The 55,286-nt window shown below is 70.5% G+C and carries 48 protein-coding genes and 2 tRNA genes (2 of these 50 cut by a window edge); 23 read left to right on the top strand and 27 right to left on the bottom strand.

Translation table 11 applies throughout. The features are described 5' to 3' along the window. A tRNA-Gly gene (locus ACFOES_RS10855) sits at positions 1–58 on the bottom strand; it reaches 17 nt to the left of the window's first position. A 317-nt stretch (positions 59–375) separates the two neighbouring features. Between ACFOES_RS10855 and ACFOES_RS10850 the strand changes: the two genes are divergently transcribed. Continuing rightward, complete coding sequence (locus ACFOES_RS10850) at positions 376–612, top strand: EF-hand domain-containing protein (protein WP_377833293.1); 237 nt, start codon at positions 376–378, stop codon at positions 610–612. Positions 613–795: 183 nt separating this feature from the next. Here ACFOES_RS10850 and ACFOES_RS10845 read toward each other — a convergent pair whose 3' ends face one another. The 5 genes from ACFOES_RS10845 to corA all read right to left on the bottom strand — a co-directional run bounded on the left by ACFOES_RS10845 (position 796) and on the right by corA (position 6,883). Further along, positions 796–2,001 carry an ABC transporter permease gene (locus ACFOES_RS10845; RefSeq protein ID WP_377833292.1) on the bottom strand — a complete coding sequence of 402 codons (1,206 nt, stop codon included), beginning with the start codon at positions 1,999–2,001 and terminating at the stop codon, positions 796–798. A gap of 2 nt (positions 2,002–2,003) precedes the next feature. Next, a complete protein-coding gene (locus ACFOES_RS10840) occupies positions 2,004–2,753 on the bottom strand; it encodes an ABC transporter ATP-binding protein (protein ID WP_377833291.1) in 750 nt (249 codons plus the stop codon). 1 nt (position 2,754) lies between these two features. Continuing rightward, the gene (locus tag ACFOES_RS10835; RefSeq protein WP_377833290.1) at positions 2,755–4,005 is read right to left on the bottom strand and encodes an efflux RND transporter periplasmic adaptor subunit; all 1,251 of its coding nucleotides are present in this window, start codon (positions 4,003–4,005) and stop codon (positions 2,755–2,757) included. A gap of 427 nt (positions 4,006–4,432) precedes the next feature. After that, positions 4,433–5,584, bottom strand: a complete 1,152-nt coding sequence (locus ACFOES_RS10830) for a Do family serine endopeptidase (protein WP_377833289.1) — start codon at positions 5,582–5,584, stop codon at positions 4,433–4,435. A gap of 117 nt (positions 5,585–5,701) precedes the next feature. After that, entirely contained in the window at positions 5,702–6,883 is a 1,182-nt protein-coding gene (corA, locus tag ACFOES_RS10825) for a magnesium/cobalt transporter CorA (RefSeq protein ID WP_377833288.1), read from the bottom strand. A 228-nt stretch (positions 6,884–7,111) separates the two neighbouring features. On the opposite strand from corA, the gene phnC reads away from it, so the two are divergent. From phnC to ACFOES_RS10800, 5 genes are all read left to right on the top strand, one after another. Beyond that, on the top strand, positions 7,112–7,945 hold the full coding sequence (phnC, locus tag ACFOES_RS10820; RefSeq protein ID WP_377833287.1) for a phosphonate ABC transporter ATP-binding protein: 834 nt from the start codon (positions 7,112–7,114) through the stop codon (positions 7,943–7,945). Positions 7,946–7,999: 54 nt separating this feature from the next. Beyond that, positions 8,000–8,899 carry a phosphonate ABC transporter substrate-binding protein gene (gene phnD, locus ACFOES_RS10815; protein ID WP_377833286.1) on the top strand — a complete coding sequence of 300 codons (900 nt, stop codon included), beginning with the start codon at positions 8,000–8,002 and terminating at the stop codon, positions 8,897–8,899. Positions 8,900–8,966: 67 nt separating this feature from the next. Continuing rightward, positions 8,967–9,851, top strand: a complete 885-nt coding sequence (gene phnE / locus ACFOES_RS10810) for a phosphonate ABC transporter, permease protein PhnE (RefSeq protein ID WP_377833285.1) — start codon at positions 8,967–8,969, stop codon at positions 9,849–9,851. Beyond that, positions 9,844–11,187 (top strand): phosphonate ABC transporter, permease protein PhnE, encoded by a 1,344-nt coding sequence (gene phnE, locus ACFOES_RS10805; protein ID WP_377833556.1) that lies wholly within the window; start codon positions 9,844–9,846, stop codon positions 11,185–11,187. The genes phnE (ACFOES_RS10810) and phnE (ACFOES_RS10805) overlap by 8 nt, the downstream gene beginning before the upstream one ends. A 64-nt stretch (positions 11,188–11,251) precedes the next feature. Further along, positions 11,252–11,875: a chloramphenicol acetyltransferase gene (locus ACFOES_RS10800; protein ID WP_377833284.1), complete on the top strand. Its 624-nt coding sequence runs from the start codon at positions 11,252–11,254 to the stop codon at positions 11,873–11,875. A gap of 143 nt (positions 11,876–12,018) precedes the next feature. On the opposite strand, the gene ACFOES_RS10795 is transcribed toward ACFOES_RS10800, so the two are convergent. After that, positions 12,019–13,200: an alpha-D-ribose 1-methylphosphonate 5-triphosphate diphosphatase gene (locus ACFOES_RS10795; protein ID WP_377833283.1), complete on the bottom strand. Its 1,182-nt coding sequence runs from the start codon at positions 13,198–13,200 to the stop codon at positions 12,019–12,021. 144 nt (positions 13,201–13,344) lie between these two features. Further along, entirely contained in the window at positions 13,345–14,058 is a 714-nt protein-coding gene (phnF, locus tag ACFOES_RS10790; RefSeq protein ID WP_377833282.1) for a phosphonate metabolism transcriptional regulator PhnF, read from the bottom strand. A 129-nt stretch (positions 14,059–14,187) separates the two neighbouring features. Between phnF and phnG the strand changes: the two genes are divergently transcribed. From phnG to phnN, 7 genes are all read left to right on the top strand, one after another. Beyond that, a complete protein-coding gene (gene phnG / locus ACFOES_RS10785; protein WP_377833281.1) occupies positions 14,188–14,622 on the top strand; it encodes a phosphonate C-P lyase system protein PhnG in 435 nt (144 codons plus the stop codon). Further along, positions 14,622–15,191: a phosphonate C-P lyase system protein PhnH gene (phnH, locus tag ACFOES_RS10780; RefSeq protein WP_377833280.1), complete on the top strand. Its 570-nt coding sequence runs from the start codon at positions 14,622–14,624 to the stop codon at positions 15,189–15,191. Before phnG ends, phnH begins: the two co-directional genes overlap by 1 nt. Then, positions 15,191–16,333, top strand: coding sequence for a carbon-phosphorus lyase complex subunit PhnI (locus tag ACFOES_RS10775; RefSeq protein WP_377833279.1), 1,143 nt, complete (start codon positions 15,191–15,193; stop codon positions 16,331–16,333). Before phnH ends, ACFOES_RS10775 begins: the two co-directional genes overlap by 1 nt. A 312-nt stretch (positions 16,334–16,645) precedes the next feature. Next, the gene (locus ACFOES_RS10770) at positions 16,646–17,500 is read left to right on the top strand and encodes an alpha-D-ribose 1-methylphosphonate 5-phosphate C-P-lyase PhnJ (RefSeq protein WP_377833278.1); all 855 of its coding nucleotides are present in this window, start codon (positions 16,646–16,648) and stop codon (positions 17,498–17,500) included. Positions 17,501–17,523: 23 nt separating this feature from the next. Continuing rightward, positions 17,524–18,312, top strand: coding sequence for a phosphonate C-P lyase system protein PhnK (gene phnK, locus ACFOES_RS10765; RefSeq protein WP_377833277.1), 789 nt, complete (start codon positions 17,524–17,526; stop codon positions 18,310–18,312). 4 nt (positions 18,313–18,316) lie between these two features. Further along, positions 18,317–18,997, top strand: a complete 681-nt coding sequence (gene phnL, locus ACFOES_RS10760) for a phosphonate C-P lyase system protein PhnL (RefSeq protein ID WP_377833276.1) — start codon at positions 18,317–18,319, stop codon at positions 18,995–18,997. Further along, on the top strand, positions 18,997–19,539 hold the full coding sequence (phnN, locus tag ACFOES_RS10755; RefSeq protein ID WP_377833275.1) for a phosphonate metabolism protein/1,5-bisphosphokinase (PRPP-forming) PhnN: 543 nt from the start codon (positions 18,997–18,999) through the stop codon (positions 19,537–19,539). The genes phnL and phnN overlap by 1 nt, the downstream gene beginning before the upstream one ends. Here phnN and ACFOES_RS10750 read toward each other — a convergent pair. After that, a complete protein-coding gene (locus ACFOES_RS10750) occupies positions 19,521–20,210 on the bottom strand; it encodes a DUF1045 domain-containing protein (protein WP_377833274.1) in 690 nt (229 codons plus the stop codon). The genes phnN and ACFOES_RS10750 overlap by 19 nt on opposite strands. A 79-nt stretch (positions 20,211–20,289) precedes the next feature. Here ACFOES_RS10750 and ACFOES_RS10745 point away from each other — a divergent pair, with 79 nt between their 5' ends. Continuing rightward, positions 20,290–21,432 (top strand): alpha-D-ribose 1-methylphosphonate 5-triphosphate diphosphatase, encoded by a 1,143-nt coding sequence (locus ACFOES_RS10745; RefSeq protein ID WP_377833273.1) that lies wholly within the window; start codon positions 20,290–20,292, stop codon positions 21,430–21,432. A 41-nt stretch (positions 21,433–21,473) separates the two neighbouring features. Beyond that, entirely contained in the window at positions 21,474–22,391 is a 918-nt protein-coding gene (locus tag ACFOES_RS10740) for a PHP domain-containing protein (protein WP_377833272.1), read from the top strand. 168 nt (positions 22,392–22,559) lie between these two features. Here the strand turns inward: ACFOES_RS10740 and ACFOES_RS10735 are convergent, their stop codons facing one another. Beyond that, complete coding sequence (locus ACFOES_RS10735; RefSeq protein ID WP_377833271.1) at positions 22,560–23,009, bottom strand: MarR family winged helix-turn-helix transcriptional regulator; 450 nt, start codon at positions 23,007–23,009, stop codon at positions 22,560–22,562. Positions 23,010–23,121: 112 nt separating this feature from the next. On the opposite strand from ACFOES_RS10735, the gene ACFOES_RS10730 reads away from it, so the two are divergent. From ACFOES_RS10730 to ACFOES_RS10710, 5 genes are all read left to right on the top strand, one after another. Continuing rightward, a complete protein-coding gene (locus tag ACFOES_RS10730) occupies positions 23,122–23,844 on the top strand; it encodes an HAD family hydrolase (protein WP_377833270.1) in 723 nt (240 codons plus the stop codon). A gap of 138 nt (positions 23,845–23,982) precedes the next feature. Continuing rightward, complete coding sequence (locus tag ACFOES_RS10725) at positions 23,983–25,539, top strand: trimethylamine methyltransferase family protein (RefSeq protein WP_377833269.1); 1,557 nt, start codon at positions 23,983–23,985, stop codon at positions 25,537–25,539. A 156-nt stretch (positions 25,540–25,695) separates the two neighbouring features. Continuing rightward, on the top strand, positions 25,696–27,468 hold the full coding sequence (locus ACFOES_RS10720; protein WP_377833268.1) for a DUF4153 domain-containing protein: 1,773 nt from the start codon (positions 25,696–25,698) through the stop codon (positions 27,466–27,468). A gap of 88 nt (positions 27,469–27,556) precedes the next feature. Continuing rightward, the gene (locus tag ACFOES_RS10715; protein WP_377833267.1) at positions 27,557–28,153 is read left to right on the top strand and encodes a heme NO-binding domain-containing protein; all 597 of its coding nucleotides are present in this window, start codon (positions 27,557–27,559) and stop codon (positions 28,151–28,153) included. 211 nt (positions 28,154–28,364) lie between these two features. Further along, complete coding sequence (locus tag ACFOES_RS10710; RefSeq protein WP_377833555.1) at positions 28,365–29,363, top strand: diguanylate cyclase domain-containing protein; 999 nt, start codon at positions 28,365–28,367, stop codon at positions 29,361–29,363. On the opposite strand, the gene ACFOES_RS10705 is transcribed toward ACFOES_RS10710, so the two are convergent. The 7 genes from ACFOES_RS10705 to ACFOES_RS10675 form a co-directional block, all read right to left on the bottom strand. Then, positions 29,360–30,358 (bottom strand): hypothetical protein, encoded by a 999-nt coding sequence (locus ACFOES_RS10705; protein ID WP_377833266.1) that lies wholly within the window; start codon positions 30,356–30,358, stop codon positions 29,360–29,362. The two genes, ACFOES_RS10710 and ACFOES_RS10705, sit on opposite strands and share 4 nt — an antisense overlap. Beyond that, positions 30,355–31,035, bottom strand: a complete 681-nt coding sequence (locus ACFOES_RS10700; protein ID WP_377833265.1) for an ABC transporter ATP-binding protein — start codon at positions 31,033–31,035, stop codon at positions 30,355–30,357. The genes ACFOES_RS10705 and ACFOES_RS10700 overlap by 4 nt, the downstream gene beginning before the upstream one ends. 10 nt (positions 31,036–31,045) lie before the next feature. Continuing rightward, positions 31,046–32,188, bottom strand: coding sequence for an ABC transporter permease (locus ACFOES_RS10695; protein ID WP_377833264.1), 1,143 nt, complete (start codon positions 32,186–32,188; stop codon positions 31,046–31,048). Then, positions 32,185–32,526 (bottom strand): hypothetical protein, encoded by a 342-nt coding sequence (locus ACFOES_RS10690; RefSeq protein WP_377833263.1) that lies wholly within the window; start codon positions 32,524–32,526, stop codon positions 32,185–32,187. Before ACFOES_RS10690 ends, ACFOES_RS10695 begins: the two co-directional genes overlap by 4 nt. After that, positions 32,523–33,062, bottom strand: a complete 540-nt coding sequence (locus ACFOES_RS10685; RefSeq protein WP_377833262.1) for a nitrous oxide reductase accessory protein NosL — start codon at positions 33,060–33,062, stop codon at positions 32,523–32,525. The genes ACFOES_RS10690 and ACFOES_RS10685 overlap by 4 nt, the downstream gene beginning before the upstream one ends. A gap of 73 nt (positions 33,063–33,135) precedes the next feature. Beyond that, positions 33,136–33,744: a nitrous oxide reductase accessory protein NosL gene (locus tag ACFOES_RS10680; RefSeq protein ID WP_377833261.1), complete on the bottom strand. Its 609-nt coding sequence runs from the start codon at positions 33,742–33,744 to the stop codon at positions 33,136–33,138. Between the two features lie 142 nt (positions 33,745–33,886). After that, positions 33,887–34,306 (bottom strand): DUF2946 family protein, encoded by a 420-nt coding sequence (locus ACFOES_RS10675; RefSeq protein ID WP_377833260.1) that lies wholly within the window; start codon positions 34,304–34,306, stop codon positions 33,887–33,889. Positions 34,307–34,590: 284 nt separating this feature from the next. Between ACFOES_RS10675 and ACFOES_RS10670 the strand changes: the two genes are divergently transcribed. Beyond that, a complete protein-coding gene (locus ACFOES_RS10670; protein ID WP_377833259.1) occupies positions 34,591–35,631 on the top strand; it encodes a cytochrome c oxidase assembly protein in 1,041 nt (346 codons plus the stop codon). 33 nt (positions 35,632–35,664) lie between these two features. On the opposite strand, the gene ACFOES_RS10665 is transcribed toward ACFOES_RS10670, so the two are convergent. The 5 genes from ACFOES_RS10665 to ACFOES_RS10645 form a co-directional block, all read right to left on the bottom strand. Next, entirely contained in the window at positions 35,665–38,703 is a 3,039-nt protein-coding gene (locus tag ACFOES_RS10665) for an AAA family ATPase (protein ID WP_377833258.1), read from the bottom strand. Next, positions 38,693–40,255 carry an FAD-dependent oxidoreductase gene (locus ACFOES_RS10660; RefSeq protein ID WP_377833257.1) on the bottom strand — a complete coding sequence of 521 codons (1,563 nt, stop codon included), beginning with the start codon at positions 40,253–40,255 and terminating at the stop codon, positions 38,693–38,695. Before ACFOES_RS10660 ends, ACFOES_RS10665 begins: the two co-directional genes overlap by 11 nt. Positions 40,256–41,131: 876 nt before the next feature. Then, on the bottom strand, positions 41,132–42,112 hold the full coding sequence (locus ACFOES_RS10655; RefSeq protein WP_377833256.1) for a phosphoadenosine phosphosulfate reductase: 981 nt from the start codon (positions 42,110–42,112) through the stop codon (positions 41,132–41,134). Positions 42,113–42,261: 149 nt separating this feature from the next. After that, a complete protein-coding gene (locus ACFOES_RS10650) occupies positions 42,262–43,311 on the bottom strand; it encodes a glycosyltransferase family 2 protein (RefSeq protein ID WP_377833255.1) in 1,050 nt (349 codons plus the stop codon). Between the two features lie 181 nt (positions 43,312–43,492). After that, positions 43,493–45,814 carry a glycosyltransferase family 2 protein gene (locus ACFOES_RS10645; RefSeq protein ID WP_377833254.1) on the bottom strand — a complete coding sequence of 774 codons (2,322 nt, stop codon included), beginning with the start codon at positions 45,812–45,814 and terminating at the stop codon, positions 43,493–43,495. 144 nt (positions 45,815–45,958) lie between these two features. On the opposite strand from ACFOES_RS10645, the gene ACFOES_RS10640 reads away from it, so the two are divergent. Next, a tRNA-Thr gene (locus ACFOES_RS10640) sits at positions 45,959–46,034 on the top strand. A 234-nt stretch (positions 46,035–46,268) separates the two neighbouring features. Here the strand turns inward: ACFOES_RS10640 and ACFOES_RS10635 are convergent. The 5 genes from ACFOES_RS10635 to ACFOES_RS10615 are packed head-to-tail and all read right to left on the bottom strand — an operon-like array spanning position 46,269 to position 54,497. Beyond that, positions 46,269–49,130: an FAD-binding and (Fe-S)-binding domain-containing protein gene (locus tag ACFOES_RS10635; RefSeq protein WP_377833253.1), complete on the bottom strand. Its 2,862-nt coding sequence runs from the start codon at positions 49,128–49,130 to the stop codon at positions 46,269–46,271. Continuing rightward, positions 49,131–50,522, bottom strand: a complete 1,392-nt coding sequence (gene hglS, locus ACFOES_RS10630) for a 2-oxoadipate dioxygenase/decarboxylase HglS (protein ID WP_377833252.1) — start codon at positions 50,520–50,522, stop codon at positions 49,131–49,133. It abuts the gene before it with no gap. A 10-nt stretch (positions 50,523–50,532) separates the two neighbouring features. Next, positions 50,533–51,813 carry an NAD(P)/FAD-dependent oxidoreductase gene (locus tag ACFOES_RS10625; protein ID WP_449222438.1) on the bottom strand — a complete coding sequence of 427 codons (1,281 nt, stop codon included), beginning with the start codon at positions 51,811–51,813 and terminating at the stop codon, positions 50,533–50,535. Beyond that, the gene (amaB, locus tag ACFOES_RS10620; protein WP_377833250.1) at positions 51,803–53,296 is read right to left on the bottom strand and encodes an L-piperidine-6-carboxylate dehydrogenase; all 1,494 of its coding nucleotides are present in this window, start codon (positions 53,294–53,296) and stop codon (positions 51,803–51,805) included. The genes ACFOES_RS10625 and amaB overlap by 11 nt, the downstream gene beginning before the upstream one ends. A 49-nt stretch (positions 53,297–53,345) precedes the next feature. Then, positions 53,346–54,497 (bottom strand): pyridoxal phosphate-dependent aminotransferase, encoded by a 1,152-nt coding sequence (locus tag ACFOES_RS10615; RefSeq protein WP_377833249.1) that lies wholly within the window; start codon positions 54,495–54,497, stop codon positions 53,346–53,348. Between the two features lie 133 nt (positions 54,498–54,630). On the opposite strand from ACFOES_RS10615, the gene ACFOES_RS10610 reads away from it, so the two are divergent. Further along, positions 54,631–55,286, top strand: partial view of a LysR substrate-binding domain-containing protein gene (locus ACFOES_RS10610; RefSeq protein ID WP_377833248.1) — the 5' portion only. Its footprint extends 256 nt past the window's final position; only the first 656 of its 912 coding nucleotides appear in the window; it begins with the start codon at positions 54,631–54,633; its stop codon lies beyond the right edge, outside the window.

Here is a 55,286-nt window from a genome sequence, read left to right as displayed (position 1 = left end):
TTCGAACTCACGACCCTTACCTTGGCAAGGTAATGCTCTACCCCTGAGCTACGCCCGCATCCTTGGGTGAGCGGTGATTTAGGAAATCCGCGCGGCGGCTGCAAGAGGAAAATTCGCCAATCTTTTCAACGGCCGGATCAATGTCCGGACTCGGGCTCTCCCGCGTGCCGCCGGAGGGCGCCGAGGGCGGCCGCCACGATCCGGAAAAACCACCTTATCACAGAGTGTTACGGCGATGCGCGCTTTGGCGCCGATGGCCGGGGCGGGGCCGAAGATTCCGCTCAGGGGCGGCGCGATTCGGTGCTAGAAGCACCGCTTGAAGGCGCAGGCCTTCGCGCGCGGCCGCGGGCCGTTTTCCTCTGGAGTTCACAGGAAATGAAGAAACTCGTTCTGACCCTCGGCGCCATGCTGGCGCTGGCTGCGGCTCAGGTTCATGCCGAAACCGTCCTCGAAGACAGCGACGGCAACGGCGTCTATTCGATGGAAGAACTGGCCGCGGCCTATCCCGGCCTCAGCGAAGAGACCTTCGCCGCCATCGATACCGACGGCGACGGCGCGGTCAGCCCGGAAGAGCTGGGCGCTGCCATCGACGCGGGCGTGATCGGCGAATAACCGGCGCCAGGGGCGGACCCGGAAGAGGCTGTCGCATTGCGGCAGCCTTTTTCTTTGGAAGATCTCGAAACCCTATCGTGTCCGGGGCGGAGGGAAGCCGTCACCGGTGTTCTGCGCCCCTCCGCCCGGTGCGCGCGAGAACCGCGCAGGGCGAGCGCCTGCACCCGAGCTCGGCAACCTCTACTACAGATGCCGCAGCGCCTCGATCGGGTCGAGCCTTGCCGCCGCGCGGGCCGGGAAATAGCCGAAGATGACGCCGACGACGGCCGAGAAGGCGAAGGCCATCAGCACCACCAGCGGGTCGGGCGCGAAGGGGATCGACATCACCTGCGACGCCACCGCCGCCAGCCCGAGCCCCAGCAGGATGCCGATCACGCCGCCCAGCACCGACAGCACCACCGCCTCGACCAGGAATTGGGTCAGCACCTGGCGGGCCTGGGCGCCGACCGCCAGCCGGATACCGATCTCGCGCGTGCGCTCGGTCACCGAGACCAGCATGATGTTCATGATGCCGATGCCGCCGACCAGCAGGCTGACCGCCGCCACCGAGGAGAGAAGGCCGGTCAGCACGTCGTTGATGCCGGTCAGCATCGACGAGATTTCCTTCATGTCGGTGACGCTGAAATTGTCCTCCTCGCCGATGGCGATCTTGCGCCGCTCGCGCATCAGCGCCTCGATATCGCGAATGCCGCGTTCGGACGAGACCCCCGAGCGCAGGGCAAGCGAGATCGACGAGACGTCGCGGTTGCCGGTTATCCGGCGTTGCAGCATGCGGATCGGCACCAGGATCGTGTCGTCCTGGTCGCGGCCGAAGGACGAGGCACCCTTGGCCTTGAGCAGCCCGACGACGCGGCAGGAGATGGTCTTCAGCCGGATCACCTCTCCGGTCGGGTCGGTATTGCCGAACAGCGCCTGGCGCACCGTCTCGCCGATGATGCAGACGGCGCTGCCGGCCCGTTCCTCGGTATCCGTGAAGGCACGGCCGCGCACCACCGGGTGGTTCGAGACGGTCAGGTAGGCGTCGTCGGTGCCGATCACGGTGGTGCTGACATTGGTGTTGCCGAAGACCACGGTCTGGGCGCTGCTGCTGACCGGGGCGGCGGTGTCGACCGCCGCCAGCTCGCGCAGGGCCTCGACGTCGCGCAGGTCGAAGGCGGGGGCGGATTCGCGCGTCCCGGGGCCCATCATCCGCCGCCCCGGCCGCAGGATCAGCACGTTGCTGCCCAGGCTTTCGACATTGGCCGAGACCTGCTCGGACGAGCCCTGGCCGACGGTGACCATGGCGATCACCGCCGCCACGCCGATGACGACGCCGAGCACGGTGAGGAACGAGCGCAGCGCGTTGCGGCGGATGGCGAGCAGGGCGAGGCGGACCGATTCCCAGAGCATGGTCAGGCCTCCTCGCCTGCCGGGTGGTTTTGGTGGTCATGGGCGACGCGGCCGTCGATGAAGGTGATCAGCCGGCCGGCATGGCGGGCCATGTCCTCTTCATGCGTCACCATGACGATGGTCAGCCCGTCGCGGTTGAGCTGCTCCAGCACCTCCATGATCTCTTCCGACATGTGGGTGTCGAGGTTGCCGGTCGGCTCGTCGGCCAGCACCACCATCGGCGATCCGACCAGCGCCCGGGCGATCGCCACCCGCTGCTGCTGGCCGCCGGAAAGCTGCGACGGCGTGTGATGCTCGCGGCCTTCGAGCCCGACGCGGGCGAGGGCGGTGCGGGCCAGTTCGACCCGCTCGGACCGGGGCACGCCCTTGTAGATCAGCGGCAGCTCGACATTCTCCAGCGCCGTGGTGCGCGACAGCAGGTTGAAGCCCTGGAAGACGAAGCCGAGGTAATGGCGGCGCAGCAGGGCGCGCTGGTCGCGGCTCAGGTTGGCGACCTCGACGCCGTTGAACAGATAATGGCCGTCGGTCGGCCGGTCGAGGCAGCCGATGATGTTCATCGCCGTCGACTTGCCCGAGCCCGAGGGCCCCATGATGGCGACGAACTCGCCCTCGCGGATGGCCAGCTCGACGCCGTCGAGCGCGCGGACCTCGGCCTCGCCGCTGCCATAGACCCGGGTGATGCCGTGCAGCGCGATCAGCGGCGCGGTGTCCCGGACCTCGGTCGCGGGGGCGTCGGAGGGAGCTTCGGCCATCTCAGCGGCCCCCGCTCTGGTCGACGATCACCTTGTCGCCGGCCTTGAGCGCGTCCGAGGTGACGGCCGTGCGCTTGCCGTCGCTGTCGCCGCTGGTCACCGGCACCTCGACGGGGGCGCCGTCGCGCAGGACATAGACGGCGCGGCCGGCGGTTCCGGCCACCGTCTCGCCGCCGCGCCGGTGCGGCATGAGCAGCCCCAGCAGGCCGCTGCCGTTGCCGCCCTCGTCCTCGACCACCTGCGGCGGGGCGTAGCGCAGCGCCGCGTTCGGCACCGTCAGCGCGTCGTCCAGCTTCTTGACCACGATCGTCGCCGTTGCCGTCATCCCCGGCCGCAGCAGCAGGTCGGCGTTGTCGACGCTCAGCACCGCCTTGTAGGTGACGACGCCGTCGGTCGTCTCGGGCGCGTAGCGGACCTGGGTGATCCTGGCGGCGAATCTGCGGCCGGGATAGGCGTCGACGGTGAAGCTGGCCTCCTGGCCGACGGCGACCTGGCCGATATCGGCCTCGTCGACATCGACCTGCAGTTCCATGTGGCGCAGATCCTCGGCGATGGTGAACAGGGTGGGGGCGGAAAGCGACGAGGCGACGATCTGGCCGGCATCGGCCTGGCGGTCGAGCACGATGCCGTTGATCGGCGACCGGATCACCGCCTTTTGCAGATCGGCCTTCTGCTGGGCCAGCGCGGCGCTGGCGAGCTGCAGGTTGGCCCTGGCGATGGCCACCGAGGCCTTGGCGCGGTCATAGGCGGCAGTGACCGTGATCAGGTTGGTATGGGTGGTGACGCCGCGGCGGTCGAGTTCCAGCGCGGTGTCGTAATTCTCCTTGGCCTCGGTCAGGCTGGCCTCGGCCTGGGCGACGGCGGCCGTGGCCGAGGCGACGGAGGCCTCGGAACTGGCGACGATCGCCTGCAGCTTGGTGGTGTCGAGCCTGGCCAGCACCTGGCCCTTGGTGACCTGGTCGTTGAAATCGACATCGACCTCGGCCAGCGTGCCCGAAAGCTCCGAGGAAATCGTCACCTGATTGGTCGGCTGGACGGTGCCGGTGGCGGTGACGGTGACAGTGAGCGGGCCGCGGGTGGCCGGCTCGGTGACATAGCTGACCTCGGCCGAGGCCGAGCGTTGCGCCCACCAGTAGCCGCCGCCGGCCAGCAGGAGGGCGACGACGACCAGCCACAGCCCCCAGTGCAGAACCCGACGGCCGTGGCCGCCGCCCTGCAATGTCTTGGTGATTTCCTCAGGCCTGGCTGCCATCGCTCCGTCCTCTCGCACGCCCTTCGCCCCCTGCCGATAGCGCGGCCGGGAGGCTGAGTCCTTGATACGGATCACGCGGCTGGATCCGTCGCGGGAAATGGCGAAAGCCGGTCCGGCGCGCATGGCAGGGGGCGCGCGCCTGCACGCCGGGTCGTTGGTCTCGCAATCGGGTGCGCCGCCCTGATCGCGCGGAAACAAGGCGCTGCGCGGCGCATGCCCCCTGACGCACAGCCTCGGCCTGCCCCCTTGCTTCCCACGGCCCCGCCGCCACGACAAAACGGGTCCGCGCCCATTGGGAGGGACGCGGACCCGCGCATCGGCCTGGCATCTTCCCGAGGGGACGGGACGTTCGGGGAAGTGCGAACGAATGCCGGGCGGCCGATGGTCAGCGCGGGGCCGGGGAAGCGGCAGCCCCGCCTGTATCGGTTCAGGCCTTCTTGTCGGCCTTGAGCGTGCCGACCGAGACGTCGAAGGTCATCGGCTTGCCGGCGCGCAGCACGTCGACCTTGGCGTCGCTATTGGGCGCGGTCATCGCCACCGCCCGCGGCAGGTCGTGCATGGTCTTGATGTCGGTGCCGTTGAACGAGGTGATGATGTCGCCGCGATGGAGGCCGGCCTTCGAGGCCGGGCTGTCGGGCGACACCGCCGCCACCATCGCGCCATGCGGCTTGTCGAGCCCGAGGGCGGCGGCGACGTCCGGCGTCACCGTCTGGATCTGGACGCCGAGCCAGCCGCGCTGGACCTTGCCGCCATGCTCGAGGTCGTTGACGATCTTGTGCACCAGGTCCGAGGGCACGGCGAAGCCGATCCCGACCGAGCCGCCCGAGGGCGAGATGATCGCGGTGTTCATGCCGATCACCTTGCCGTTGTCGTTGAACAGCGGCCCGCCCGAGTTGCCCTTGTTGATCGCGGCGTCGGTCTGCAGGAAGTTGTCGTAATTGCCGTTGCCGATGTCGCGCGCCTTGGCCGAGATGATGCCGGTGGTCACCGTCCCGCCCAGGCCGAACGGGTTGCCGACCGCCATCACGTCATCGCCGACCCGCATCTTGGCCGAGGAGCCGAACTGGACATAGGGCAGCGGCTTGTCGGACTTCACCTTGATCACCGCGACGTCGGTCGCCGGATCGGTGCCCAGCACCTTGGCGGTGAATTCGCGCCCGTCCGACAGCTTGACCTTCACCGAATTGGCATGGTCGACGACGTGGTTATTGGTCACGATGATGCCCGAGGGATCGACGATGAAGCCCGAGCCGACGCCGTGCATCTGGCCCTGCGGCATCTGGCGCATGTCGGGGAAGGGGAACGGGAAGCCGAACCGCTGGCTGAACTGCTGGAACGGGAAATCCGGCGGCACCTGGCCCTGCTGCTGGTCCTGCTGCGAGGTCTGTTTCGGTCCCTCGGTGACCTCGATATAGACCACGGCCGGGGCGACTTTCTGCACCAGGTCGGCATAGCCGCCGGGCGGTTCGGCGAAGCCGGCCGAGGGCGCCAGGGCCAGCGCGGTCGAGGAGGCCATCGCGGCGGCGAGCGCCAGCGCGGTCGCACGGCGGCGGGGGGAAGTCTTGGAGATGGGCTGCATTGCTGAACTCCTGTTCTGGGCCGGTCGGGGAAGCTCGGTGCCCCGGCCTTATGGCCGAACAGATGCCGCAGCGGTTTCGCAGCTCTCTGTCGTCAAGGTTACAAATCTGCAATCAACTCATTTCGCGCCGGGCCTGCCGCCGGCCGGGGGCGCCTTGTCCTCCCCGGGGGGGCGGGCGGTCCCGGGGGCGGGAGGCTGCGCCCCCTTGCGCCCGCCGATCCAGCCGTGGCGATAGAACAGCGCCAGCATCGCCGCCGCCGACAGCCCCATCAGCCCAAGGGCGAAGAAATAGCCGTAGCGCCAGCCGAGTTCCGGCATGTTGAAGGGCGAGGCGCGGTCGAAATTCATGCCGTAGAGCCCGGCGATGAAGGTCATCGGGATGAAGATCGTGGCGATCACGGTCAGCACCTTCATGACCTCGTTCATCCGGTTCGACAGGCTGGAGAGATGCAGGTCGACCAGCCCCTGCGCCACCTCGCGATAGACTTCCAGCATGTCCATGAGCTGAAACGAATGGTCGGCGCAGTCGCGCAGGTAGGTGCGCACCGCGTCGGTGACGAAGGGGACGTCGTGGCGCAGCAGGGCGCCGACCGCCTCGCGCTGGGGCCAGAGCGTGTGGCGCAGCGCCAGCAACTCGCGGCGCAGTCGGTGGATCTCGCCCACCGTTCCGTCGGCCGGCGCCATCAGGATCCGGTCCTCGAGGTCCTCGGTGTGCTCGCCGTAGCTCTCGAGCAGCGGGTAGTAGCTGTCGATCAGCGCGTCGATCAGCGCATAGGCCAGGTAGCCCGCCGAATCCCGGATCCGCGGCCCGCCGGCCTCGAGCCGCTGGCGCACCGGGTCGAAGCAGTCATCCGGCGTCTCCTGCACCGTCAGCACGAATCCCTCGCCCAGGATCAGGGTCAGCTGCTCGTCCTCGTAGGGCGCCACCGCATGGGGCTGACGCAGCACGACGTGGACATAGCCGTCGTAGACCTCGGTCTTGGGGCGCTGGCCGGTGTTGAAGATGTCGGCGACGCTGAGCGGGTGCAGGCCCAGCCGGCTGCACAGTGCCTCGATCCGGGTGTGATCGGCGAGGCCGGCGATGTCGATCCACAGCCCGCCCGGCAGGCCCTTTGCCAGCCCGGCGTCCAGATCCACGGCATGGCTGAGCATGTCGGGCGTGAAGCGGGTCAGGCGCAGCCGGGTAGGGGCGGCCCCGGGCTGCGGGACGATGCGCCCCGGCGGTGCCCCAGCCGGGGCCCGCGAGGGCCGACGGCGGTGCCGCTTGCCGTGGGGCGAGGTCTTGCCTGTGCTGCTCACCGCTCTCTTCCCGCTGGTGACATATGCCGCCAGCGTCGGGCATCGCCGCGCCCCGGTCAAGCGCGGGCCGGGTTCAGACCGGGTTCGGGCCGGGCGCGGGGGGCAGGGGGGGGAGCAGCGTGCGCGTTCACGAAAGCTTCAAGGGTCCGTTACCGGTGCGTCATCGCTTCGTTATCTGGCCGTCGTCGGCCGCCGCTAGCACTGCCGGCGAAGTTGGAAGGAGCCCCCATGCTGCTGAGCGTCGAAGGCGTGACCAAGATTTTCGGCCGTAACGTCGCGGTCGACAAGGCGACATTCGCCGTCGAGCGCCCGGCGATGATCGGCATCATCGGCCGTTCGGGCGCCGGCAAGTCGACCTTCCTGCGGATGATGAACCGCATGACCGATGCCAGCGCCGGCCGGCTGGTCTTCGACGGCCGCGACGTGCTGGCGCTGAAGGGGGCGGAAAAGCGCGCCTGGCAGAGCCAATGCGCGATGATCTTCCAGCAGTTCAACCTGGTGCCGCGGCTCGACGTGGTCTCGAACGTGCTGCACGGCACGCTCAACCGCCACTCCACCCTCGCCACCCTGTTCAACCTGTTCCCGCGCAGCGACGTCCACCGCGCCATCGACATCCTCGACCGGCTCGGCATCGCCGAGCAGGCGCCGAAACGGGCCGAGGCGCTGTCGGGCGGCCAGCAGCAGCGCGTCGCCATCGCCCGGGCGCTGATGCAGGACCCGCATGTGATCCTGGCCGACGAGCCGATCGCCAGCCTCGACCCGATGAACGCCCAGATCGTGATGGACGCGCTGCGCCGGATCCACGAAGAGGACGGCCGCACCGTCATCGCCAACCTGCACACGCTCGACACCGCGCGGCGCTATTGCGACCGCGTCATCGGCATGCGCGACGGCCGCATCGTCTTCGACGGCACGCCCGAGCAGCTGACCACCGGCGCCGCGCGCGACATCTACGGCGCCGATGCCGGCTTTTCCGAAAGCGCGACCTCGACCTCGATCGAGGCGCTCGAGACCGGCGCCGATGCCGACGCCGCCTATGCCAGCGCCTTGATGGGCGACTGACCCCGAGACCCGGGGCAGGCCGCCCCGGCTAACCCCGAACGGAGACGGACGACAATGAAGAAACTGCTTGCTGCCGCCCTGATGACCACTGCTCTGGTGGGCACCACGGCCCATGCCGAGGGCATCAAGGAATTCCGCATCGGCCTGCTGGGCGGCGAGAACGCCCAGGACCGGCTGAACTCGAACGAATGCCTGCGCGCCAAGACCGAGAAGCTGCTCGGCGTGCCGACCAAGCTGTTCGCCCCGGCCGATTACGACGGCGTTCTGCAGGGCCTGCTGGGCGGTACGCTCGACATGGCCTGGCTCGGCGCCTCGGGTTATGCCAAGATCTACATCACCGATCCGAAAGCGGTCGACCCGGTGCTGGTCGTCACCCACCCGGACGGCTCGTTCGTCTATTACTCGGTCGGCTTCGCCCGCAAGGACAGCGGCATCAAGAGCCTGGCCGACGCCAAGGGCAAGCGCTTCGGCTTCGGCGACCCGAACTCGACCTCGGGCTACCTGATCCCGTCGGTCGAGATCCCGAAGGCGATCGGCATGCCGATGGACAAGTATTTCGGCTCGGTCAAGTTCACTGGCGGCCATGAGCAGACCATCGTCGCGGTCAACAACGGCGACATCGACGCCGGCGTGACCTGGGCCGACGGCCAGGGCGCCTGGGAAGACGGCTACAACAACGGCGCGCTGCGCAAGGCGGTCGATGCCGGCCTGATCGACATGAACGACCTGGTCCAGATCTGGAAGTCGAAGCCGATCCCGGAAGGCCCGCTGGTGCTGAGCACCAAGCTGCCGCAGGACGTCAAGGACAAGATGATCAAGCTGCTGGTGGACATGAAGGACACCGACAAGGACTGCCTGTACAACATCGCCGCCGGCGAGACCGCGGGCTTCGCGCCGATCACCAAGGACTACTACGACACGATCATCGAACTTCGCAAAATGAAGTCGGAATGATCTGACCGAAGACCGGGGCGGGACGGGCAAGAGCCTGTCCCGCTTCTGCTTTCTACCGGGGACGGGCATGACAGAAACGACGGCGCAAGCGCCGCAATCCGGGATCGAGACGATCCGAAGCGCCTACCTGGCCGAGATGCGGATGAAGCGCATCTATGGCGGGGTGCTGCTGATCCTGTTCGTGGCGATGATGGCCGCCGGGTTCCGGCTGGCGGACGCGCGCAATGCCGGCAGCTTCGCGGGCGGCTTCACCCATGTCTTCGACTTCCCGGCCGAGATCCTGGCCGAGGCGGGCGAGAAGCTTGGCCAGATGCCCGGCCATTTCGTCGAATATTTCCCGGCTCTGATCGAAACCGTGAATATCGCCGCGGTCTCGACTCTGGTCGGGCTGCTCGGCGGCGCGCTGATGTCGGTGCTGGCGACCCGCGGCATGGCGCTGTGGCCACGCGCGATCCCGGTCTTCCGCCGGATCATGGATTTCTGCCGCGCCATCCCCGAGATCGTGGTGGCGCTGGTGCTGATCTACGTCCTCGGCGGCGGCCCGGTGCCGGCGATGATCGCCATCGCCCTGCACACGGTCGGATCGCTGGGCAAGCTGTTCTCCGAGGTCAACGAGAACGCCGACCTGAAGCCGGTCGAGGGCCTGACCTCGGTCGGGGCCAACTGGGGCCAGCGCATCTGGCTCGGCGTGGTGCCGCAGGTGGCGCCGAACTACCTCAGCTACGCGCTGCTGCGGCTCGAGATCAACATCCGCGCCTCGGCGATCCTGGGCTTCGTCGGTGCCGGCGGCATCGGCTACGAGCTCAAGAACGCGATCAGCTGGGGCCAGGGCAAATACGACAACGCCGCCGCGATCTTCCTGCTGCTGTTCCTGACCATCGTCGTGGTCGACCAGCTCTCCTCGGCGCTGCGCCACTACCTGACCAAGGGGGCCGGACATGGCCATGACTGACGCCGCGACGGCCACCACGGCGACCGCGCCCGACCTGAAGGCCACCGCCGACCGGCTCTTCGCCCGCAAGCGGTGGATCGCGCTGGCGGTGCCGGGGCTGCTGTTGCTCTACCTGGTCTACGTCTTCTTCGCCTTCGACATTCCCGGCCTGGCCCAGCGGGCGCGGCTGGACAATGCGTTGACGCTGATGCGCGACAGCTACAGCTACAAGACGCTGGTGACGCGCGACAACCGCGCCGACAAGCTGACCGTGGCGATCGAGGGCGAGCGCAAGGGTACCTACCCGCCGGGGCAGGAGCCCGACTGGGTCCATGTCGACGGCAAGGTGACGCGGATCGAGCTGCCGAAAGGGGCCGAGGTCACCTACACGCCCGAGGCGATCACCTTCCTGGTGCCCGATTACGGCACCGTCACCGCCAAGATCGTCGGCCGCAAGATCGAGACCACGCTGCCGCCGGGGCCGACCCCCGACTGGATCAGCGCCTCGCACACCCGGCTGATGGTCAAGGCGCCCGAGGGCCGGCTGACCGTGACCCGCGCCCGGGTCGAGGTCGCGCGTTACTTCCCGGGCTGGGAGATGTTCTTCTTCACCCTCGACAGCCCCTATTTCGGCCATTCCTTCGCCGACCTTGCCTCCCACGTCCTCAGCGGCCAGCGCATCGACCCGGAGCGGGGCAACCTGGCCGGCATCTGGCACGATTTCTGGCGCAACCCGGTCTGGCGCCATGCCGAGGTCGCCTGGGCGATCTTCGAGACGGTGCTGATGGCCTTCCTCGGCACGATGGGCGCCGGCATCATCGCCCTGCCGCTGGCTTTCCTCTCGGCGCGCAACTTCACGCCGACCCAGGGGCTGCGCTTCGGCATGCGCCGGGTCTTCGACTTCCTGCGCGGCGTCGACGGCCTGATCTGGACCATCATCCTGTCCCGCGCCTTCGGGCCGGGGGCGCTGACCGGCTCGCTCGCCATCCTGCTGACCGATACCGGCAGCTTCGGCAAGATCTTCTCGGAGGCGCTGGAGAACGTGGAGGAAAAGCAGATCGACGGCATCCGCTCGACCGGCGCCAACGCGGTCCAGCGCTACCGCTTCGGGGTGATCCCGCAGGTGGTGCCGGTGCTGGCCAGCCAGCTGCTCTATTTCCTCGAGTCGAACACCCGCAGCGCCACCATCATCGGCGCCATCGTCGGCGGCGGCATCGGCCTGTTGCTGACCCAGGCGATCATCACCCAGAAGGACTGGGAGGAAGTGGCCTATTACGTCATCCTGATCCTCGCCATGGTGATGGTGATGGACTGGATCTCGGGCCTGTTGCGGCGGCGGCTGATCAAGGGCAAGTGAGCCGCCGCTGGCGGCCGGGGACGCCTCCGGCGGGAGTATTTGGGCAAAGAAGAAAGGGCAGGGGATGGCGCGGTTGACGGCCGAGGAAGCTTTCGTGCACCCGGATTGCGAGCTGAGCGAGGTGATGTTCGGCCGCTATGTCGAGATCGGGCGCGGTAGCCGGGTGTTGAACTCGGAATTCGGCGATTACAGCTATTGCGACCGTTTTTCCGACATCGCCAACACCACGATCGGCAAGTTCGCCAATATCGCGGCGATGACCCGGATCGGGCCGACCGACCACCCGATGGCCAATGCCGGCCTGCACCATTTCCTCTACCGCTCGTCCGATTACTGGGACGATGCCGGTGTCGACGAGGATTTCTTCGCCCGCCGCCGGGCGCGGCGCACCACCGTCGGCCACGACAGCTGGATCGGCCATGGCGCCATCGTCAAGCCGGAAGTGACCATCGGCCATGGTGCCGTCGTCGCCGCCGGCGCGGTGGTGACCAAGGATGTCGCGCCCTACATGATCGTCGCCGGCGTGCCGGCCACGCCGCTGCGCGAACGGGTTTCGGCCCGGGTGGCCGAGCGGCTGATGGCGTTGGCGTGGTGGGACTGGCCGCATGAGCGGCTGCGGGCGGCGCTGGCGGATTTCCGGGCGCTGCCGGCCGAGGCCTTCCTCGACAAATACGAAGGCGCGGCCTGAGCCGCGCCACCTGTCATGCGCCCCGGCCTGAAACGAACAGGGCGACCCCGAAGGGCCGCCCTTACGCTGAAAAGTCACTTGTCAAATACCAACAGGGCAACTCTAGCGCGGATGGATGACAGTTTGCTGACATTCGCGCGCCGTCACTCGGCTGCCAGTTGCAGCGCCGGGGACTGGCCGAGGAAGCGGCGCGCGGCCTCGCCGGCGAGGTAGGACAGCCGGCCGCCGGCGATGGTCGCCTCGATTGCCCGCGTCTCGGCATTGACGACGACGAGGTCGGCGCGGCGGCCGGGATCGAGCGTGCCGCGGTCGGGCAGGCGCAGGATCTCCGCCGGGGTTTCCGAGATCATCGCCCAGGCCCGGGGCAGCGCGGCGAGGCCGCGATCGACCAGCGCCCAGGCGGCCTGGGCCAGCGCCGGGTAATAGTAATCCGAGACCAGCGCGTCGCAGAGCCCGTCGGCGATCAGGTCGGTGGCGGCGACATTGCCGGCCTGGCTGCGGCCGCGGACCACGTTGGGCGCGCCCAGGATCACCGGGTTCATCATCGCCCGCGCGGCGGCGGCGGCCTTGCGGGTGGTCGGGAACTCGGCGATCCGGGCGCCGATCATCGAGAAGCGTTCGCGGGTCTCGCCGTCCGGGTCGTCGTGGCTGCCGTAGAGCACGCCCAGCTCGTCGAAGGCCTCGGCCAGCTGGCACAGGTGACGCGGCACGCCGCGGCTGCGGGCGGCTGCGCGCTCGACGGCGCTGAGATGTTCCTCGGGCGTGCGGCCCATGCGGCGGGCCCAGAGCGCGAAGGCTTCGGGCGCCTCGCGCCGCATCTCCAGCGCCTCGCCCAGGTGGTCGTTGAAGACGACGTAGTCGAGGCCGTGGCGGCGGGCGAGCTCGATCAGCCGCGGGCCGTGATCGACCATGTGGGTCTCGCAGCGGATCTGGATCCGGATGTCGGTCAGCAGCCGCGGCCGGGCATTGGCCAGCGCCTCGACCACCCTGGCGGCATAGTCGGGCGCGCGGTGGCCGCCCTCCCAGCTCCAGCCCTGGGCGAACCAGGCGGTCGTCACGCCGTTGGCCGCCGCATCGCGGTCGGCGCTGGCCAGGCCCTGGGCAAGGGCGAAGGGCGCGGTGGGGCGCGGCGCGATATGGCGCTCGAAGGCATCGCCGTGCAGGTCGATGATCCCGGGTAGGATCAGGTAGCCGCTCAGGTCGATCTCGGGCAGCGGGCCGCGGGTGATCCGGCCCTCGGCCAGCGCCAGCGAGCGGCGCTGCATCTCGCCGTCACGCAGGATTGTCGCGCCGGTCAGGCGCAAGGGGGGCAGGAGCTGGGTCATCTGGTGATCCGGAGGCTGCTCGGGAAGGGTTTCCCTTGTGGATAACCGGAATCTGTATCGGCGGTATGACAGGAAGGTTAAGGAAAGCCAAAGGATTAAGGGAAATCGCCGGTTTCGGCGCCGTTGCCGCCGGTTCCCGGGCGCTCACCCCTCGGGCGTCACCGTCAGCGTCACCCGGTCGCCGGCGAACCAGGTCGTGCCGTATTCCACCGGCCTGCCCTCGGGATCGGTGTTGAGGCCGACGGTGCGCAGCAGCGGCGCCCCGGCGGGGATGCGCAGCTGCAGCGCCTGGGTGGCGCTGGCCAGCTTCGCCGTCACCCGGGTTTCGGCCCGGATGTAGTCGGCCAGGCCCGAGCGGGTCAGCGCCTCGGTGACCGAGCGGCTGGCTTCGAGATGGGCAAGCAGGTCGGGGAAGCGGGCGGCCGGGAAGACCGAGCGGAACAGCGCCAGTGGCGTCTCGTCGGCCAGCGACACGCCCTCGTAGACATGGACCGGCGTCCCCGGTTCCAGCACCAGCGCCTCGGCCTCGCGGGCGTCGGCGGGGCGGGTCTCCAGCCGCAGGATGCGCTTGGCTGCCATCTGCCCGGCGGCGGCGAGGTTCTGGTGGAACCGCACCCGGCGGCCGATCGGGTAGTCGACGGCCTGGCCGGTGACGAAGACCCCGGCGCCACGGCGGGCAAGGACCAGCCCGCGCTCGGCCAGCGCGGACAGGGCGTGGCGCACGGTATGGCGGTTGACGCCGAAACGCGCCGCCAGCGCCGCCTCGGTCGGCAGCTTGGCGCCGGGCGGGTAATGCCCGGCCGCGATCTCCCCCGAGAGCGTCTCGGCGATGCTTTGCCAGATTGCGGTTCGTGCCATGCCCTGTCGCCCCTTCTTGATGCCCTTGTCATCAAAGTTTCACCGCCCGCGGGCTTGTTCGACTCGGCTCGCCGGAGTAATGATTTGTCTAGTTGTATAGTTATCTAGACAAATTCGCAAGGTGTCGAGATGAGCGGACAGGAAGAGCGGCGGGGCTGGATGGGCCTCTTGGCGAAGGCGCCGCCGGCACGGCTAAGGGCGCTGTGGGACGAGGCCCCGACGCATGAGATGCTGCGGCCCCCGGAGGTCGGCGCGGTGATGCTGCGCGGCCGGGCCGGCGGCAGCGGCGCGCCCTTCAATCTGGGCGAGATGACCGTCACCCGCTGCGTGCTGCGGCTGGCGACGGGCGAGGTCGGCCACGCCGTGGTGCAGGGCCGCGACAAGGATCACGCCCGCCGCGCCGCGCTGCTGGACGCGCTGCTGCAGGGGCCGGACGGGCCGGCGCTGCGGGCCGCGGTGCTGGCGCCGCTGGAGCGCGAGCGGGCCGAGGCCCGGCAGAGCCGCGCGGCCAAGGCGGCCGCCACCAAGGTGGAGTTCTTCACGCTGGTTCGGGGAGAAGACTGATGGACGCAACCGCTCTCGAAGGCGGCTTCGCCGATCCCGCCGCCCAATCCGCCCGCGCCTTCCGCGCCTGCCTCGACGTCATGGCCCGGCCGGGCACGGTCCAGGCGCTGGCCGGGGCCCGGCCGCCGGCGCCGCTGTCGCCCGCCGCCGGCACCGTGCTGCTGACCCTCGCCGACGCGACGACGCCGGTGTATCTGGCCGGCGCGCTCGACCGGCCGGAGATCCGCGACTGGATCACCTTTCACACCGGCGCGCCGCTGACCGGGGCCGCAAACGCGACCTTCGCGCTGGGCGCCTGGGCCGATCTGCTGCCGCTCGACCGTTTCGCCCTGGGCACGGCGGAATATCCCGACCGCTCGGCGACGCTGATCGTCGAGATGGCGGCGCTGGAGCCGCCGACCCACCGCCTCACCGGCCCCGGCATCAGGGACGCGGCCGAACTGGCCCTGCCCGGGGAAGAGGCGGCGCGGCTCAACGACGGGGCCTTCCCGCTCGGCCTCGACCTGATCCTGACCTGTGGCGAGCGGCTGGCGGCCGTGCCGCGGACGACCCAACTGGAGGCGCTCTGATGTATGTGGCCGTCAAAGGGGGCGAACGGGCGATCGACAACGCCCATGCCTTCCTCGCCGAGGAGCGGCGCGGCGATCCCGCCGTCGCCGAACTCTCCACCGCCCAGATCCGCGAACAGCTGACGCTGGCGGTCAACCGGGTGATGGCCGAGGGCTCGCTCTACGATCCCGACCTCGCCGCGCTGGCGATCAAGCAGGCGCGCGGCGATCTGATCGAGGCGATCTTCCTGATCCGCGCCTATCGTACGACGCTGCCGCGCTTCGGCGCCTCGGCGCCGCTCGATACCGGGGCGATGGACTGCGTGCGCCGGATCTCGGCCACCTTCAAGGACGCGCCAGGCGGGCAGGTGCTGGGCCCGACCTTCGACTACACCCACCGGCTGCTCGATTTCAAACTCGCCGCCGAGGGCGAGGTGCCGGCGGCGCCGCAAGCCGAGGCGCGCGATGAGCCGGTGCCGCACATCACCGAATTCCTCAACAAGGACGGGCTGATCGAGACCGAAACCCAGGTCGACGACACGCCGCCCGATCTGACCCGCGAGCCGCTGGAACTGCCCGCGAACCGGGCGCTTCGACTGCAGGCGCTGGCGCGTGGCGACGAGGGCTTCGTGCTCGGCCTCGCCTATTCGACCCAGCGCGGCTATGCCCGCAACCACGCCTTCGTCGGCGAGCTGCGGATCGGCACCTGCGCGGTCGAGATGGAGATCCCGGAACTCGGCTTCGCGGTCGAGATCGGCGAGATCACCCTGACCGAGTGCGAGACGGTCAACCAGTTCAAGGGCTCCAAGACCGAGCCGCCGCAATTCACCCGCGGCTACGGGCTGGTCTTTGGCCAGACCGAGCGCAAGGCGATCTCGATGGCGCTGGTCGACCGGGCGCTGCGCTGGCGCGAGCTGGGCGAGGATTTCACCGGCGCTGCGGCGCAGGACGAGGAATTCGTGCTGAGCCATTGCGACAACATCCAGGCCACCGGCTTCCTGGAGCATATCAAGCTGCCGCACTACGTCGATTTTCAGTCCGAGCTGGAGCTGGTCCGCAGGTTGCGCCGCGAGGCGGAAGCGCGCGGCACCGGCCGGGCCGAGGCGCGTGAAGCCGGGCGCGCCGAGGGGAAGGCGGCCGCCGGGCGCGAGGCGGCGGAATGAGCGCCGGAACCCGGATGCGGTCGCGGACCGCGGTTCGAGCCACCGGGCCCGCGCCGGGGTCCGCTCTGGGGCCCGCGCCGGGGGCTGCGGATGGCGCGGCCCGGCTTGCGGCGCGGCGTCGTGTCGATCAGCGCGCCGCCCGGGCCACACAGGCGGTCGGGCAGATAGACGATCATCGCCGCCCGCAGAATGATGAGCGCCGCCAGCGTCCCGCCGATCAGGGTCGCCCATTCCGAGATGAACCCCTCGACCATGCTTGTTCCTCCTCGCTTGGTCGCGAATGTCAGAAAACCACAAAACTGGGGCGAAACCATGACTGATTACAACTTCGCCTATCTCGACGAACAGACCAAGCGGATGATCCGCCGGGCGTTGCTCAAGGCGGTGGCGATTCCCGGCTACCAGGTCCCCTTCGCGAGCCGGGAAATGCCGATGCCCTATGGCTGGGGCACCGGTGGGGTGCAAGTCACAGCTTCGTGTCTGACCCCCGACGACGTGCTCAAGGTCATCGACCAGGGCGCGGACGACACCACCAACGCCGTCTCGATCCGCAAGTTCTTCCAGCGCACGGCGCAGGTCGCGGTGACCGAGGCGACGGCCGAGGCCAGCGTGATCCAGACCCGGCACCGGATTCCCGAGACGGCGCTGACCGAGGGCCAGGTGCTGGTCTACCAGGTGCCGATCCCGGAGCCGCTGCGCTTCCTCGAACCGCGCGAGACCGAGACCCGCAGGATGCACGCGCTCGAGGACTACGGCCTGATGCACGTCAAGCTTTACGAGGACATAGCCCGGCACGGGGCGATCGCAACCGCCTATGCCTATCCCGTGAAGGTGGCGGGACGATACGTGATGGACCCGTCGCCGATCCCCAAGTTCGACAACCCGAAACTGTCGGACTGTCCGGCGCTGCAGCTCTTCGGCGCGGGACGCGAGCAGCGCATCTACGCGGTGCCGCCCTATACGCAGGTGGTCAGCCTCGATTTCGAGGACTATCCCTTCGAGCCGAGCAAGGCCGATCACCCCTGCGCCCTGTGCGGGGCCGAGGACAGCTATCTCGATGAGGTCATCGTCGATGACGCGGGCGGCCGGATGTTCGTCTGCTCCGATACCGACTACTGCGCCGGGCGCCGAGCGCAGGGCCATTTCGGCACCGAGGGCGCGGCATGAACGATCTGGGAAAAGGTTCTATTATGGAAAGTGAAGAGGCGCCGCGGCCGCTGCTGGAGGTGCGCGGCCTGACCCGGCGCTACGGCGCCCGGATCGGCTGTGCCGAGGTCGATTTCGATCTCTGGCCGGGGGAGGTGATGGGCATCGTCGGCGAGAGCGGCTCGGGCAAGTCGACGCTGCTCGGCTGCCTCGCCGGCCACATGGCGCCGGACGAGGGCGCGGTGATCTACGACACGCGCGACCGCGGGCCGGTCGACACGGTGACGATGTCCGAGCCCGAGCGGCGGATGCTGGGCCGCACCGACTGGGCCTTCGTCCACCAGAACCCGCGCGACGGGCTGCGGATGGCGGTCAGCGCCGGCGGCAATGTCGGCGAGCGGCTGATGGCGGTCGGCGCCCGCCATTACGGCCAGATCCGCGAGACCGCGACCGACTGGCTCGGCCGGGTCGAGATCGCCGGCGACCGCATCGACGACCGGCCGTCGGCCTTCTCGGGCGGCATGCAGCAGCGGCTGCAGATCGCGCGCAACCTGGTCACCGGGCCGCGGCTGGTCTTCATGGACGAGCCGACCGGCGGGCTCGACGTCAGCGTCCAGGCGCGGCTGCTCGACCTCTTGCGCGGGCTGGTGCGCGAGATGGGGCTGAGCGCCGTCATCGTCACCCACGACCTTGCCGTGGTGCGGTTGCTGGCGGACCGGCTGATGGTGATGAAATCGGGCCGGGTGGTCGAAAGCGGGCTGACCGACCAGGTCCTCGACGATCCCCAGCACGCCTATACCCAGCTGCTCGTTTCCTCTGTCCTGCAGGTCTAAGTCGATGATCCAGATCGAGAATTTGCACAAGTCCTTCACCCTGCACAACCAGGGCGGCGCGGTGATCCCGGTGATGGCGGGGGCGGCGCTGCGCGTCGAGCCCGGCGCATGCGTCGCACTGGTCGGCGCTTCGGGCGCCGGCAAGTCGACGCTGATGCGGATGATCTACGGCAACTACCTCGCGCAGGAGGGCCGCGTCCTCGTCGGCGGGCTCGACGTCGCCCGGGCCGAGCCGCGCCAGATCATCAAGCTGCGGCGCGAGACGCTCGGCTACGTCAGCCAGTTCCTGCGCGTCGTGCCGCGGGTGCCGACGATCGAGGTGGTGGCCGAGCCGCTCCTGGCGCTGGGTGTCGCCCCCGAGACGGCGCGGGCGCGGGCCGGGGCGCTGCTGGCGCGGCTGGCGGTGCCGGAGCGGCTGTGGAGCCTGTCGCCGACCACCTTCTCGGGCGGCGAGCAGCAGCGGGTCAACATCGCTCGCGGCTTCGCCCACGACTACCCGGCGCTGCTGCTTGACGAACCGACGGCGAGCCTCGACGCGAAGAACCGCGAGACGGTGCTGCAGCTGATCGAGGAGGCCAAGGCCCGCGGCGCGGCGATCGTCGGCATCTTCCATGACGAGGCGGCGCGGGCCCGGGTGGCCGATCGCGAGCTCGACGTCACCGGTTTCACCCCGGGGGCGGCGTGATGGCCGGGCGGCTCTTCGCCGTCGTCGGCCCGTCGGGCGCCGGCAAGGACACGCTGCTGGCCGAGCTGCGGCCGGCGCGTCCCGATCTCCACATCGCCCGCCGGGTCATCACCCGGCCCGAGGAGGCCGGGGGCGAGCCCTTCGAGGGGGTCGACGAGGCCGAGTTCCTGCGCCGGCAGGCGGCGGGGGCGTTCGCCCTGCATTGGCAGGCGCATGGGCTGCGCTACGGCATCCCGGCCAGCATCGACCAGGCGCTGGCCGAAGGCCGCGACGTGCTGTTCAATGGCTCGCGCGCGATGCTGGGCGAGGCCTGGGAGCTCTATCCCGGCCTGACCGCGATCCACGTCACCGCCCGCACCCCGGTGCTGGCCGAACGGCTGGCGGCGCGCGGCCGCGAGAGCAAGGACGAGATCGCCAGGCGGCTGGCCCGCTCGCGCTACGACATCCCCTACGGGGTGCCGATCCGGGTGGTCGAGAACAACGGCGCGCTGGAAGACGCGGTCGCCGCCTTTCTCAGGGCGCTTCAGCCCGAGAGGGTGTAGCGATGCAGGTTGTGGAAGCGCCCGTCCGCCGCTTCGCCGAACAGGCACAGGCTGTCGACGCTGAAGGGCTGCGGCAGGATCAGCGCCAGCAGCGGCGCCAGCGCGCTCTCGACCGCCGCCGCCTCGGGGCCGGGCAGCGATCCGGTAAGGGTGAGATGAAAGCGGAATTCCTCCATCACATACGGATATCCCCAGCGCGCCAGCAGCGCCTCCTGCCGCGGGCTGAGCCCGGCCGCCTGACGGCGGGCGATCTCGTCCGGGCCGGGCGGGGCGCGGAAGCTGTCGAGTCCGCGCACCACCTCGCCGGCCAGTGCCGCCAGTGCCGTCGTGTCGCCCTCGGGCGTCAGGGCGAGGAAGCCGCCGAGCCGGTGCAGACCGAGGCCGTCGAGCGTCACCGCCGGCAAGGTCGCCGCCAGATCGCTCATCGCGCCGTGCAGCGCCTCGATCCCCGTGCCCTCTGCCAGCCGGAAGGGCGGCTTGATCGTGCCGTGGAAGCCGTATTTGCGCGGCGTCGCGGTCAGTTCGGAGATCGGCCGCGGCAGGCCGGGCAGCTCGGGATGGGCGACCTCTGCGCCCTCGACCGGGTCCCAGCCCAGCCAGCCGGCGCCGAAATCGGCCAATTGCCCCGGCGGCGGGGCGTAATAGATTGCGTAGCGGCGAAAACCTTCCATGCGGCCGTCCCTATCCGGCTTTCGTCACATCCCGGTGACAAAGATACTGCATACCGCGCGCAGACTGAAGGAACCACCCATGACTGAGACCATTCTCGCCAATGCCACGCTCGTGCTGCCGCGTGAAACCCGGCGCGGCGCGCTGCGCATTGCCGAAGGCCGGATCACCGCGATCGAGGAAGGCACCAACGTGCCGCCCGGCGCGGTCGACCTTGAAGGCGACCTGCTCGCGCCCGGCCTGATCGAGCTGCATACCGACAACCTCGAACGCCATATCCAGCCCCGGCCGCGGGTCAGCTGGCCGCATCAGGCGGCGATCATCGCCCATGATGCCGAGTTGGCCGGCACCGGCATCACCACCGTCTTCGACGCGCTGCGGGTCGGCTCGGTGGTGTCGAACGGGCGCGAGGATTACGGCGAATACGCCCGCTCGCTGGCCAACGAGATCCTTGACATGCGGGCCCGCGGGGCGCTGCGGATCAGCCATTTCCTGCACCTGCGGGCCGAGGTCTGCTCGGAAACCCTGATCGCGGAGCTGGCGAAATTCGGTCCCGAGGACCGGATCGGCATCGTCAGCCTGATGGATCACACGCCGGGCCAGCGCCAGTTCCGCGACATCTCCAAGCTGCGCGACTACGTGCGCGGCAAGCACGGCATGTCCGAGGACGATTTCCAGCGCCATGTCGCCAGCCAGCAGGCCCTGCGCGAACGGCTGGGCGCGGCGCACGAGGCCGCCGCCGTCGCCGAGGCGCGGCGCTTCGGGGCGGTGCTGGCCAGCCATGACGACACGTTGCGCGAGCATGTCGAGGTCTCGGCCGGCCACGGCATCCGGCTGGCCGAGTTCCCGACCACCGTCGAGGCGGCCGAGGCCTGCCGCGTCGCCGGCATCGCGGTGATGATGGGGGCGCCGAACCTGATCCGGGGCGGCTCGCATTCCGGCAATGTCGCCGCTGCCGAGCTGGCCGAGAAGGACCTGCTCGACATCCTGTCGTCGGATTACGTCCCCGCCGCGCTGCTCTCGGCGGCGGTGCTCTTGGGCGATATCTGGGACGACCGGGCGCGCGGCTTTGCCACCGTGACCGCGGCCCCGGCCGCCGCCACCGGCCTGACCGATCGCGGCCGGATCGCTCCCGAGATGCGCGCCGACCTGATCCGCCTGACCCTGCTCGAAGGCACCCCGGTGGTGCGCGAGACCTGGGTCCAGGGCCGCCGGGTCGCCTGATTTTCCTCCAACGCTAGGCCCTCAACCTCAAGGACTGCGAAATGCACGACGCCTTCACCGCTCCCGGCCGCTTCTGGCGGGGCAACCTGCACACCCATTCGACCCGCTCGGACGGAGTTCTCGAGCCCGAGGAGGTGATCCGCCGCTACAAGGCCGAGGGCTATGACTTCCTCGCCCTGACCGACCATTTCATCGGGCTGTGGAACTACCCGATCACCGACACGACCGGCTTCCGCGACGGTGATTTCACCACCATCCTTGGCGCCGAGCTGCATTCCGGCGCGATGGCGAATGGCGAGCTGTGGCACATCCTCGCCGTCGGCCTGCCGGCCGATTTCGCCCCCGGCAACGCGCCGCATTTCCTGCCCGTCGAAGATCAGGAAACCGGCCCCGAGATCGCCGCCCGCGCGGTCGAGGCCGGCGCCTTCGTCGCCATCGCCCACCCGCAATGGTCGGGGCTGACGCTCGCCGACGCCCGCAGCCTCGACAGCGCCCACGCGGTCGAGATCTACAACCACGGCTGCGCCGAGGGCTGCGACCGGCCGGACGGGGCGGCGATCGCCGATCTGTTGCTGAGCGAGGGCCGCAAGCTGAGCCTGATCGCCACCGACGACGCCCATTTCTCGGAGCCCGACCATTTCGGCGGCTGGGTGATGGTGAAGGCCGAGCAGAACAGCCCCGAGGCGTTGCTCGAGGCGCTCAAGGCGGGGCAGTTCTATTCCAGCCAGGGGCCGGAGCTGCGCAGCGTCCGGATCGACGACAAGGCGGTCGAGGTCGAGTGTTCGGCGGCGCGCTCGGTGATCATCCAGGGCGTGGGCACGGGCGCCAAGGCGGTGCACGGCACTTCGCTGACCCGGGCGCGGGTGCCGCTGGACCGGCTGGGCGACTCGCCCTGGGTCCGGGTGACGGTCATCGACAGTGCCGGGCGCCGGGCCTGGTCGAATCCCTATTGGCGGTGACGGGGCGGAAAGCCTCGGTGGAAGGCCGGTCAGGCGGAGGATCGCGCCCGCCCTGGCGGGCGGGGTCGGGCGCGCTCCGGGCCGCTGGGCGGTCCGGAGATGGGCGATGGCTGTCAAGCGATGGCCGGGGCGCGATCTCCGGAAGTGGCCGGCACCGGCGCCGAAGGTTCAGAACCGCAGCAGGTTGCGCGGCTCGCCCTCGCGCAGGGCCGCCAGCAGCTCGGCCAGCGCCTCGGCCCCGCCCGCGGGCAGCTTGGAGAGGAAATGGGCCGCGTTGTCCTCGGCCACCGGCGTCGCCTTGTCGACCAGCGCCTTGCCCGCCTCCGTCAGCGCCACCCGGGTCGTCCGCCGGTCTGTCGTGCCGCCGTGACGGTCGAGCCAGCCCGCCGCCTCCATCTGGCGCAGCGCGCGCGAGGTGGCGGTGCGGTCGGTGCCGATGAACTCGGCGATTTCCGAGGGCCGGGTCAGCCCCTCGACTTGAACCGCCAGCAGGATACACCATGTCATGCGGCTGAGCCCGAGCCGCCGCAGCCCGTCCTCGAGCCGCCGTTCCTGCAGGCGCGAGGTCAGGGTCAGCTGGTAGAGCAGCGAGGCGTGGAGGCGGTAGCCCTGGGACATTCCGACTGTCTGGGCGATCGGCAGGATCAAGTCAATCCGGCGGGGCCGGCGGATTGACACGTTGCATAAACCGCCGGCCTGGGCGATTCTGCGCCCTTCAGGAGGACCCCAGATGATCGCAGCCATTCTGTTCGACAAGGACGGCACCCTTTTCGACTTCCACGCCACGTGGGGCAACTGGGCCACGACCCTGCTGCTCGAGCTTTCCGAGGGCGATGCCGACCGGGCCCAGGTGCTGGGCGAGGCGCTGGGCTTCGACTTCGCGGAGAACCGCTTCGCGCCGGACAGCCCGGTTATCGCCCATACGCCGGAACAGGTCGCCGCGGCGCTGCTGCCGCTGATGCCAGGCAAGACCCCGGCGGCGCTGGTGGCACAGATGAACGCGATGTCGGCCGGCACGCCGCAGGTGCCGCCCTTGCCGCTGGCGCCGCTGCTGGACGAGCTGCGTGGCCGCGGCCTCAAGCTGGGCGTGGCGACCAACGACGCCGAGGAGGCCGCCCGCGCCAATCTCGACAGCGCCGGGGTGGCGGCGCAGTTCGACTTCGTCGCCGGCTTCGATTCCGGCCATGGCGGCAAGCCGCATCCGGGCATGCTGCTGGCCTTCGCCGACGGGCTCGGGCTCGACCCGGCCCGGGTGGTGATGGTCGGCGACAGCCGCCACGACCTGGTTGCCGGCCGCGCCGCCGGGATGCGCGCCGTCGCCGTGCTTACCGGGGTTGCCAGCGAGGAGGAACTGGCGCCGCTGGCCGAGGCGGTGCTGCCGCATATCGGCCATCTGCCCGGCTGGCTCGACGCGCTCGGCCGCGCCGAACCGGCGGAAACCGTCGCCGGCTAGGGGGCATCCCGGGCCGGATTCGGGCGGGTATCTCAAAAACGACCGAATTCGTCGCGAACACTCAACTGGCATCGCGCCGCAGGCCTCAGATTAGACCGGCGATGGCCGGAACAGGGCCGCAAGCCGGGAGACGACGCGATGAACGAACAGACGGGCCGCAGGCGCCGCGCCGGGGGACGGGCGGGCCACCAGACGCGCGCCGGCCACCACGCCATCGACCAGATGCCGTGGCGCATCCCCGTCAATCCCGACCGCCCGACCGAGCCGCTGGACGCCGACGGCGTCCAGGCGATCCATCGCGGCACGATGCGGATCCTGTCCGAGATCGGCATCGAGTTCCTCAATCCCGAGGCCTGCGACCTCCTCAGGCAGGCCGGCTGCAAGGTGACCGGCACCAATGTCCGCATGGACGAGGATTTCGTCATGGAGATGGTGCGCCGGGCTCCGGGCCCGTTCACCATCACCCCGCGCAACCCCGACCGGGCGGTGACCGTCGGCGGCAAGCACATGGTCTTCGTCAACGTCTCCTCGCCGCCCAACGCCTGGGACATGGAGCGCGGCAAGCGGCCGGGCGACTTCGCCACCTTCCAGGAATTCATCAAGCTGACGCAGTATTTCAACTGCATCCACGTCGCCGGCGGCTACCCGGTCGAGCCGATCGACATCCACCCGTCGATCCGCCACCTCGACTGCCTCGCCGAGAAGCTGATCATGACCGACAAGGTCGTCCATGCCTATTCTCTGGGCAAGGAACGGGTCGAGGACGTGATGGAGATGACCCGGCTCGCGGCCGGTCTGAGCCACGAGGAATTCGAGGCCGAGCCGCGGATGTATACCAACATCAACTCGGTCTCGCCGCTCAAGCACGACTTCCCGATGCTCGACGGCGCGATGCGGCTGGCGCGGCGCGGCCAGCCGGTGATCGTCACGCCCTTCACCCTGGCCGGCGCGATGGCGCCGGTGACGATGTCGGGCGCGGTGGCGCTCAGCCTGGCCGAGGCGCTGGCGGCGGTCGCGCTGCTGCAATACATCAAGCCGGGCTGCCCGGTCGGCATCGGCACCTTCACCTCGAATGTCGACATGAAGTCGGGCGCCCCGGCCTTCGGCACCCCGGAATACATGCGCGCGACGCAGATGACCGGCCAGCTTGCCCGCTACTACGGGCTGCCGATGCGCGCCTCGGGCGTCTGCGCCGCCAACGTGCCCGACGGGCAGGCGATGTGGGAGACCTCGAACTCGCTCTGGTCCGCGGTCTCCTCGGGGGCGAACTTCGTCTACCACGCCGCCGGCTGGCTCGAGGGCGGGCTGATCGCGTCGCCCGAGAAATTCGTCATGGATTGCGAAATCCTGCAGATGATCCAACGCTACTTCGAGGAACAGACCTTCGCCACGACCGAGGACGACATCGCCCTGGACGCGATCCGCGAGGTCGGCTCGCAGGGGCATTTCTTCGGCTGCCAGCACACCCAGGAACGCTATGCCACCGCCTTCTACCAGCCCTTCGCCAGCGACTGGCGCAACTACGAGGCTTGGATGGCCGATGGCGGGGTCTGGACCCAGGAGCGGGCGCATCGCCTCTACAAGGCGATCCTGGCCGATTTCGAACCGCCGGCGATGGACGAGGACAACAAGGCGGCGCTGATGGAATTCGTCGCCCGGCGCAAGGAAGAGGGCGGCGCCCCCACCGATTTCTGATCCACCCATTCCCGCGGCGGGAATTTCCCTGCCCGAGTGCAGGGTTGCAGGGTTGCATCCGTCGTCGCACCGTGATCGCCGGGCGCCGGCGAGAGTCTGGCGCTCGCCGCCTGCCGGGACTAGTCTGCCGATCGGGGGACTGAAGGGGAGACAGCCTTGGCACGAGAGATCGGACGCGTCGCCGGCATGCGGTTGTTCCTGGCGCTGGCCGGGGCCGGCGGCGGGCTGAGCTTCTACCTGCTGGTCGATGTCTTCGACCGCACCGTGGTCGAGCCGCGCCTGCACCTGTTCCTCTCGGCCTTCGCGGCCGTGTTCTTCGGCGCATTGCTGGCGCTGGCCGGGCCGCTGCGGGTCGTCCGCGCCATCGTCTCGGCGCTGGTGCTGGCGGCGCCGGCGGCGGGATTGCTGCTCTGGGCCAGCGCCCGTTTCGCCGATCCGGCGCAGCTGATCCACGCCCCCGAGTCGATGCTGGCGGGGTTCCTCCTCGCCGCCCTGCCGCTGCCCTACCTGATCGCCGCCGCCGGGCCCGAGGGCTGGCGCCACTACCCGACGCTGTTCAGCCAGTCCTGGAGCATCGTCGTGCGCTATGCCGCCGCCTGGCTGTTCGTCGGCGTCGCCTGGGTCGTCGTGACGCTCTCCGACGCGTTGTTCGGCCTCGTCGGGCTGCACGTGATCCACGACCTGCTCGAGATCGACGCGGTGCCCTTCGTCTTCAGCGGCTTCATCCTCGGCCTCGCGCTGGCGGTGATCAACGAGCTGTCGGATTATGTCTCGCCCTTCCTCGTGCTGCGCCTGCTGCGGCTGCTCCTGCCGGTGGTCACGGTCGTGGTCGCGGTCTTCCTGCTGGCCCTGCCGCTGCGCGGCCTGACCGACCTGTTCGGCCAGCTCTCGGTGGCGACGACGCTGCTGATGATGGCGGTGGCGGCGGCGACGCTGATCTCGACCGCGCTCGACGAGAGCAATTCCGAGGCGGTGCGCCACCCGGTGATGCTGGTCTCGGTCCAGGCGCTGGCACTGATGCTGCCGGTGCTGGCGGGGCTGGCGGGCTGGGCGATGTGGCTGCGGGTCGGGCAATACGGCCTCACCCCGGCGCGGATTGCCGGCGTCACCGGTTCCGGGCTGGTGCTGGTCTACGGCCTGCTCTACGCCGTCTCGGTGCTGCTGCGCGGCCGCTGGATGGTGCGGATCCGGCGCGGCAACACGGTGATGGCGCTGGCGGTGATCGCGCTGGCCGCGCTGTGGCTGACGCCGTTGTTCAATGCCGAGGAAATCTCGGCCCGCAACCAGCTTGCCCGCTACACCTCCGGCGAGGTCGGCGCCGACCGCATCGACCTGGCCAGCCTGCAGGACCGGCTCGGCCTGGCCGGCGCGGCGGCGCTGGAGCAGTTGCGGGCACTGTCCCAGACCGAGGGCCATGACGCCCTGCGCGCCCGGCTCGAACAGTTCGACAACGCCCCGTTGCGCCCAGGCCAGCCGCTGACCGCGGGCGATGCCGAGCGGCTGCGCGCCCAGCTCAGGGAGCTGCTGCCGCTGCGCCCCGAGGACGGGGCCGGACTGCGCGACGCCGTGCTGGCGGCGGCGGCGCCCGAGGACCTGCGGACCTGGCTGACCGCCTGCCGCCGGCCGCTGCCCGACGGCCGCCCGGGCTGCGTGCTGGTCGCGGGCGATTTCCTGCCAGATCATCCCGGCTCCGAGGCGCTGCTGTTCTACCGCGACGCCACCGGTTTCCTGCGCATCGACGCCTTCTCGCCGGAGGGCGACGGCACCGCCATCGGCCGTCCGGCGACGACCGAGCTGACCCGGCTCGGCACCGGCGGCGAACCGGCCGCGGCCACCCTGGCGCGCCTGCTCGACGGCCGTTTCACCATCGGCCCGGCGGCCCTCAATGCGCTGCGGCTGGAAGAGCGGCAATTTCTCATTCTGCCCTAGCGCATATCCCGGTCCCATTCGGACTTTGTTAACCCCCCGGACCTAAGCTGACGCGCAAAAAGGGCGAACAGGCAAATGGACGGGTAACATGCACGGCCTCATCAACCGATCGATTCAGTGTTTTCTTCGAGATGCTTACGGGCAGGACCGGTGGCGCTGCGTGGTGCAGGCGGCGCAGCTGGACGTCGACAGTTTCGAGACGATGCTGCATTACGACGACGCGGTGACCGAGGCGCTGCTCGACGCCGCGGCCGCGGTGCTCGGCCGCCCGCGCGAGACGGTGCTCGAGGATCTGGGCACCTATCTGGTCTCCCATCCCAACCTCGAACCGCTGCGCCGGCTGCTGCGCTTCGGCGGGGTCTGCTTTCTCGATTTTCTCCGTTCGCTCGATGACCTGCCGGGGCGCGGCCACCTCGCCGTGCCCGATCTCGACCTGCCGCAGCTCGAGCTGATCGAGCGCGGCGGCGGCCAGTTCACCCTGCTGTGCCGTGGTGGGCCGGCCGGCGCTGTCCATGTCCTGGTCGGGGTGCTGCGGGCGATGGCGGACGATTACGGCGCGCTGGTGCTGCTCGATCATTCCGGGCGCGAGGGTGGTGCCGAGGGCGGGGCCGAGACGATCTCGATTCACCTGCTCGATCACAGCTTCGCCGAGGGTCGGCACTTCGCGCTTGCCGCGGGGAACTGAGGCGATGACTCAGGGGCGGGGACCAAAGCGGACGGCGAAGGCGGCGGCGCCCGGGGACCGGCGCAGGCGGCCGGAGCCGCCGGAACGGGATGCGGGGAAAGCGGTGGCCCCGGCGGTGGAAAGCGCCGCCGCGAAGGGCGGCGTCGATGCCGCCGGCGGGCTTTCAGGGCCGGAGGTGCTGAAGATCGAGGCGCCGGCGCTGGCGCAGCTGATGCCGATGTTCCTGTGGCTCGACGCCGCCGGCGGCATCCGCGCCGCCGGGCCGACCCTGGCCAAGCTGTTGCCGGCCGGCTGCATCGCCGCCGCTCCGTCGCCGGCCGGCAGCTTCTTCGATCTGTTCGAGCTGCGGCGGCCGCGCGGCATCGCCGACATGGCGGCCTTGCTGCACCAGGCCGGCACCCGGCTGCACCTGCGCTTGCGGCAGGGGCCGGGCACCGGATTTCGCGGGTTGGCCATGCCGCTGGCCGAGGACCAGGGGGCACTGGTCAACCTGTCCTTCGGCATCTCGGTGGCCGAGGCGGTGCGCGCCCACGGCCTGACCGACGCCGACTTCGCCCCGACGGACCTGACCGTCGAGATGCTCTATCTCGCCGAGGCCAAGAGCGTGGTGATGGGCGAGCTGCACGATCTCAACCGCCGGCTGCAGCAGGCCAAGCTGACCGCCGAGGAGCAGGCGCTGACCGACACGCTGACCGGGTTGGCCAACCGGCGCGGCTTCGATCAGGTGCTCGAGGGGCTGCTGCGGGCCGAAGTCGATTTCGGGCTGATGCATCTCGATCTCGACCGCTTCAAGCAGGTCAACGACAACTTCGGCCATGCCGCCGGCGACCACGTCCTGCGTGTCGTCGCCCGCCGGCTGGGCAGCGAGGTCCGGGCCGGCGACACCATTGCCCGGATCGGCGGCGACGAATTCGTGGTCCTGTTCCCCGGCCCGATCCATATCGACCGGCTGACGGGCATCGCCCGACGCATCATCACCCGGCTGTCGCAGCCGATCGATTGCCTGGGCACGCCCTGCCGGGTCGGCGCCAGCGTCGGCCTCACCGTCTCGCCCTTCTATGACCGGCCCGAGCCGCTGCGGATGATGGACGATGCCGACCGCGCGCTCTACGCCTCCAAGCACGGTGGCCGGGGCCGGGTCACGGTCTGGTCCGAGGCTCTGGTGGCGGGGCCGGCGCCGGTCCGGGAGGGTGATGGCACCGGCGCCTAGCCGAACAGGATCAGGTGCGACCGGGCGATCGCCCAGAGCGCCGCCAGCACGAACAGCCCGAAGCCGGCCAGCGACCACAGCAGCTGGCGCCGCATCAGCCCGGGCAGCCGGTCGGACAGGCTGGGGATGCGGGCGAAGGGTTGCAGCATCCCGGCGCCCAGCCCGAGCGCGGTGCCCAGGAACAGCGGCACGTAGAGGGCGTAGCCGTAATAGCCGTATTCCGGCTTGAGGATGCAGAACGGGCAGTGGTGGTTCGGGTTCTCGTAGACATAGAGCGAGATCGTCGCGACCACCGCGGTCAGCCCGGCGGCGAAGAACAGCGCCGAGCAGGCGGCGTAGAGCGCATAGCCCTTGCGCCGGACCAGCGCCGCGACACCGCTGAGCAGCACCGCCGCCCCGGCCGCGCCCAGCAGCCAAAGCGCGGTGCCCGAGCCGACCGAGGCCATCTGGTTGGCAAGGTTGGGATTGTTCGGCGTGAACAGCTTGGAGCAGCAGGAGGTGATGACGTCGGTGCGCAGGTTGAGGAAATAGGCCAGTTCCAGCGCGCCGTCGGCCAGCACCAGCGGCAGGATCGCCAGCAGCGCGGCGTATTTCACCCGGGTCAGCGGGTAGTCGCGGCCGATCCGGTCGGCGCGGTCGAGGATCAGCCACAGGGTGGCGGCGAAGAACACCGCGATCTTGAGGTAGAGCGCCGGGAAACCGTATGGGTTGACGTTCAGCGTCCCCACCGCGCACATCGCGCCGACGAACAGCGTCGCCATCCGGTCGGCGTTGAAGACGAACAGCAAGAGCGCCGCCAGTTCGGCGATCATCACCGCGCCGAACAGGGTCGAGACCAGCTCGGTCGTGCGCTCCAGGCGCAATTGCGCCCGGCTCATATTGGCCAGATCCCAGTGCCGCAGCACCCGGAGCGCGAAGCCGCTGCTCCATAGCGCGGTCACGGCGGCCAGGGTGGCGACCAGCAGCAGGGCGAGGATCGGGGTCTGGAAGATCACGCGAATTCCCCCGTGATCGCGCCGTCACGCAGCTCGACCACGGCGTCGACCCCCTCGGCGCCCCAGATTCGCGGGTCGTGGCTGGTGATCACCACGGTCCGGCCGGCCGCGCGTTCGGCGGCGACGATCTCGAGGAAGCGCTCGGTCAGGGCGGTGTCGAGATTGGCGGTCGGCTCGTCGGCGATCAGGATCGGCGGGTCGTTGATCAGGGCGCGGGCGATGGTGGCGCGCTGGGCCTCGCCGCCCGAGAGGTATTCGACCGGGCTGTCGGCGCGGGGACCGAGGTCGAGCGCGTCGAGATGTTCCAGCGCCCGGGCCCGGACCGCGGCATGTTCCAGCCCCAGCGGCGCGGCGGGCAGCATGACGTTCTCCAGCACGCTCAGCCCGCGGATCAGGTTGAAGCGCTGGAAGACGAAGCCGAAAGTGGTGCGGCGCAGCTCGGTGAGGAATTTCTCGGGCAGGCCCGAGACCAGTTCGCCATCGAGATGGACCCGGCCCGAGGTCGGCCGCGCCATGCAGGCGATCAGCGACAGCAGCGTCGTCTTGCCCGAGCCGCTGGGGCCCTTGAGCACGGTGACGGCGTTGCGGGCGATCGTCAGGTCGATGCCGCGCAGGGCCTGCACCTCGTTCGGGCGGCCCTCGTTGTAAAGCTTGGTGACGGCGGTCAGGGTGATCATCCGGGTCTCCTCAGCGCATGATCGCGTCGGGATCGGCCGAGGCGGTGCGCCAGATCGGCACCAGCGTCGCGGCCATGTAGGGCAGGGTGGTCAGCAGGGCCAGGGTGGTCAGCTGCAGTGCGTCGATCTGCGGGGTGAGCGGGAAGTCGGGATAGATCACCGCCCAACCCTTGAGCACCGGCGCCAGCCCGGCGCCGGAGAAGACGAAGACGTGGATATAGGCGGCGGCGGTGCCAAGCAGGAAGGCGCCGACCGAGACCAGCCCGCCCTCCCACAGCTTCATCGCGATCACGTCGCTCGTGTTCCAGCCGACCGCCTTGAGGATGCCGATCTCGCGCGCCTCCTCGGCCGACAGGCCCGAGGCCTTCTCGGCGGCGAAGATGACGAAGGCGAGCAACGCCGCCCCGGCCAGCGCCGCCAGCACGCCCTCGCGCCAGTCGAACAACTTCTGGTAGGTGCGTTCGATATCGTGGCGGGTGACGAAGCGCATCTCGGGCATCGCCTTCGAGGCCTTGTCGACGATGGTGGCGACCTCGTTCGGGTTGCGGATCTTGGCGACGACATCGGTGTAGAGGCCGGGGGCGATGCCGAAGAAGCTGCGGAAATCGTCGGCGTTCATCAGCACGAGGTCCGAGGTCATCAGCGCCGAGTCGCGCTTGAAGGTGCGGCTGACGGTGAATTTCTTCAGCTCGCCGACCTGGCGGCTGAGGAAGAGCGGCGCGCCGTCCCAGGTGAAGCCGCGACTGCGCGGCACGCCTTCGCCGACCGCGACACTGCCCGGCGGCGGCATCAGCGCCGGGTCGTCGGGCACCATCACGGTGTAATTGGCGCCGTTGATCCGGTCGTAGAAATAGCCCCAGAGCCGGCCCTTGGCCGAGGTGACGCCGCGGATCGCGGCGATCTTCTCGACCGTGTCGCCGGGGATCAGGTCCTGCCGGCCGAGCACCAGCTTTTGCACCACCAGCTCGGGCGCGCCTTCCAGCACCTGCGTCGTCTCGTGCCGCAACGACGAGGCGAAGAACATCGCCGAGGCGAGGGCGAAGACGACCAGCGCGTAGATCAGCACGAGGGCGATGTTCTTGACCCGGCGGCGGGCGAGGGCGGCGAGGGTGTAATCGGCCAGCGCGCGTTGGCGGCGGAACCAGGGGATCATCGGGCAGGCTCCTTGTCGGAGAAACTCAGGGTTCCGGAGGCGGGCAGGGCGGGGACCGGCACGATGCTGGCTGAGGGGAAGTGATCGAAGGCCAGCGGGTGGTCCTGGAAGGCCGAGTTGAGGTCGGCCAGCGCCGGGTTGCGGGTATAGCGCGCCTCGGTGAACAGGGCGGTGTCGGTCAGGCCGAGGGCGCGGACGATCGCGCGTTCACGCTCGAGCCGGGCGGCGCCGGCGGGGGCGGTGAGCCAGGCATGGCCCAGCTCTCCCGCCAGCGCCGCGGCCAGCACGGCCAGCCCGAGGAAGACCGGGCCCGACCGTCGTTGCGGTCGCAGTCTCACTCGAAGCGCCCGGCGTCGAGGCCGGCCAGCATCTTCGGCGTCACCTCGGCGAAATGGACCAGCTTCTTGCCGGCATGGTCCTTGATGAAATCGGCCGCGTCGGCATCGTTCATCAGCGGCACCAGCTCATGCCCCATCGGGCCGAGCACGTCCGAGCCGAGGACATAGATCGCCTGCCGGGCATCGACCAGCTTGAGGCCGTAATACTCGGTCACGCCCATGCCGGTGATCCGCTCGAGGCTGTAGCCGGGGGCGTATTTCTCGAGGTCGGCGAGGTATTTGAAGAAATCCTTCGGGCCATCGAAATGGTCCGCCTTGCCGTCGTCATATTGCACGGTGGTGACCCATTCGGGGTACTTGGCGACGAACATGCCGCAGACCGGGCAGGTGTCGCGCGGGCCGGGCGGCGGCAGGGTGACCTGCGCCGCATCGGCGCGGGCCATGCGCAGGCCGGAGCCGAGGCCGAGCGCGGCAATGCCGGCCAGCATCCGCCCCAGCACCTGCCGCCGCGAGGCGGGCGAGGAATGATTGCACATCCTGTATCCTTTCACTGGAAACGCGCCCCGGGCGGATCGGGTCGCCCGGGGCGGCTGCGGCGCGGCCGCCGGCTCAGTCGCCGGCGCGGGCGCGGCGTTCGGCCCGGCGCTTGCGGATGTTGATCGTGTCCCGGGCCATGTCGGCATAGGCGGCAACCAGCGCGTCGTCAAAGCTGACCAGCAGCGCCTTCCCGCCGGCGGCGGCCTCGGCCTTGGCCCTGTCGGTATAGGCCCATTTCGAGGTCTTGGTCATGGTGCCCGGCTTTTCGGGATCGACGACATAGGTCATGGCGGCGGTATCGGCGAGCGGCTTGACCTTGCCCTCGGCCCCGGCATCGCCGGCATAGATCGTGCGCGGGCCGCGATCCATGTTCAGCGCCAGCGAGATCGCCGCGCAATGCAGCGAGCAGGTGCCGTCGACCGTGTCGTCGTCATAGACGATCAGGTGCCGGGTCTGGCTGAACATCTTGCGCATCATGCCGCAATAGGGGCAGCGCGGATATTTCTCGAACTCGTTTTCCAGCGGCTTGGGGTCGGGCTTGAGAAAGCGGGCGAGGCCGTTCTCGGCGGTCCATTCCCAAGGCATCTTGGGCATCGCCATCTCGGCCTGGGCGGTGCCCGCGGCGGTGGCGGTGGCGACCATGCCGATCGAGCTGGTCATGAGGAAATCGCGACGTTTCATCTGTCTATCCTGTGTGCATGCGCCGGCCGCTCCGCTTTCGGGCGCCTGGGCGTCGGGTGAAGTGGGATCGAAGGCGATCCGGCCGGAACGGCCCGGCCCCGGCGGGGGCAGGCACGGTGAGGCGAATCGCGAAGGGACGCGATCAGGCGACAGGCGGCGCCCGGATCGGCGTGGCCTTGGCCCTGCGCAGCACCACGACCGCGGCTTCCCGAAGGGACGGGACGGGAAGCGCGATCAGGTGGGCGGCGAAGACCGGAACGGCCACGCCTTGGGGAGAGTCGAAGCTGCCCATGGCCGCGCTGGCGCAGACCGGGCAGGAATGTCCGGCCTGGCCCGAGCCATCCTGTGGCCCGTCGACGCGGCGGCCGTCCGGGGTCATGTAGACGATGCCTTCGCCGGTGCAGACCTGGAGCAGGCCGAGCCGTTCGCCGGGCGCGGCCAGGCCGGTGCCGGCGACGGCACTGGCGCCGATGTGATCGGTGAAGAGAAGCACCTGCAGCAGCATCGCGAACAGGGCGACGCCGCGGCCCGAGACCAGCTTGCGCAGCAGTCGCGACGGCATGGCCCGGCCGCGCGGCCGGAGCGGTCGCGGTGCGGGGCGGGCGGGGCGCCCGTGATGCGGTTGCGCTGGTCTCATTCCCCCTCTCATAGCCGTGAACGATAGCGATGGATTTGACATTGCTCAATTTCCGATCAGCCGGCGAACATGCGACCATGTGACCGGGCAGGCGCTGCTCACGGGATCGTGAGGTTGGCCGCGTTGAGCGCCGCCCGGCCCCCGGGCTATCCTGCCGCGCCGCTCTGGCGCAGCGGGCGAGGGAGAGGGACTTGGCACGGCGGGGCAGGATGATCTGGACGGTGGGCGCGATGCTGGCCGCGGGACCGGCTTCGGCCGCGCCGGCGGCCCCCTCCGCCGCGTCCTGGGGTTTCAATCCCCTGCTGCTGGCGCTGCTGGCCGGGGCCGGCTGGCTCTACATGGCCGGTGTCGATCGCCTAGCGGCGCGCAAGCGGCCGGTAGCGGCCTGGCGCCAGACCCTGTTCTATGCCGCGCTGGTGCTGATCTATGCCGCGCTGCAATCGCCGCTCGACCGGATGGCCGAGCATCAATACTGGCTCCACGCCGTGCAGCAGCTGATGCTGCGCGTCGCCGGACCGATGCTGATCGCGCTGTCGGCCCCGGTTTCGGCGCTGCTGGCCGGGCTGCCGGGGCAGGGGCGCCGGCGCCTCGCCCGGGCCCTGCCGCATCGCGGGGCGCCCAAGCGGGCGCTGCGGGCGCTGGCCCGGCCGCTGCCGGCATCGGCGCTGTTCATCCTGACGCTTTATTTCTGGGCCCTGCCGCCGGTGCAGAACGCCGCCCTGCGCCACGTCCCGCTGCATATCGCGCTCAATCTCAGCGCCTTCGCCACCGGCCTGCTGTTCTTCCTCACCCTGTTCGACCCGCGCGACCCGCCGGTCGCCGCGCCGCACGGCCGGCGCCAGATGATGCTGATCGGCGCCAGTTTCGGCCAGATCCTGATCGGCGCGGCGATGACGCTGAAGCCGATGGTGGTCTATCCCGCCTATGACCGGGCCTTCGGCATGGCAGCCAAGGCGGACGAGGCGACCGGCGGTTTCCTGATGTGGACGCCGACCTGCCTGATCCTGCTGGCCGCGATCATGCTGGTGGTGGTGCAGTGGAACGGCGCCGAGGCGCGGCGCTGGGCCAGGGCGCAGCGCGGCGGGTTGTCGAATTCCGAGATCATGGCGCTGATGCCGCAGACCGCCGAGGAACTGTGGATGGTGGCCGGGCCGAAGAACCGCCGGCTGGCCTTCAGCCTGTCGGCGATCCCGCTGGTGCTGTTCATGCTGGTCTTCGCCATCGTCGAGACGGTGCGCATCCTCGGCTGAGCCATTCCCGGCCGACGCGGCGGAGCGCGCGGGCTATTCCGCCGCCGGGCTCGGGCAGAGCTCGGCCCGCAGCCGCCGGCAGTCTTCCAGCAACCAGCGCTCGCCCCGCTCCAGCTCGGCCTCCAGCCGGGCCAGGTCGGGGGCGAAGCCGGCGGTTTCGGGCCGGGCCAGCGCGGTGCGGGCGAAAAGCATGCGGAAGGTCGGCAGCATGAAGCTGAAGCCGTGGCCCTCCAGCGCCTCGCTGCCGGTGCGGAAGCTTTCGGCCCCGTCGGCGCCGCGTCCCTCGGCGATCAGCCCGATACCGTCCAGAACCGTCGCCACCAGGCGCCAGAAGCCCAGCCCGTGATCCTCTGCGAGGGTTGCCAGCCGGGCGCGATGGGTCGCGAAACCGTCCCAATCGGCACGGATCGCCGCCGGCAGGGCGGCGCCGAAGGTCAGGGTGTGGCACAGGGTGTGGACATGCCGGTTGGCCTCGGCCGCGGCCAGCGCCCGGCCGATCGCCTCCGTCGCGGTGCTGTCCGAGGCCTCGAACGCCTCGATCGCCGAGACGCAGCACAGCACCGTGGTGTAGTTCTCGGTCGCGCCGAAGCTGCGCAACGGCGCGGCATGGTCCTCGGGCCGGTAGCGGGCAAGGAAACGGTCGAGGTGGTGGCGCGCGGGGGCGAATTCACCGCGGAACATATAGGTCGAGCCCAGCAGCCGGTCGAGCACCATTTGCAGCACGCCCGAGCCGTCCTCGGCCGCCATCCGTTCCAGCCCGAGCGACATGTCATGGGCGGTATCGATATCGCCCCGGGCCACGAGGTCGAGCCATTGCAGGAACATCGCGTTAAAGAAGCGTTGCGGATCGTCGAGCCGCTCGCTGAGCTCGACCACGCGGTCCATCACCTCGGGGCCCGAGGCGCGGTAGCCCTCGGCCCCGATCAGGGCCGGCACCATGGCCAGCAGGGTGTCGGCCTCGAACCGGTCGCACCAGTCGGCATCGGGGATGGCGGGCAGCAGGGCGAGGGCGCGGCGGTAGAGCGCCACGGCCTCGGCATCGGCGGATTGCGCCGCGGCGTTGCGGCCGGCCTCGGCCCAGGTCTCGGCGGCTTCGACGAGGCGTTCGGCCCGTTCGAGGTGATCGGCCATCACCGTCGCCGGCACCTCGATGCCGCGCTTGGACCGCGCCTTCAGCACCTTGACGATGGCATCGTGGATGCGGCGCCGGTCGCGCAGCAGGATCATGTCATAGGCGCATTCGCGCACCATCTGGTGGCGGATCACCAGCCGGTCCTCGCGGCCGTCGCCGCTGCCGTGGCGCAGCTGGCCGAAGCCGGCCTCGACCAGTTCGGCCAGCGCGCTGTCGAAGGCGCCGGGGCCGGGCCACAGGTCGCGCAGCATCGAGACCGGGCTGGCGCGGCCGTAGCTTGCGGCGAGGCGCAGCAGCGGCCGGCCGGCGCGGAGGCGGTCGATCCGGGCCTGCAGGCTCTGATGCAGGCTGGCCGGGATCACCTCGAGCCGATCCGGCGAAGCCGGGGCGTTGCCGGCGGCGTCCGGCGACGCCACCAGCCGGTCGCGCATCTCGCAGCCCAGTTCCTCGGCGAAGATCGGCACGCCGTCGGCACGCCGGGTCAGGGCCGTGACCAGGGCTTCCTGCCCCTGAGAGGCCATGCCCATGGCATTGCGGATCAGGTCGCGGGTGTGATCGGGCGACAGGGCGGTGAGCGCGATCCGCTGGACCGGCAGCCGCGCGTCGTTCCACAGCGGGTCGAGCGGCGGCCGGCTGGTGACGATCAGCAGCAGACCGGGCCGCGGCCGGCTCAGCAGTTCCGCCACCACCGCGGCGGTCGAGGGGTCGGCCCAGTGCATGTCTTCGAGCCAGACCACATGCGGCGCGCCGGCGCCGCCATCGGCCAGCCCGGCGGCCAGCGCCCCGATGCGCCGGGCGCGCTGGCGCCGGCGGTCGTTCGGGGTGGCGCCGGCGGGCTCTCCGGCCGGCAGGCGGGCCGCTTCCGGCAGCGCGTCGCCCCGGCCGCTGAAGGGGTGGAAGGGCGTGTCCTGGCCATGCGGGGCGCAGGCGAAGCGCCGCACGGTGGTGCCCTCTGCGACCAGGCCCTCGGTGAACTCGTGCACCAGCCGCGACTTGCCCATCCCGGCCTCGCCGGTGACCAGCACCAGCCCGCCGGCGCCGTCCCGCACCCGCTCCCAGGCGCTGGCGAGGGCGGCGCGCTCTGCGGTGCGGTTGACGAAGCGGGCGCGGCCGGGCCGCGCGGCGGCGGCGGTGTCGGCGGCAAGGCGGCCGGTCACGGCGAAGAGCGGCACCGGCGCCTCGATCCCCTTCAGCGGCTGCGGCCCGAGCGGGCGCAGGCGGAAGCCGTCGCGCACCAGCGCCCCGGTGGCCTCGGCGATGACGATGCCGCCGGGTTCGGCCGCGGCCTGCACCCGGGCGGCCAGGTTGACCGTGGCGCCGAAGGCGCGGCCGGTGCCGGCCGGCACGCCGGGGCGGTGGCCGTCGATGACGACCAGGCCGCTGGCGATGCCGATCCGGGCAGCCAGCGGACCGGCCTGGCCACGCAGCCGCGCCACCCCTTCCAGCGCCGCCAGCCCGGCATCGACCGCGCGCCCGGCGGCGTCCTCGATCGGGTTGGCATAGCCGAAATAGACCAGCACGCCGTCGCCGTGATACTGGGCGACATAGCCGCCGAAGCGCCGGGTCGCGGCCTCGACGGCGCGGTAGAACCTGCCGATGGTCTCGTGAAAACGTTCGGCCCCCAGCCGCTCGGCCAGGGCGGTCGAGCCGACCAGGTCGCAGAACAGCACCGTCAGGTAGCGCCGTTCGGCCAGCGCGGCATCGCTGCCGGTGCCGGCGCGCAGGGCGGCGACCCGGGCGAGGATCTTGCGGCGATGGCCCAGCGAGGCGACGCCGAGTTCCTTCAGGTCGTCCTCGGTCAGATGCGGCAGCACCTCGAAATCGATGTCGGCACGGGCGAAATTGTCGCTGTAGACGGCCAGCCCGATCTCGGCCAGCCAGGTTTCGATCGTCCAGCGCGCGGGTCCCTCTTGCGGGAGCCGCTCTCCCTCAATGGACATCGACGATCGCCTCCTTCAGGCCGTCCAGATCGGGCGGCGTCTCGCCGTCCACCAGCGGCGCGATGCTCTGCGGGTAGCGGAACAGGCCGAACGGGTCGTATTTGCTCTTCACCGCCCGCAGCGCCGGGTAGAAGTCGCCCCAGTAGTTGCGTCCGAAATCCGGATCGACCGGCCGCGGGTAGTTCTGGTAGACCTCCCCGTCCCAATGCGGTGCGACCGCCGCCTCCCAGCCGTCGATATAGGCCAGCATCTCCTTCTCCTCGGCGGCCGTGGTCCAGAACACGTCGAGGAACAGGTCGAAATCGGCGTCGCGGTGGAGGAAGGCATTGGCGCCGTTGCGCACCGCCCCGATGGCGCCGCCATAGATTTCCATATCGGCGGTGGTGTAGGGGCTGGGGCTGGCGCAGAAATACTCCATCAGCCCCTGCCAGCCATCGGCCCCGACCGGGCGGCCGATATAACGGCTCAGCTTGGCCTCGGGCGGCGGCATCGGCGTCATGTCAGCGGGAAATTCCGGCACTTCGTAGGGCTGGGTCAGCAGGGTCTCGTTGAGCTGGGTATAGGGCTGCGGCGGGTAGAGCGCCTGCATCTCGGCCCCCGCCAGCGCAAGCACCAGGGCCAGCACCGCCTCGAGCGCCTCGAGCGGGCCGCGATACATGCCGCGCATCAGGATCTGGGGCCGCTTCGGCCCGTCCTCGGGTCCCTCGAAGACCCAGATCACCTGATAGCCCAGCTCGGCCGGCGCACCCGTGCGCATGAAATTGCGCTGCAGCCAGTCCAGCGCCGCGGCCGCGTCGCGCCGGCCGGCATCGCTGTCGATCATCCAGCGGATCGAGAAGCCCGAGAAGTCGCAGCCTTCGTAGAGCCGGTAGCTGGCCTCGAGCAAGACGCCGAAATTGCTGCCGGTGCCGCCGCGCACGGCCCAGAACAGGTCGCGGTTGACCTCGCGGTCGGCATGGACGATCCGGCCGTCGGCCAGCATCACCCGTACCGACTCGACCTGGTCGCAATTCATGCCGAAGATGCGGGCGGTGAAGCCGTAGCCGCCACCCTGCATGTAGCCGCCGACGCAGACATCGGGGCAGGCGCCGCCGGGCGTGTGCAGCTTGTAGCTTTCCAGCTTGGCATTGAACTTGCGGAACTGGGTGCCGGGCCCGGCCCTGGCGGTGCAGGTCGCGGGATCGACATGGACGTCGTTCATCCGGCTGACATCGAGCAGCATGCCGAATTCCGACGAGAAGCCGCCGGTGCTGTGCCCGCCCGAGCGCACCACCACTGCCAGGCCCGCGGCCCGGGCCAGCTCAAGGCAGCTGCGCACGTCGCTTTCGGCCACGCAGTAGACGATGACCTTCGGGAAGTGGTCGAAGCGCGGGTTCGACAGCATCCGGTCCCGGTCGTAGTCGGGATCGCCGGGCAGGACGACGTCGCCGATGATCCGGAGCTGCAACGCGATGGCCTGGTCGAGCGGCAGGCCCGGCGCCGGTTCGTCCCGCGCCTGCCAGCGGGCCAGCCGCTGGCTCACGGTGCGGGCATGGGAATCGTACCAGATCATGCCGGGCTCGCACCCGTGTGGTCGCGCATGCCGCTATGCGGGTGTCCATGCGTGGCACCGTCCCGGCCGGCGGTACGCCGGGGGCCGGTCGTGCCACCGCACAGTCTGAAACGCAGTTGGAGCCACATGGCACACCTCCGTTGCTGTCCGACCCAGAGGCCTGCGCCTCCGTGCCGGCCGCGCCCGTCGCCCGCGCCCGTGAATTCGGGCACCGTTACCGGGGCGGGCGGTCGGCCGTCCGCACTCCGCCTGCGGAGCTCTTACCCCGGAAAGATAAACGGATTGCGAGTCTGGACAAACATGACCCGAACGGAGGCGCAATACAATTAGAGGTGAAGTAATAAAGACACACCCCTCCGGCTAGTTGCCGAAGGAGCTGCTCTTTTTCGCTGCGATGCGCCCCGCCCGGACCACTCCCCGGACGGAACGCACCGCATACTCGCACCGACTCGTGACGCTACGCGACTGTTGCGCAAGACCTTGGCAACCACTCTCCACGCACGAAACAGACACTCGCTACCCACCACATACCCGCAACCACTCGTTACCAACTCGTAGCCGGCGAGGCATCGCCGACGGATATCGCCGCCTGGCATCCGCGTCGGGTCGCTCCCGCAAGGCCCGGTCGCCGGGGCGGCGGATCGCTCTGCCATCCGCCGGGGCCAGTCCGGAACCCGAGGGGCTGGTAGGGCCGATCCTGCCACGGCGGCCCGCCGCGTTCTGTGCGGCAGGATACAGAGGGATGATTTTAGGGGAATTTTTCGAGCGGGAATCGCGTCCCCGGCCGGCGATAGCCGCATCTGCACGAAAAATGACCGCGCCGCCGTCACGGCGGGGCGGTTTCAGGCGGGAAGGACAGCCGGTGGCCGGTCGTGCTCAGGCCACCGGGTCGCGGTCCGAGGCCGTCCGCAGCGGGGCCGGCAGATCGATTCCCAGCGCCTCCAGCTCCTCGGTCAGTTCGGACAGCCGGCGGCGGAAGCGCGGGGCGTTCATGCGCGCCAGCACGTTGCGGCACAGCAGGGCCGACAGCATCGGCCGGCGCAGGGAATCGGTCCGGCTGAGCAGGTTGCGCAGATAGGGGCCGTTGTCGCGCCGGGCGCGGTAGAGCTGGTAGAAGGCGGAGGCGTTCAGCCGGCCCTCGCCGGCCTGGGTCAGCAGCGGCACCAGCACCTTCATGTGCTGCAGCGACGGGCCGATCGCCTCGCCCAGGTTGCGGCAGCGCAGCTTGGTGACATAGGGCTTGGTGAACAGCGCCGCCTGCATCGCGTCCAGCATCACTTCCGGGTCGTAGATGACGAAGACCTCGCCCGCGCCCTCGATCATGTCGGGGGCAAAGCCGTAGCGGTCGGTGAAGCACAGCCGGCGCTGTTCGCGGAACCGTTCGTCCCACTCGCAGACTGCCGGGTCGAGCGTCGCCACCGGCTGGATCGCCACGACCGTGGCGCCGGGGGCGGCGACCGAATAGGCGGTGGCGCCATAGGCGCCCATGCCCGAGCCGAAGAAGACGACACGGTCGAAATCCTCGAAGAAGGCGTCGTCGACGAGGCGGTCGAAATAGCCGTAGACCGCCGGGTCGCGATACCAGGTCTCGCCATCGGCGATCAGGCACAGATGCGACCAGCCCTGCGCCCGGGCGACGGAATAGCCCAGCGGCATCTGGCTGTCCGATCCGCCGCGGATCGCGCCCAGCGACTCGAAGCTGACCACCAGCGTCGCGCCGTCATCGACGAAGAAGGCCGAATGCTTGTCACCCAGCCGCTCGAAATAGCCCAGCTCGTCGCCGATTTCCGCGAGCCGCGAGAGCCAGTCTGCCTTGGTCGTCGTCTCGGCTGCATCCATGTCGCGGATGTCCTTCATTCGGTTTCCACCTTCGTCCTGATCCCGCTGTCGAGAGAACCACCCCGCCATGGCCGGACTATGCGCGCAATAGGGCAGATCTTGGGAGATCGGCCTGCGTTCCGTCAACAGTTCGTTGCTATTGTTTCGGGTGTTTCCACGTCGGGGGCTCAATCGGTGGTTTTGCGCCGGGCGGCGGCGCGCCGGGCGTGGGTCAGCACGACCTCGGCCGCCTCGGCCGAGAGCGCCCGGCTGGGCGGCGCCATCAGGAGCTGGCCCAGCAGCGCGCGCGCTGATTCCCGCTCCATCAGCGCGGCAAAGCGGGCGTGGCGCCAGGCGACGGCCCGGGCATGCAGCCGCGAAAGCTCTGGGTCGTCCATCAACTCGGCCTGCAGCGCGGCGCGGGCCGGGGCGAGAGCCTGGATCGACCGGTCCTCGACGTCGCAGAAATTGCGCTCGATCCAGTAGCCCATGTCGAAATCGCCGCCCCGGTTGGCGCGGCCGCGGTCGCGCTTGACGACGAAGCTCTCCATCGCGCCCAGGGCGTAGTGGTTGAGCTGGACGAGGCCGAAATTGTCCTGGCCGTAATCGGAAAACACCCGTTGATTCAGGAAGCTGCCGGAAAGGCGGCGGCCCGAGCCGTCATGCCAGCGCAGCGCCGCCAGCCGGTCCCTGTCGGGGCTGCGCGGGCGGTGGACGCCAAGCTTGCGATAGCTGCCGTCATTGCGGAACAGGGTCTTGAACATCGCCGCCCGCCACGGCCAGTTCAGCACCGCGGGGGCGGCGCGGGTGAAGGTCTCGGTGACCGGCCGGTCCTGGTAGCGCACCACCCCGGCATTGCCGAAGAAGCGCCAGGTCAGGGCGATGGCGCTGGCCTCGGGCAGGGCGGCGAGCAGGGCGGGCAGGGTGTGATCGCCGGCATGGATGTTGACGAATTCGTCGACGTCGCAGACCAGGATCCAGTCGGCGGCCCGCACCAGCGGATGTCGGTCGGCGGCCTTCAGCGCCGCCCATTGCGGACCCTCGTCCCAGGGGCCGGGATTGCGGACATGGCTCAACCAGCCGAGCGCGGCGAGTCGGTCGAGCATGGCGTCGGTGCCGTCGTCGCAATCGTTGGAGAAGACGAGGAAGTCGGTGAAGCCCGTGGCCCGGTGATGGGCCAGCCATTCCAGCAGGAAGGCGCCTTCGTTGCGCATGGAGGTGACGGCGAGGAAACGCATGGGCTCACCCTAGCGGCGGCGGCGGCGACGGCAAGGGGTGCGTGGGCGCGCGAGGAAACCCAATGCAGCGCATCGCTGCAACGCTCCAAAGAAAGGCTCCTTTCCCTTTCACCTTCACCCAAATATCCCGGGGGTCCGGGGGCAGCGCCCCCGGCGCTCTCCATCCATGCCCGGGTCGGGCCTAATGCTTCGCCTCGCCGCGATGCTCGACGGTGAAGAAGAAGTCGCGCGGCAGCTCGCGTCGGTGCAGGTCCTCGGGGATCACCTGCGGCCCGGCATTGAAGACGTTGGCGCCGAAATGATGCAGCATCCGCGACAGCCGCTGCATCCGCTCTCCGGTCAGCGCGGCGTAGAACGCCTCCTGATCCGGCCGCGCCCGCAGTTCCGCGATCTTGGCGCGGTGGCAGGCGACCGAATGCTCATGCGCCGCCCGGATCTCCGGATCGGCCAGCAGCCGGTCGAACTCTGCCCGCAGCGCCGGGATCATGCGCTGGATCGAGCGTTCCTCGACCGCGTTGTGGTTCATCCGGAACCAGTAGTTCAGCCCCTGGTCGCGATCGACATGGTTGACCCGGCCGCGGTCGCGCTTGACCAGGAAGCTCTCGGCCGAGCGCACCGCGTAGTGGTTCAGGCTGACCCAGTCGTAGCCATAGGTATCGAGCGACGAGCGCCAGCCGTTGCGCAGCATCTCGATCGGCATCCGCCGGCCCGAGCCGTTGAGCCAGCGGATCTGCGGCCAGAGGTCGGGCTTGAGCCCCTTGGGCCGGTGCACCCCCATCTTCTTGTAGATGCCGATATTGCGGAACAGCGTCTTGAAGCCCCAGGCCTGATGCGGCTTGCGGACCAGCTCGGGGGCGCAGAGCGGGAACTGCTCGATCATGAATCTGTCTTCGTATTCATGGACATCGGCATTGCCGAACAGCCGCCAGGTGAGCGAGATCATGTTCGCCTCGCCCATCGCCTCGTAAAGCGCGGCCAGGGTGCCGTCGCCGATCTTTATGTCGATGAACTCGTCGACATCCATGCAGATCACCCAGCCGGCGTTTTCGATCGCCGGCTCGCTCTCGGCGGCCTGCAATGCGGCATGCTGGGGCTTCAGCGCACCGCCCGGCCGCCACGGGTTGGCGCGGTGCTGGACGAGGCCCTTGCGCTGGAGCAGGTCCAGCATCGTGTCGGTGCCGTCGCTGCAATCGTTGGTGTAGATCAGGAAATCCTCGACCCCGATGGCGCGGTGATAGGCCAGCCATTCGAGGATGAAGGGCCCCTCGTTCTTCATCGTCGTGACGATGGCGGTGCGCCCGGCCTCGGCGGCCTTCCGCGGCGCCGGCTTGCGGTCCGAGCGCGGCGGCCGCACCGGCTTGGCGCCGAAGACCCCGCGCGCCATGTCCAGCAGCAGCGGATCCTCGACCAGGCTGGTCTTGGGCGCCAGTTCCGAGGAATTGCGCCCCGGCACCCGCAGCCCCATGCAGCGGAAGAAGGGCACGACCTTTTGCGGATCGGGCTTGGCATAGGCGATGCGCAGCGCCCGCCAGGTGTTCTCGAGCCCGGCGACCTCGGGCGCGACGCACCAGCGCACCATGCCGCGGCGGTTGTCGAACTGGTGGCAGATATGGTCGCCGAAGCTCTCGGCGGCGCCGTTGCGGACGCGCCAGGGGTAGATCCGCTTGCCCGCCACCAGGACCACGCCCGACTTGTGGTCGCGCGCCAGCGCGAAGGCCGTCGGCGTGTCCTCGGCCCGCGGCGCGAAGAGGTCGGTGACATCGAGATTGGCAACCGCCGCCGCCCGCGCCAGGAAGCGCCACTTGGCGATCTCGTAGATCAGCCCCTCGCCCAGCGGCGCCCGCCACGGGTCGGGGTCGGGCGGTGCCATCCGGTCCTTTCCCGGCGCGTCCGGGGCGAGGAACGGGTGGCTCTCGGGCCCCAGTCCCGGCTTGCCCAGCGGCACCGGGCTGTCGAGCACGACGACGCGCAATTCGCGGGGCAGGGCGGCGACGGCCTCGGCCAGGTCCGCCGCGAAGGCGTCATGGCTGCCGGCCGGGCTGTCGGGCGGGGCGCGGTTGACGATCACCGCGCCCCGGGCGCCGTGATGGCGGGCGTGATAGTCCAGCCAGTCGCGCACGGTTTCGACCGGCTCCTCCAGTCGCAGCCCCAGCAGCACGTCGCGCCCGGCCAGGAAACCCGTCTCGGCCAGCGCGGTTTCGAGCGCGATCTCGCCCGCCGCCGTGGCCAGTCGCAGCGCGGCGCCCTGCGCGACCGAGCCGCAGACCATCACCCCGCCCGAGACCTCGCGCAACTCCTCGATGCCGGCGCAGCCCGGGCGCGGGGCGGGGTCGAAGGCGTCGGGCCGGGTGCCGGTGGCGAACATGGCGCGGAACCGGTCGCGCCCGTCCCCGGCCGGCCACCGCACCGCGTCGAGCCAGCACAGCCCGCCGGCCCGCCCCGGGCGCAGGCTGCGGCGCATCAACGGCGGAGCGGTCTGATCCTCGGCGGAGGGGCGGGGCATGGCGGGGCGCTGCTCGACTGTCGGTTTGCCCGCATGTTCTCTGCCGGGCGTGTCCTCGGGATAGCACATCGCCCCGCCCAGGCAAACGCCGCGGCGCGCAAGCCTCTTGCACCACGCCCCCCGCCCGCGTATCTCGGGCGCAGCGCCCCTATAGCTCAGCTGGTAGAGCATCTGATTTGTAATCAGAGGGTCGGGAGTTCGAGTCTCTCTGGGGGCACCAGCCTAACTCTGCACCATCAAGCGGCTGGCGTCCTTGTCCCGACGCCGCGAGATATGTGTCTTGCCTGCCGTGACGGATATGTGCCGCTCCCCGTGCAACTCCCCGTGCAACTCCCCGTGCCGCCTTGCCGTCTCTCCGGCAGAACCGGGCCTGCCTTGAAGCGGGGGGGCCGCGCCTTCGCGGGCTGATCGCGGCTCCCCCTCCTGTCGGCGCAGCTGTCCCGGCCCGGGCGGCCTATTCGACGGATGCCGCCGCCAGGACCTCTGCCGGATGACGCGGCCGCCGGCCGCTCAGGCGCTCGGCCTGGCAGCGGCAGGAAAAGCCGGTGGCGAGGGCGCGGGGGCCCGCGGCCTCGACCGGGCCGCGCCAGCTCAGATCGTAGAGCCGGCGCGAGATCTCCTGGTTGGCGCGCTCGTGGCCGAAGGCCCCTGCCATGCCGCAACAGCCGGTCGCCACCGGCTCCAGCCGCTCGCCGAAGGCGGCGAAGATCGCCTGCCAGCGCCCGGCGCTCTGCGGATCGGCCGAGATCTCGGTGCAATGCGACAGCAGCTGCCACGCCGGGGCCGACGCGGTCGCGCGCGGCCTCGGGCCGTGACCGGCCGCGATGCGGTCGGCAAGGTATCGGTCGAGCGGAACGAGCCGGTCGCAGCCGAGGCCGAGCGCCGCATCGTCGCTGCGCGCCATCTCGGCCACCGCCGGTTCGATCTCGATGATTGCCGCATAGTCCGGGGCCAGTCTGCGCAGGACGTCGTAGCGGGCCTGCGCCGCCGCGGCATAGCCTTTCCGCAGGCCCAGCACCGCCCGGGCCTTGCCGTTGCCAAGCACCGGGCCGCGGCTGACGCGGCAACCCAGGGTGCCGAGCAGGCGCTCCGCCGCCTCCACCACCGCGCCGTCGAAACTGCCCAGGAAGCTGTCTGGCAAGAGCAGGACCCTGGGGCCGTCGCCGCGTGGCGCCGCGGGCGGGCCGGGCGGGCGCAGGGCGGGCAGATCGACCAGCCCCAGCCGTGCGATCGGCGGCGCCAGCGCCCGCAGCACCAGGTTCGCGGGCCCCGGCGCCGCCCGCAATACCGGGCCGGCGCCTTCCATCGCGGCAAGAAGGTGGTGGTGCGGCGGTCGCCGGCGGGCCGCGTAATAGCTTTCGTAGAAGCGGCTGCGCATCGCGGGGATGTCCACCTTCACGGGACAGGCGCTGGCGCAGGCCTTGCAGGACAGGCAGGTCGACAGGCTGTCGTGCAGTGCCGCCTCGATCGCGCCCGGATCCTCGCCCGCGGCGCGGCGGCGGAGCCAGTGCCGCAGAAGCGCGGCCCGGCCCTTGGGCGATTGCCGCCGGTCGCCGGTCGCCTTGTAGGAAGGGCACATCGCGGATGTGTCGGAGCGGTCGAAGCACTGGCCGTTGCCGTTGCAGCGTTGGGCCAACTCGTAGCCCGCCAGCAGTTCCGGCGTGACGGCCGCGTCGCGGGCGCCGCGAAAGGGGACCGCGTCGATCCGCTGCAGGGGGGCGTCGGGGGCCGGCGCCGCGATCTTGCCGGGATTGAGCAGGTTGCCGGGGTCGAAGGCGCGCTTGACCCGGCAGAGCGCCGCGTAGAGCCGCGGGCCGAAGACCTGTGGCCCGTATTCGCCGCGGAACCCCTTGCCGTGCTCGCCCCACAGGATCCCGCCATGCTCCTGTACCAGTCGCGCCACCCGATCGCTGATGCGGCGGATCATCGCCGCGTCGCCGGGCAGCCGCATGTCGAGCGCGGGCCGGACATGGAGGCAGCCGACATCGGCATGGCCAAACATGCCATAGGCCAGCCCGGCCTCGTCGAGGATGGCGCGGAAGCCCGCCACGAAGTCGCGCAGCCGCGGCGGCGGCACCGCGGCATCCTCGACGAAGGGCGTGCCCTGGCGTTGCACATCCATGCGCCCCAGCAGGCCGACGCATTTCGCCCGCAGCGCCCAGAGCCGGGCGATGACGCCGGGATCGCTGACGGCACGGCTGCCGATCACCGCGCTCGGGGCGGCGCCGGCGCGCGCCTCGAACCGGGCCAGCGCCGCCGCGAGCCCCGCATCGTCGCCGGCCTGAAGCTCGACGAAGTTCAGGCCCAGGACAGGCCGCCCGTCTTCGGGCAGCACCCCGGACAGGGCGTCCCACACCGGATCCTCGCGGGCGAGCGACAGGATGCGGTCGTCGATGAATTCCACTGCCGCCGGATCGCCCGCGACCAGCCGTTCGGCATCGCCGAGCGCGGCCAGCGCATCGTCATAGGCCAGCACCACCAGCGCCCGCCGCGCCGGCTTCGGCACCAGCCTCAGGGTCAGCCGCTTGGTCAGCGCCAGCGTGCCCTCGGACCCCGCAAGCAGCTTGGCCAGCGTGAACCGCCCACCGGCCGTCACGTCCCGCAGGTTGTAGCCGGTCAGTCCGCGGTTCATCACCGGGAAGACCCGGGCGATCTCGTCCGCCTCCTCGCGCAGAACCGCGCGCAGCTCGCGGTGGATATGGCCGGGCAGGTCGTCGCGGGCGCAGACGGCCTCGAGCGCCGCGGCGTCGAGCGGTTCGGCCCGCCAGTCGCTGCCGTCGGCAAGCACCACCTCCAGCGCCAGAACATGGTCCGAGGTCCGCCCGTGAAGGCGCGATCCCTTGCCCGAGGCGTCGGTCGCCGTCATCCCGCCCAGCGTCGCCCGCGAGGCGGTCGAGACGGTGGGCCCGAACATGAGACCGTGCGGCGCCGCCGCGCGGTTGAGCTGGTCCAGGATCACCCCGGGCTGGACCACGGCAGTCGCGCCGACCGGATCGAGCGCCTCGATCCGCGTCAGGTGGCGCGAGCAGTCGACGACCACGCTCTCGGTCAGCGACTGGCCGTTGGTGCCGGTGCCGCCGCCGCGGGCCGCCAGCGCCGTGCCCGAAGCCTGCGCCGCCCGCATGATGCGGTCGAGGTCGTCGGGCTCGCGCGGGAACAGCACCATTTCCGGCTGCAGTTCGTAGACCGAGTTGTCGGTCGCGTGCACGATGCGGGTGGCGGCGTCGGCCGCGATCTCGCCGCGATAGCCTTCAGCGGCGAGGGCGTCGCGGAAGGCCGACCCGGGATCGGCGGCGGCACCGGGGCGCGCGGGCATTCAGGCGGCGTCCGACAGGCGGGCGATCAGATGATCCTGGCCAAGCGCGGCGAGCGCGCGGCGCAGGCTCTGCTTCTCCGCCGCCCGGTAGAGCCGGTCGGCGTCGGTCACCTGCGCCCCGAGCGCGGTCTCGAAGGCCTCGCGGTTGGCCGCGGCGCTGTAGTTGGACTGGGCGTCGCTGCCGAGGTTCGACTGGAAGATGCCGGCCGCGGAGACCGGCAGGAAATCCTCGTAGGTCTGCGGATCGGCGATCAGCCGGCCGGCTTCGATCAGCGCCTCGACGCTGGCCGCGGGGGGCACGGCGCCGCCGGCCGGGCGATAGCGGAAGTAGGCGAGACCGTCGCGGCGCAGGCGGGCGGCATCGTCGGGAAACGCGGCGAAGCGTGCCTCGAGCGCGGCGACATAGGCGGCGCCGCCGCTGCCGTCGGCCCCGACCGGGGCGCTGGCCCGCGCCGCGGCGAGGCAGCGGTCGTAAAGCGCGCGCCCGGCCGGCTTCAGGGCCACCCCTCGCTGTTCGATCTCGCCGAAGCGGGCGGTGTGGCGGCCGGCCGCCGCCGCGCCCTGGAAGCGCACGGTCTCTTCCAGCGCCTTGAACGAGGTCTGGCGCAGCAGGATCGGCGCGCGACGCCGCGGCGGACCCTCGACCACCGCCTTGGGCGTGATCCCGCGCCGGGGCATCGCGGCCTGCACCGCATCGATGTCCAGGGTGCGCGGCGTCAGGTGGTTGATATGCGGCCCGCGAAAGCTGACCACGTCGGCGATCAGCCGGTGGGCCTCGTGCAGCGCGGCATAGGTCTCGGAACTGACCGTCGCCTCGGAGTGCCAGCGGAATGTCTGCAGCGCCTCGGCGACGAAGCGCCGGGCGTCGGCCGCCGACAACCCGCCTTCCGCCTCGGCCCGGTCGATCAGCGTCAGTGCGCCGGGGGTGAAGATGCGGCGCTGGGCGAGGATCGCCGCGGCCGTCTCGGCCAGCGCCCGGTCCTCGACCAGCTCGAGCCGGATCAGCGAGGTGAAGACGCGGAAGGGATTGCGCGCCAGTGCCTCGGGCGTGATCGGGCGGAAGGCGGTGGAATGGACCGGCAGCCCGGCCACGGAAAGGTCGTAATAGCCCACCGGATACATCCCCATCACCGCGAACATGCGGCGGATGCCGGCAAGCTCCTCGGCGGTGCCCAGCCGGATCGCGCCGTGGCGCTCGACGTCGAGCCGCGCGCGCTCGCCGCCCGCGTCGAGCTGCGCGGCGAGGTCCGGATCGGCCTCCAGCGTCGCCGCGTTGACCGCGCGCACCAGGTCGATGAGGGCGCCGTATTGCGGCACCTCGGCGCGGTACATATCCGACATCGCGCGCGAGAAGAGGGTGCGGATGTCGTCGGGATGCATGTGGTCGGTCATTGCGGGAGCCTCAGGGTTTCGGAAGGGGAAGGAGGGCATGGGTCAGCGTCGCGCCGCATTCGTAATAGGCGGCGCGCAGCGCGGGCAGGTGTTCGCTATGGCCGGTCCGGACCGGCAGCGGCAGGGCCTCGGGTCCGGCGCCCAGCAGCGCCCGGGCGGCGGCGGTGCCGAGCGCGGTGCCCGGCGCGATGCCGCGTCCGGAATAGCCGAAGATCGCGAAGCCGCGCGGGCCGATGTCGAGCAGCTTTGGAATGTGGTCCGAGGTCATCGCGATCCGCCCCTGCCAGTGATGGCTGAAGGGGACGGAAGGCAGCTCGGGAAAGAGTGCGCGCAGCTTGCGCCGCGCCCAGCGGGTGTGGAACCAGGCGCCCGGTCCCGAGACATCGCCGATCCCGCCCAGCACCAGCCGCCCGGCCCGGTCCATGCGGAACGAGGACATCACCGTTGCCGTGTCCCAGCAACCTTCGCCGCCGGGCAGGATGCGGGCGCGGAGCGCGTCGGGCAGGGGCGCGGTGGCGAACTGGCTGTAATGGACCGGCGTGAAGCGCGGCCGCGGCATGCCGGCGGCGGCGCCGTGATAGGCATTGGTCGCCAGCAGCAGCGCGTCGGCGCGCAGCACCGTGCCGTTCGCCGTCACCTCCCAGCCGCTGTCCTTGCGCGCGATCGCGGCCACCGGGGCGCGTTCATGGAGCCTCGCTCCGGCGGCGCGCGCGGCGCGCGCCAGGCCGCGGGCATAGGCGAGCGGCTGGACGGTGCCCGCGCGGGGGTCGAAGAGCGCGCCGTGGAACGCGGCCGAGCCGGTGCGCCGCGCCGCCTCGGCCGCGTCGAGCAGCGCGAGCGGCGCGCCGAGCGCGCCCCCCTGGCGGCAACGCTCGCGCAGATCGCGCAGCCCGGCCGCGGAATGGGCCAGATGCAGGGTGCCCGCGCGTGTCGCCTCGCAGGCGATGCCCTCGCGGGCGATCAGGTCGAAGACCTGCCCCGGCGCCGCCGAGAGCGCCGCCAGCAGGCGGCGTCCCGGCGCGTCTCCCATCTCGGCGATGACGGTCTCGGGCGGCAGCCAGAGCCCGGCATTGACCAGCCCGACATTGCGCCCCGAGCCGCCATGGCCGATGGTCTCGGCCTCCAGCAGCGCGACCGTCGCCCCGGTCCGCGCCGCCTCCAGCGCCGCCGCGCAGCCGGTGAAGCCGCCGCCGACGATGACGAGGTCGACCCGGGCCGGCGCCAGCTCGTCCGGCGTCACCCGCTCCTCCGCGCTTGCGGCCCAGAGGCTGCAATTGGGATCAGAGGTCAAACTTCACCCCCTGGGCGAGGGGCAGTTCGGCCGAGAAGTTGACGGTCGAGGTCTGGCGCCGCATGTAGCCCTTCCAGGCGTCCGAGCCGCTCTCGCGCCCGCCGCCGGTTTCCTTCTCGCCGCCGAAGGCGCCGCCGATCTCGGCGCCCGAGGGGCCGATATTGACGTTGGCGATGCCGCAATCCGAACCGGTGGCCGAGAGGAAGGTTTCGGCCTCGCGCATGTTCAGGGTGAAGATGCAGGAGCTCAGGCCCTGGGGCACGTCGTTCTGCAGCGCGATCGCCTCGTCGAGCGTTTCGTAGCCGACGACGTAGAGGATCGGGGCGAAGGTCTCGGTCTTCACGATCGCGCTCTGGGCCGGCATCTCGACCAGCGCCGGGGCCGCATAGGCGCCGCCGGCCACGCCCGCGGCCACGGCGCCGCCATGCACGGTGCCGCCCTCGGACCGGGCCTGCGCCAGCGCCGCCTGCATCGCGTCGAGCGCGGCCTCGTCGACCAGCGGCCCGACCAGGGTGCCGGGCGCGCGCGGATCTCCGACCGGCAGCGAGGCATAGGCGGCCCTGAGCTTCGCGACCAGATCGGTGCGGATGCTGTCATGCACGATCAGCCGGCGCAGCGAGGTGCAGCGCTGGCCCGCCGTGCCGACGGCCGAGAAGACGATGGCACGCACCGCCATGTCGAGATCGGCCGAGGGCGCGACGATCATCGCGTTGTTGCCGCCCAGTTCGAGGATCGGCCGACCGAAGCGCGCCGCCACCTTCGGCCCGACCTGGGCCCCCATCCGGGTCGAGCCGGTGGCCGAAACGACGGGGACGTCGCGGCTGTCGACCAGCGCCGCGCCGATCTCGGGGCCGCCGATCACCAGCTGGGCCAGACCCTCGGGCGCATCGCCGAAGCGCGCCAGCGCGCGGTCGAGGATCTTGAGGCAGGCCATCGCCGTCAGCGGTGTCTTCTCGGACGGTTTCCAGATGATCGGATTGCCGCAGACCAGCGCCATCGCCGCGTTCCAGGACCAGACGGCGACCGGGAAGTTGAAGGCCGAGATGATGCCGACCGGCCCGATCGGGTGCCAGGTCTCGGCCATGCGGTGGCCGGGCCGTTCCGAGGCGATGGTGTAGCCGTAGAGCTGGCGCGACAGGCCGGTGGCGAAATCGCAGATGTCGATCATCTCCTGAACCTCGCCGAGCCCCTCGGAGGTGATCTTGCCGGCCTCCAGCGTCACCAGCGCGCCGAGCTCGTCCTTGGCGGCGCGCAGCTCCTCGCCCAGCAGCCGCACCAGTTCGCCCCGCCGCGGCGCCGGCACCGCGCGCCAGGCCCGGAAGGCCTGCTGCGCGCGGGCGATGATCGCCGGCATCTCGGCGGCTTCGGTCTCGCGGATCCGCGCCACCTCGGCCCCGTCGATCGGCGAGCGCACCGCCAATGTCCCGCCACGCAACTCCGCGGCGCCGAACCCGGCGGCTTTCAGAACGTCTTCATGTGTCATTTGCGTCTCCTGTTGATGTCTTGCGGGTGCGTCCGGCGCCCGGGTAGGGTCACGCCGCGACCGGGCCCGGCGCCAAGACGGCGCTCAGGCGGTCGAGCCCGGCGTCGAGATCGGCGTCGGAATAGGCGAAGGACAGCCGCGCGTGGCCGGGCAGGCCGAAGGCGCGGCCGGGCACGATGGCAAGGCCGGCGCGGTCCAGCACCAGCTTGCAGAACGCGGCGTCGCTTTCCGCCCCGAGCCGTTCCATGGCGCCGGTGATATCGGGAAAGGCATAGAAGGCGCCGTCCGGAGCGGCGCAGGTAACGCCCGGCAGCGCGTTCAGCGCCGCGACCACCCGGTCGCGCCGGGCCCGCAAGGCCGCGCGCCGGGTGTCCAGCAGGCCCTGGTCGCCGGTCAGCGCCGCCAGCGCCGCCGCCTGCGACACCGACGAGGCGCCCGAGGTCACCTGGCCCTGCACCGCTCCCATCGCCCGGATCATCGGCGCCGGACCGATCCCCCAGCCGATGCGCCAGCCGGTCATCGAATAGGCCTTGGACACGCCGTCGACGATCAGCAGCCGTTCGGTCAGCTCGGGCGCGGCTTCGCGCATCGAGGTCCAGGGGCTGAAGGCGAGGTGACGGTAGATCTCGTCCGACAGCACCATGACCTGCGGATGATCGGCCAGCACCTCGGCAAGGGCGCGCAGCTCTTCGCGGGAATAGATCGCGCCGGTCGGGTTCGAGGGGCTGTTGAGCATCAGCCAGCGGCTGCGCCCCGTGATCGCCCGCGCCAGCTCTTCGGGGCGCAGCTTGAAGCCCTGCGCGGCGGGGCAGGGCAGGACGACCGGGCGCCCGCCGGCAAGGGTGACGATGTCGGCATAGCTGGTCCAGCAGGGCGCCGGCATGATTACCTCGTCGCCGGGGTCGAGCGTCGCCAGCATCGCATTGGCCAGGACCTGCTTGGCCCCGGTCGAGACGATCACCTCCCCGGCGACGGTCCCGGCAGCGGCGGCGATCGCCGCGCGCAACGCCGGGGTGCCGAGGGTCGGCGTATAGCGGGTCTGGCCGGCCGCAGCCGCGGCATGGGCCGCCGCGATCACGTGCGGCGGGGTCGGGAAGTCCGGTTCTCCGGTCGAGAGCGCGACCACGTCGCGCCCCTCCGCCCTGAGCGCCGCCGCCGCCTCGCTGAGCTGCACGATCTCGGATATCTCGATGCCCGACATCCGCTCCGCGCGTCTGAAACTGCTGGTTCCGGTCATGGTGTGTCCCGCGCTTTCGTTCCTTTAGTTTCAGGCTAGAACATTGGCGGGCGATATTTTAGTGATTGTTTGTCTCAATGGTTGGAGCAAAACGCACATGATCGCCCCCCGCCGCTTCCTGCCGTCGATCCCCTCCCTGCTGGCCCTCGAAGCGGTCGAGCGGCTCGGCACCGCGACCGCCGCGGCCGAGGAATTGTCGCTCAGCCATTCCGCGGTCAGCCGTCAGCTCAAGGTGCTGGAAGAGCAGATCGGGGTGACGCTGCTGCGGCGCGAGGGCAAGGGGCTGGCGCTGACTTCGGCGGGGACGGCCTATGCGCGTTCGGTGCGCGACATCCTGGAGGACCTCGCCCGCGCCAGCCTGCGGGTGCGGGCCGACGGCGTGCGCGACAGCCTCAGCCTGGCGGTCCCGCCGAGTTTCGCCACCCATTGGCTGACGCCGCGGCTGCGGCGGTTCCACGCCGCCCATCCCGACATCCTGGTGCATCTCGGCACCCGGCTCGGGACGGTCGATTTCCGGCGCGAGAAATTCGATGCGGCGATTCACTACGGGGCGCCGGACTGGCCCGGGACGGAGCACCTGCTGCTGACGCGCGACCGGGTGATCCCGGTCTGCGCGCCCGGCCTCCTTGCCGCGCCGCCCGACAGCGCCGAAACGCTGCTGTCGGCGCCGCTGCTGCATCTGGAGAGCCGCCCGGGCGGCTGGGAACACTGGTTCGAGCGCCACGGCTGCGCGGCCCAGGGCCTGCGCGGCAT

This window comes from Acidimangrovimonas pyrenivorans (assembly GCF_042643245.1).
Lineage (GTDB): Bacteria > Pseudomonadota > Alphaproteobacteria > Rhodobacterales > Rhodobacteraceae > Acidimangrovimonas > Acidimangrovimonas pyrenivorans.
This window is presented reverse-complemented; position numbering and strand designations above follow the sequence as displayed.

What these genes read in the sequence shown, in the direction of transcription:
- ACFOES_RS10850 (WP_377833293.1), top strand. Translation starts at nt 376, where the DNA reads ATGAAGAAACTCGTTCTGACCCTCGGCGCCATGCTGGCGCTGGCTGCG.
- ACFOES_RS10845 (WP_377833292.1), bottom strand. Translation starts at nt 2,001, where the DNA reads ATGCTCTGGGAATCGGTCCGCCTCGCCCTGCTCGCCATCCGCCGCAAC.
- ACFOES_RS10840 (WP_377833291.1), bottom strand. Translation starts at nt 2,753, where the DNA reads ATGGCCGAAGCTCCCTCCGACGCCCCCGCGACCGAGGTCCGGGACACC.
- ACFOES_RS10835 (WP_377833290.1), bottom strand. Translation starts at nt 4,005, where the DNA reads ATGGCAGCCAGGCCTGAGGAAATCACCAAGACATTGCAGGGCGGCGGC.
- ACFOES_RS10830 (WP_377833289.1), bottom strand. Translation starts at nt 5,584, where the DNA reads ATGCAGCCCATCTCCAAGACTTCCCCCCGCCGCCGTGCGACCGCGCTG.
- phnC (WP_377833287.1), top strand. Translation starts at nt 7,112, where the DNA reads ATGCTGCTGAGCGTCGAAGGCGTGACCAAGATTTTCGGCCGTAACGTC.
- phnD (WP_377833286.1), top strand. Translation starts at nt 8,000, where the DNA reads ATGAAGAAACTGCTTGCTGCCGCCCTGATGACCACTGCTCTGGTGGGC.
- phnE (WP_377833285.1), top strand. Translation starts at nt 8,967, where the DNA reads ATGACAGAAACGACGGCGCAAGCGCCGCAATCCGGGATCGAGACGATC.
- phnE (WP_377833556.1), top strand. Translation starts at nt 9,844, where the DNA reads ATGACTGACGCCGCGACGGCCACCACGGCGACCGCGCCCGACCTGAAG.
- ACFOES_RS10800 (WP_377833284.1), top strand. Translation starts at nt 11,252, where the DNA reads ATGGCGCGGTTGACGGCCGAGGAAGCTTTCGTGCACCCGGATTGCGAG.
- ACFOES_RS10795 (WP_377833283.1), bottom strand. Translation starts at nt 13,200, where the DNA reads ATGACCCAGCTCCTGCCCCCCTTGCGCCTGACCGGCGCGACAATCCTG.
- phnF (WP_377833282.1), bottom strand. Translation starts at nt 14,058, where the DNA reads ATGGCACGAACCGCAATCTGGCAAAGCATCGCCGAGACGCTCTCGGGG.
- phnG (WP_377833281.1), top strand. Translation starts at nt 14,188, where the DNA reads ATGAGCGGACAGGAAGAGCGGCGGGGCTGGATGGGCCTCTTGGCGAAG.
- phnH (WP_377833280.1), top strand. Translation starts at nt 14,622, where the DNA reads ATGGACGCAACCGCTCTCGAAGGCGGCTTCGCCGATCCCGCCGCCCAA.
- ACFOES_RS10775 (WP_377833279.1), top strand. Translation starts at nt 15,191, where the DNA reads ATGTATGTGGCCGTCAAAGGGGGCGAACGGGCGATCGACAACGCCCAT.
- ACFOES_RS10770 (WP_377833278.1), top strand. Translation starts at nt 16,646, where the DNA reads ATGACTGATTACAACTTCGCCTATCTCGACGAACAGACCAAGCGGATG.
- phnK (WP_377833277.1), top strand. Translation starts at nt 17,524, where the DNA reads ATGGAAAGTGAAGAGGCGCCGCGGCCGCTGCTGGAGGTGCGCGGCCTG.
- phnL (WP_377833276.1), top strand. Translation starts at nt 18,317, where the DNA reads ATGATCCAGATCGAGAATTTGCACAAGTCCTTCACCCTGCACAACCAG.
- phnN (WP_377833275.1), top strand. Translation starts at nt 18,997, where the DNA reads ATGGCCGGGCGGCTCTTCGCCGTCGTCGGCCCGTCGGGCGCCGGCAAG.
- ACFOES_RS10750 (WP_377833274.1), bottom strand. Translation starts at nt 20,210, where the DNA reads ATGGAAGGTTTTCGCCGCTACGCAATCTATTACGCCCCGCCGCCGGGG.
- ACFOES_RS10745 (WP_377833273.1), top strand. Translation starts at nt 20,290, where the DNA reads ATGACTGAGACCATTCTCGCCAATGCCACGCTCGTGCTGCCGCGTGAA.
- ACFOES_RS10740 (WP_377833272.1), top strand. Translation starts at nt 21,474, where the DNA reads ATGCACGACGCCTTCACCGCTCCCGGCCGCTTCTGGCGGGGCAACCTG.
- ACFOES_RS10735 (WP_377833271.1), bottom strand. Translation starts at nt 23,009, where the DNA reads ATGTCCCAGGGCTACCGCCTCCACGCCTCGCTGCTCTACCAGCTGACC.
- ACFOES_RS10730 (WP_377833270.1), top strand. Translation starts at nt 23,122, where the DNA reads ATGATCGCAGCCATTCTGTTCGACAAGGACGGCACCCTTTTCGACTTC.
- ACFOES_RS10725 (WP_377833269.1), top strand. Translation starts at nt 23,983, where the DNA reads ATGAACGAACAGACGGGCCGCAGGCGCCGCGCCGGGGGACGGGCGGGC.
- ACFOES_RS10715 (WP_377833267.1), top strand. Translation starts at nt 27,557, where the DNA reads ATGCACGGCCTCATCAACCGATCGATTCAGTGTTTTCTTCGAGATGCT.
- ACFOES_RS10710 (WP_377833555.1), top strand. Translation starts at nt 28,365, where the DNA reads ATGCCGATGTTCCTGTGGCTCGACGCCGCCGGCGGCATCCGCGCCGCC.
- ACFOES_RS10700 (WP_377833265.1), bottom strand. Translation starts at nt 31,035, where the DNA reads ATGATCACCCTGACCGCCGTCACCAAGCTTTACAACGAGGGCCGCCCG.
- ACFOES_RS10695 (WP_377833264.1), bottom strand. Translation starts at nt 32,188, where the DNA reads ATGATCCCCTGGTTCCGCCGCCAACGCGCGCTGGCCGATTACACCCTC.
- ACFOES_RS10685 (WP_377833262.1), bottom strand. Translation starts at nt 33,062, where the DNA reads ATGTGCAATCATTCCTCGCCCGCCTCGCGGCGGCAGGTGCTGGGGCGG.
- ACFOES_RS10680 (WP_377833261.1), bottom strand. Translation starts at nt 33,744, where the DNA reads ATGAAACGTCGCGATTTCCTCATGACCAGCTCGATCGGCATGGTCGCC.
- ACFOES_RS10675 (WP_377833260.1), bottom strand. Translation starts at nt 34,306, where the DNA reads ATGCCGTCGCGACTGCTGCGCAAGCTGGTCTCGGGCCGCGGCGTCGCC.
- ACFOES_RS10670 (WP_377833259.1), top strand. Translation starts at nt 34,591, where the DNA reads ATGATCTGGACGGTGGGCGCGATGCTGGCCGCGGGACCGGCTTCGGCC.
- ACFOES_RS10665 (WP_377833258.1), bottom strand. Translation starts at nt 38,703, where the DNA reads ATGTCCATTGAGGGAGAGCGGCTCCCGCAAGAGGGACCCGCGCGCTGG.
- ACFOES_RS10660 (WP_377833257.1), bottom strand. Translation starts at nt 40,255, where the DNA reads ATGATCTGGTACGATTCCCATGCCCGCACCGTGAGCCAGCGGCTGGCC.
- ACFOES_RS10655 (WP_377833256.1), bottom strand. Translation starts at nt 42,112, where the DNA reads ATGAAGGACATCCGCGACATGGATGCAGCCGAGACGACGACCAAGGCA.
- ACFOES_RS10650 (WP_377833255.1), bottom strand. Translation starts at nt 43,311, where the DNA reads ATGCGTTTCCTCGCCGTCACCTCCATGCGCAACGAAGGCGCCTTCCTG.
- ACFOES_RS10645 (WP_377833254.1), bottom strand. Translation starts at nt 45,814, where the DNA reads ATGCCCCGCCCCTCCGCCGAGGATCAGACCGCTCCGCCGTTGATGCGC.
- ACFOES_RS10635 (WP_377833253.1), bottom strand. Translation starts at nt 49,130, where the DNA reads ATGCCCGCGCGCCCCGGTGCCGCCGCCGATCCCGGGTCGGCCTTCCGC.
- hglS (WP_377833252.1), bottom strand. Translation starts at nt 50,522, where the DNA reads ATGACCGACCACATGCATCCCGACGACATCCGCACCCTCTTCTCGCGC.
- amaB (WP_377833250.1), bottom strand. Translation starts at nt 53,296, where the DNA reads ATGACACATGAAGACGTTCTGAAAGCCGCCGGGTTCGGCGCCGCGGAG.
- ACFOES_RS10615 (WP_377833249.1), bottom strand. Translation starts at nt 54,497, where the DNA reads ATGTCGGGCATCGAGATATCCGAGATCGTGCAGCTCAGCGAGGCGGCG.